This window comes from Streptomyces sp. P3, from assembly GCF_003032475.1.
Taxonomy (GTDB): Bacteria; Actinomycetota; Actinomycetes; order Streptomycetales; family Streptomycetaceae; genus Streptomyces.
The window spans coordinates 2,466,258-2,521,478 of the sequence record NZ_CP028369.1 but is presented as its reverse complement, the minus strand read 5'-3'; the positions used below and the strand labels follow the sequence as shown (position 1 = coordinate 2,521,478).

The 55,221-nt window shown below is 71.4% G+C and carries 56 protein-coding genes and 1 pseudogene (2 of these 57 running past the window's edge); 23 read left to right on the top strand and 34 right to left on the bottom strand.

Annotated elements, in window-relative coordinates; genetic code table 11:
• Positions 1-948, top strand: the 3' portion of a protein-coding gene (locus tag C6376_RS46375; RefSeq protein WP_319594720.1) for an SRPBCC family protein. 30 nt of this gene lie to the left of the window's left edge; 948 of the gene's 978 nt are visible here — the last part of the coding sequence; its start codon lies off the left edge, out of view; it ends in the stop codon at positions 946-948.
• An 88-nt stretch (positions 949-1,036) separates the two neighbouring features.
• Here the strand turns inward: C6376_RS46375 and C6376_RS11320 are convergent, their stop codons facing one another.
• The 5 genes from C6376_RS11320 to C6376_RS11300 all read right to left on the bottom strand — a co-directional run bounded on the left by C6376_RS11320 (position 1,037) and on the right by C6376_RS11300 (position 8,131).
• Positions 1,037-3,151, bottom strand: a complete 2,115-nt coding sequence (locus C6376_RS11320; protein WP_107443298.1) for an AAA family ATPase — start codon at positions 3,149-3,151, stop codon at positions 1,037-1,039.
• Between the two features lie 57 nt (positions 3,152-3,208).
• A complete protein-coding gene (locus tag C6376_RS11315; protein ID WP_107443297.1) occupies positions 3,209-3,856 on the bottom strand; it encodes a TetR/AcrR family transcriptional regulator in 648 nt (215 codons plus the stop codon).
• A gap of 44 nt (positions 3,857-3,900) precedes the next feature.
• Positions 3,901-4,788: a hypothetical protein gene (locus tag C6376_RS11310; protein WP_107443296.1), complete on the bottom strand. Its 888-nt coding sequence runs from the start codon at positions 4,786-4,788 to the stop codon at positions 3,901-3,903.
• An 87-nt stretch (positions 4,789-4,875) separates the two neighbouring features.
• Positions 4,876-7,056 carry an aminoglycoside phosphotransferase family protein gene (locus C6376_RS11305; RefSeq protein WP_254075909.1) on the bottom strand — a complete coding sequence of 727 codons (2,181 nt, stop codon included), beginning with the start codon at positions 7,054-7,056 and terminating at the stop codon, positions 4,876-4,878.
• Between the two features lie 202 nt (positions 7,057-7,258).
• Positions 7,259-8,131: a GntR family transcriptional regulator gene (locus C6376_RS11300; RefSeq protein WP_107443294.1), complete on the bottom strand. Its 873-nt coding sequence runs from the start codon at positions 8,129-8,131 to the stop codon at positions 7,259-7,261.
• Between the two features lie 192 nt (positions 8,132-8,323).
• Between C6376_RS11300 and C6376_RS11295 the strand changes: the two genes are divergently transcribed.
• Complete coding sequence (locus C6376_RS11295; RefSeq protein ID WP_107443293.1) at positions 8,324-8,509, top strand: hypothetical protein; 186 nt, start codon at positions 8,324-8,326, stop codon at positions 8,507-8,509.
• Here C6376_RS11295 and C6376_RS11290 read toward each other — a convergent pair.
• Entirely contained in the window at positions 8,496-9,299 is an 804-nt protein-coding gene (locus C6376_RS11290; protein WP_107443292.1) for an HAD family hydrolase, read from the bottom strand. The genes C6376_RS11295 and C6376_RS11290 overlap by 14 nt on opposite strands.
• Positions 9,248-10,126 carry a winged helix-turn-helix domain-containing protein gene (locus C6376_RS11285; protein ID WP_173985626.1) on the bottom strand — a complete coding sequence of 293 codons (879 nt, stop codon included), beginning with the start codon at positions 10,124-10,126 and terminating at the stop codon, positions 9,248-9,250. Before C6376_RS11285 ends, C6376_RS11290 begins: the two co-directional genes overlap by 52 nt.
• 246 nt (positions 10,127-10,372) lie before the next feature.
• Between C6376_RS11285 and C6376_RS11280 the strand changes: the two genes are divergently transcribed.
• Positions 10,373-10,567 carry a hypothetical protein gene (locus tag C6376_RS11280; protein WP_057579244.1) on the top strand — a complete coding sequence of 65 codons (195 nt, stop codon included), beginning with the start codon at positions 10,373-10,375 and terminating at the stop codon, positions 10,565-10,567.
• On the opposite strand, the gene C6376_RS11275 is transcribed toward C6376_RS11280, so the two are convergent.
• The 3 genes from C6376_RS11275 to C6376_RS11265 all read right to left on the bottom strand — a co-directional run bounded on the left by C6376_RS11275 (position 10,557) and on the right by C6376_RS11265 (position 13,808).
• On the bottom strand, positions 10,557-11,465 hold the full coding sequence (locus C6376_RS11275) for a winged helix-turn-helix domain-containing protein (RefSeq protein WP_107443291.1): 909 nt from the start codon (positions 11,463-11,465) through the stop codon (positions 10,557-10,559). The genes C6376_RS11280 and C6376_RS11275 overlap by 11 nt on opposite strands.
• Before the next feature lie 332 nt (positions 11,466-11,797).
• A complete protein-coding gene (locus C6376_RS11270) occupies positions 11,798-13,066 on the bottom strand; it encodes a GNAT family N-acetyltransferase (protein WP_107443290.1) in 1,269 nt (422 codons plus the stop codon).
• A 175-nt stretch (positions 13,067-13,241) separates the two neighbouring features.
• A complete protein-coding gene (locus C6376_RS11265) occupies positions 13,242-13,808 on the bottom strand; it encodes an aerial mycelium formation protein (RefSeq protein WP_107443289.1) in 567 nt (188 codons plus the stop codon).
• Positions 13,809-13,966: 158 nt separating this feature from the next.
• Here C6376_RS11265 and dtd point away from each other — a divergent pair, with 158 nt between their 5' ends.
• Complete coding sequence (gene dtd, locus C6376_RS11260; protein ID WP_107448900.1) at positions 13,967-14,392, top strand: D-aminoacyl-tRNA deacylase; 426 nt, start codon at positions 13,967-13,969, stop codon at positions 14,390-14,392.
• A 19-nt stretch (positions 14,393-14,411) separates the two neighbouring features.
• Here dtd and C6376_RS11255 read toward each other — a convergent pair whose 3' ends face one another.
• The 6 genes from C6376_RS11255 to C6376_RS11225 all read right to left on the bottom strand — a co-directional run bounded on the left by C6376_RS11255 (position 14,412) and on the right by C6376_RS11225 (position 19,331).
• Positions 14,412-15,377, bottom strand: a complete 966-nt coding sequence (locus tag C6376_RS11255) for a folate-binding protein YgfZ (protein ID WP_107443288.1) — start codon at positions 15,375-15,377, stop codon at positions 14,412-14,414.
• A gap of 10 nt (positions 15,378-15,387) precedes the next feature.
• Positions 15,388-15,864: a Fur family transcriptional regulator gene (locus C6376_RS11250; RefSeq protein ID WP_173985625.1), complete on the bottom strand. Its 477-nt coding sequence runs from the start codon at positions 15,862-15,864 to the stop codon at positions 15,388-15,390.
• A gap of 26 nt (positions 15,865-15,890) precedes the next feature.
• Positions 15,891-16,466: an FABP family protein gene (locus C6376_RS11245; RefSeq protein WP_107443286.1), complete on the bottom strand. Its 576-nt coding sequence runs from the start codon at positions 16,464-16,466 to the stop codon at positions 15,891-15,893.
• Between the two features lie 248 nt (positions 16,467-16,714).
• Positions 16,715-17,680, bottom strand: a complete 966-nt coding sequence (locus C6376_RS11235) for a procyclic acidic repetitive family protein (protein WP_254075908.1) — start codon at positions 17,678-17,680, stop codon at positions 16,715-16,717.
• The gene (locus C6376_RS11230; RefSeq protein ID WP_254075907.1) at positions 17,677-18,573 is read right to left on the bottom strand and encodes a hypothetical protein; all 897 of its coding nucleotides are present in this window, start codon (positions 18,571-18,573) and stop codon (positions 17,677-17,679) included. Before C6376_RS11230 ends, C6376_RS11235 begins: the two co-directional genes overlap by 4 nt.
• Positions 18,570-19,331: a hypothetical protein gene (locus tag C6376_RS11225; protein ID WP_254075906.1), complete on the bottom strand. Its 762-nt coding sequence runs from the start codon at positions 19,329-19,331 to the stop codon at positions 18,570-18,572. The genes C6376_RS11230 and C6376_RS11225 overlap by 4 nt, the downstream gene beginning before the upstream one ends.
• Before the next feature lie 99 nt (positions 19,332-19,430).
• On the opposite strand from C6376_RS11225, the gene C6376_RS11220 reads away from it, so the two are divergent.
• Positions 19,431-19,793 carry a DsrE family protein gene (locus tag C6376_RS11220; protein ID WP_107443284.1) on the top strand — a complete coding sequence of 121 codons (363 nt, stop codon included), beginning with the start codon at positions 19,431-19,433 and terminating at the stop codon, positions 19,791-19,793.
• A gap of 63 nt (positions 19,794-19,856) precedes the next feature.
• Here the strand turns inward: C6376_RS11220 and C6376_RS11215 are convergent, their stop codons facing one another.
• The 8 genes and pseudogenes from C6376_RS11215 to C6376_RS45130 form a co-directional block, all read right to left on the bottom strand.
• Positions 19,857-20,117: a DUF3099 domain-containing protein gene (locus tag C6376_RS11215; RefSeq protein ID WP_107443283.1), complete on the bottom strand. Its 261-nt coding sequence runs from the start codon at positions 20,115-20,117 to the stop codon at positions 19,857-19,859.
• Between the two features lie 79 nt (positions 20,118-20,196).
• The gene (locus C6376_RS11210) at positions 20,197-20,484 is read right to left on the bottom strand and encodes a DUF1416 domain-containing protein (protein ID WP_007382995.1); all 288 of its coding nucleotides are present in this window, start codon (positions 20,482-20,484) and stop codon (positions 20,197-20,199) included.
• Positions 20,485-20,528: 44 nt separating this feature from the next.
• Positions 20,529-21,368 (bottom strand): sulfurtransferase, encoded by an 840-nt coding sequence (locus tag C6376_RS11205; protein ID WP_107443282.1) that lies wholly within the window; start codon positions 21,366-21,368, stop codon positions 20,529-20,531.
• Positions 21,369-21,505: 137 nt separating this feature from the next.
• Positions 21,506-21,586, bottom strand: coding sequence for an Ms5788A family Cys-rich leader peptide (locus C6376_RS46370; RefSeq protein WP_351335063.1), 81 nt, complete (start codon positions 21,584-21,586; stop codon positions 21,506-21,508).
• 280 nt (positions 21,587-21,866) lie between these two features.
• On the bottom strand, positions 21,867-22,604 hold the full coding sequence (locus C6376_RS11200; protein ID WP_107443281.1) for a DUF2993 domain-containing protein: 738 nt from the start codon (positions 22,602-22,604) through the stop codon (positions 21,867-21,869).
• Between the two features lie 138 nt (positions 22,605-22,742).
• The gene (locus C6376_RS11195) at positions 22,743-24,083 is read right to left on the bottom strand and encodes a hypothetical protein (protein ID WP_107448897.1); all 1,341 of its coding nucleotides are present in this window, start codon (positions 24,081-24,083) and stop codon (positions 22,743-22,745) included.
• 1 nt (position 24,084) lies between these two features.
• On the bottom strand, positions 24,085-24,339 hold the full coding sequence (locus tag C6376_RS11190) for a MoaD/ThiS family protein (protein ID WP_107448896.1): 255 nt from the start codon (positions 24,337-24,339) through the stop codon (positions 24,085-24,087).
• Between the two features lie 113 nt (positions 24,340-24,452).
• A pseudogene (locus C6376_RS45130) lies at positions 24,453-24,827 on the bottom strand (alpha/beta hydrolase); the annotation flags it as partial.
• 231 nt (positions 24,828-25,058) lie between these two features.
• Between C6376_RS45130 and C6376_RS11180 the strand changes: the two are divergent.
• From C6376_RS11180 to C6376_RS11150, 7 genes are all read left to right on the top strand, one after another.
• Positions 25,059-25,847 (top strand): response regulator transcription factor, encoded by a 789-nt coding sequence (locus C6376_RS11180; RefSeq protein ID WP_107443280.1) that lies wholly within the window; start codon positions 25,059-25,061, stop codon positions 25,845-25,847.
• Positions 25,848-25,952: 105 nt separating this feature from the next.
• Positions 25,953-26,975, top strand: a complete 1,023-nt coding sequence (locus C6376_RS11175; RefSeq protein ID WP_107443279.1) for a LacI family DNA-binding transcriptional regulator — start codon at positions 25,953-25,955, stop codon at positions 26,973-26,975.
• 257 nt (positions 26,976-27,232) lie between these two features.
• A complete protein-coding gene (locus tag C6376_RS11170; RefSeq protein WP_107443278.1) occupies positions 27,233-28,447 on the top strand; it encodes a S1C family serine protease in 1,215 nt (404 codons plus the stop codon).
• 32 nt (positions 28,448-28,479) lie between these two features.
• On the top strand, positions 28,480-28,686 hold the full coding sequence (locus C6376_RS11165; RefSeq protein WP_107443277.1) for a hypothetical protein: 207 nt from the start codon (positions 28,480-28,482) through the stop codon (positions 28,684-28,686).
• A gap of 181 nt (positions 28,687-28,867) precedes the next feature.
• A complete protein-coding gene (locus C6376_RS11160; protein ID WP_107443276.1) occupies positions 28,868-29,605 on the top strand; it encodes a response regulator transcription factor in 738 nt (245 codons plus the stop codon).
• On the top strand, positions 29,602-31,053 hold the full coding sequence (locus C6376_RS11155; RefSeq protein ID WP_107443275.1) for a HAMP domain-containing sensor histidine kinase: 1,452 nt from the start codon (positions 29,602-29,604) through the stop codon (positions 31,051-31,053). The genes C6376_RS11160 and C6376_RS11155 overlap by 4 nt, the downstream gene beginning before the upstream one ends.
• A 90-nt stretch (positions 31,054-31,143) precedes the next feature.
• A complete protein-coding gene (locus C6376_RS11150; RefSeq protein ID WP_107443274.1) occupies positions 31,144-33,276 on the top strand; it encodes a pectinesterase family protein in 2,133 nt (710 codons plus the stop codon).
• Between the two features lie 156 nt (positions 33,277-33,432).
• Here C6376_RS11150 and C6376_RS11145 read toward each other — a convergent pair whose 3' ends face one another.
• The gene (locus C6376_RS11145) at positions 33,433-35,244 is read right to left on the bottom strand and encodes a bifunctional UDP-sugar hydrolase/5'-nucleotidase (RefSeq protein ID WP_107443273.1); all 1,812 of its coding nucleotides are present in this window, start codon (positions 35,242-35,244) and stop codon (positions 33,433-33,435) included.
• A gap of 158 nt (positions 35,245-35,402) precedes the next feature.
• Here C6376_RS11145 and mshD point away from each other — a divergent pair, with 158 nt between their 5' ends.
• Positions 35,403-36,329: a mycothiol synthase gene (mshD, locus tag C6376_RS11140; protein ID WP_107443272.1), complete on the top strand. Its 927-nt coding sequence runs from the start codon at positions 35,403-35,405 to the stop codon at positions 36,327-36,329.
• Positions 36,330-36,683: 354 nt separating this feature from the next.
• Here mshD and C6376_RS11135 read toward each other — a convergent pair whose 3' ends face one another.
• From C6376_RS11135 to C6376_RS11115, 5 genes are all read right to left on the bottom strand, one after another.
• A complete protein-coding gene (locus C6376_RS11135) occupies positions 36,684-37,340 on the bottom strand; it encodes an ABC transporter (RefSeq protein ID WP_107443271.1) in 657 nt (218 codons plus the stop codon).
• Positions 37,337-38,896 (bottom strand): ABC transporter permease, encoded by a 1,560-nt coding sequence (locus C6376_RS11130; protein ID WP_107443270.1) that lies wholly within the window; start codon positions 38,894-38,896, stop codon positions 37,337-37,339. Before C6376_RS11130 ends, C6376_RS11135 begins: the two co-directional genes overlap by 4 nt.
• Complete coding sequence (locus C6376_RS11125) at positions 38,893-39,834, bottom strand: ABC transporter ATP-binding protein (protein WP_107443269.1); 942 nt, start codon at positions 39,832-39,834, stop codon at positions 38,893-38,895. Before C6376_RS11125 ends, C6376_RS11130 begins: the two co-directional genes overlap by 4 nt.
• Before the next feature lie 61 nt (positions 39,835-39,895).
• Positions 39,896-40,738, bottom strand: a complete 843-nt coding sequence (locus C6376_RS11120) for a hypothetical protein (RefSeq protein WP_107443268.1) — start codon at positions 40,736-40,738, stop codon at positions 39,896-39,898.
• 67 nt (positions 40,739-40,805) lie between these two features.
• Positions 40,806-41,363, bottom strand: a complete 558-nt coding sequence (locus C6376_RS11115; RefSeq protein ID WP_107443267.1) for an RNA polymerase sigma factor — start codon at positions 41,361-41,363, stop codon at positions 40,806-40,808.
• Between the two features lie 329 nt (positions 41,364-41,692).
• Here C6376_RS11115 and C6376_RS11110 point away from each other — a divergent pair, with 329 nt between their 5' ends.
• The 7 genes from C6376_RS11110 to pstB all read left to right on the top strand — a co-directional run bounded on the left by C6376_RS11110 (position 41,693) and on the right by pstB (position 50,486).
• Positions 41,693-43,924 carry an RNA degradosome polyphosphate kinase gene (locus C6376_RS11110; RefSeq protein ID WP_173985624.1) on the top strand — a complete coding sequence of 744 codons (2,232 nt, stop codon included), beginning with the start codon at positions 41,693-41,695 and terminating at the stop codon, positions 43,922-43,924.
• A gap of 1 nt (position 43,925) precedes the next feature.
• On the top strand, positions 43,926-45,416 hold the full coding sequence (locus C6376_RS11105; protein ID WP_319596485.1) for a CHAD domain-containing protein: 1,491 nt from the start codon (positions 43,926-43,928) through the stop codon (positions 45,414-45,416).
• Positions 45,417-45,459: 43 nt separating this feature from the next.
• On the top strand, positions 45,460-45,903 hold the full coding sequence (locus C6376_RS11100) for an NUDIX hydrolase (protein ID WP_107443265.1): 444 nt from the start codon (positions 45,460-45,462) through the stop codon (positions 45,901-45,903).
• A 365-nt stretch (positions 45,904-46,268) separates the two neighbouring features.
• Positions 46,269-47,396, top strand: a complete 1,128-nt coding sequence (gene pstS, locus C6376_RS11095; protein WP_107443264.1) for a phosphate ABC transporter substrate-binding protein PstS — start codon at positions 46,269-46,271, stop codon at positions 47,394-47,396.
• A gap of 143 nt (positions 47,397-47,539) precedes the next feature.
• Positions 47,540-48,598: a phosphate ABC transporter permease subunit PstC gene (gene pstC / locus C6376_RS11090; protein WP_254075905.1), complete on the top strand. Its 1,059-nt coding sequence runs from the start codon at positions 47,540-47,542 to the stop codon at positions 48,596-48,598.
• Positions 48,595-49,659 (top strand): phosphate ABC transporter permease PstA, encoded by a 1,065-nt coding sequence (gene pstA, locus C6376_RS11085; protein WP_107443263.1) that lies wholly within the window; start codon positions 48,595-48,597, stop codon positions 49,657-49,659. The genes pstC and pstA overlap by 4 nt, the downstream gene beginning before the upstream one ends.
• A gap of 50 nt (positions 49,660-49,709) precedes the next feature.
• A complete protein-coding gene (pstB, locus tag C6376_RS11080) occupies positions 49,710-50,486 on the top strand; it encodes a phosphate ABC transporter ATP-binding protein PstB (RefSeq protein ID WP_057579312.1) in 777 nt (258 codons plus the stop codon).
• A gap of 100 nt (positions 50,487-50,586) precedes the next feature.
• Here pstB and C6376_RS11075 read toward each other — a convergent pair whose 3' ends face one another.
• Both C6376_RS11075 and C6376_RS11070 read right to left on the bottom strand, forming a co-directional pair.
• Complete coding sequence (locus tag C6376_RS11075) at positions 50,587-51,585, bottom strand: inorganic phosphate transporter (protein WP_107443262.1); 999 nt, start codon at positions 51,583-51,585, stop codon at positions 50,587-50,589.
• A 7-nt stretch (positions 51,586-51,592) separates the two neighbouring features.
• Positions 51,593-52,213 (bottom strand): DUF47 domain-containing protein, encoded by a 621-nt coding sequence (locus C6376_RS11070; protein WP_057579445.1) that lies wholly within the window; start codon positions 52,211-52,213, stop codon positions 51,593-51,595.
• Positions 52,214-52,429: 216 nt separating this feature from the next.
• Between C6376_RS11070 and C6376_RS11065 the strand changes: the two genes are divergently transcribed.
• Positions 52,430-52,813 carry a metal-sensitive transcriptional regulator gene (locus C6376_RS11065; protein ID WP_107443261.1) on the top strand — a complete coding sequence of 128 codons (384 nt, stop codon included), beginning with the start codon at positions 52,430-52,432 and terminating at the stop codon, positions 52,811-52,813.
• Here C6376_RS11065 and C6376_RS11060 read toward each other — a convergent pair.
• Both C6376_RS11060 and C6376_RS11055 read right to left on the bottom strand, forming a co-directional pair.
• Positions 52,799-52,996, bottom strand: coding sequence for a hypothetical protein (locus C6376_RS11060; RefSeq protein ID WP_107443260.1), 198 nt, complete (start codon positions 52,994-52,996; stop codon positions 52,799-52,801). The two genes, C6376_RS11065 and C6376_RS11060, sit on opposite strands and share 15 nt — an antisense overlap.
• A 124-nt stretch (positions 52,997-53,120) precedes the next feature.
• Complete coding sequence (locus C6376_RS11055) at positions 53,121-53,954, bottom strand: hypothetical protein (RefSeq protein ID WP_107443259.1); 834 nt, start codon at positions 53,952-53,954, stop codon at positions 53,121-53,123.
• Between the two features lie 125 nt (positions 53,955-54,079).
• On the opposite strand from C6376_RS11055, the gene C6376_RS44415 reads away from it, so the two are divergent.
• Both C6376_RS44415 and C6376_RS11050 read left to right on the top strand, forming a co-directional pair.
• Positions 54,080-54,250 carry a hypothetical protein gene (locus C6376_RS44415; RefSeq protein WP_173985622.1) on the top strand — a complete coding sequence of 57 codons (171 nt, stop codon included), beginning with the start codon at positions 54,080-54,082 and terminating at the stop codon, positions 54,248-54,250.
• A 175-nt stretch (positions 54,251-54,425) separates the two neighbouring features.
• A protein-coding gene (locus C6376_RS11050) for an FAD-binding oxidoreductase (RefSeq protein ID WP_107443258.1) crosses the window boundary here: on the top strand, positions 54,426-55,221 show its 5' portion. It continues 779 nt past the right edge of the window; only the first 796 of its 1,575 coding nucleotides appear in the window; the start codon lies at positions 54,426-54,428; the stop codon falls past the right edge of the window.

Here is a 55,221-nt window from a genome sequence, read left to right as displayed (position 1 = left end):
ACGGATCACGGGTCACCGTCACTGTTCGGGCCGACGCCGCTCACTCCGGCGCTTTTCCTGCGATCCGGCACTGCGACGGATTTCGGCCTCGGGGCGGACAGGAGAGGCCTCGAACGGATGAGCACCCTTGGCCGGGAATGCGGCCGTCGGGCGGTGCGGCCGACTCCGGCTGTTCACCGGCCGGAATTCGGACACGCCACCTCAGGCCGTATTGCCGCGGATGCTCGCCGCCGTGCGACCCGGGCGTACGGACCTCGCACACACGTCTCCGACGTACAAGAACCCCACGAGGGACGCCCGCCTGGGGCACGACTCCAAACGATCCGACTCCCGATCAGCGCGCCAAAGGGAGGCCGGAATTCCGATGAGGCCGTTGCTTTACCGGCCGACATGCCACTACTGTCCGCGAGGTTCCGGACCGGAACCCCTTTCCCCGCACAGCACATTCAGAGACCTTTCGGGAGAAACCCTGTGGCACGCCTGTGGGAAATACAGGAAAGCATCGTCGTCGACGCTCCCGGCGCAGAGGTCTACGCGGCGCTGTCCCATCTCCGGAACATGGGGGCATGGAGCCCGGAATGCTTTTACGTGTGGCATCGCGGCACGACGGCACGTGAGGGGACCGGATTCGTGGGGTTCAACCGCAAGGGCCCTCTGGTGTGGTTCACGACCTGCCGGGTCACCGTGGCCGACGCGCCCCGCGAGTTCGCGTTCCGGGTCAGCACCTTCGGCCTGCCCGTGGCCCTGTGGGGCTACCGGCTCGAGCCGGAGGGTGACGGAACCCTCGTCACCGAGTACTGGCGGGACCTGCGGAGCGGGGCCGGTTCGCGCGTCACGGAGCTGCTCGGACTCCTGTTCACCGGCACCCGCCCCGAGGCCCGTGCGGCGGCCAACCGAGCCGGCATGCGCACCACTTTGCTGCGGCTGAAGCGGGCCGTGGCGGCCTGAGGGACCGGCGGACAGCCGGAGGGGCCGCTCCGTCCGTGGACCCCGCCCGGCATGTGCCGTGCCGCACTGGTGTGCCGGACGGCCTTCCTCAGCCCTCCGCCTCCCACGGCAGGGTTCGTTCATGCACCACGTCCAGGCGGGAGACCGCCCGGGTGAGGACCACGTAGAGCCGGTTCAGGCCGCGGCGCTCCGACTCCGCGACGGCCGCCGGTTCGACGGCGACGACGTGGTCGTACTCCAGGCCCTTGACCAGGGTCGCGGGCACCACCGTCACCCGGGCGGGCGGGTCCTGCGGGCCGGCGGCCGGGACGCCGGACGCGGTGAGGGCCTCACGGACCGCGTCGGCCTGGGAGTCCGCGGCGATGACGCCGACCGAGCCCTCGTGGGTGAGCGCGTCGCGGACGGCGGCGGCGACCGCCGACGGGAGGTCGCCGTCGGCCCGCCGGACGCGCAGTTCGCCGTCACGGCGCAGGGAGTGGGCCCGGGGCACATCGGCGTCGAGACGGTCGAGGAGGCGGTCCGCGAGGGCGAGCACGGCGGCCGGTACGCGGAAACCCGTGGTCAGCGGCACGATCGTGGCGTCCGGCTTGCCCAGGTGGGTCAGCTGGACCCGCCAGGAGGACGCCGCCCAGTCCGTGGTGCCCTGGGCCAGGTCGCCGAGGACCGTGAGCGAGCCGAAGCGGACCCGCCGGGCGACGGCCCGGCACTCCATCGGCGAGAGGTCCTGGGCCTCGTCGACGACGACATGGCCATATCCCCGCGGATGGTCCAGCAGGCCGGCGATCTCGTCGAGGAGGACGACGTCGGCGGCCGACCAGCGTGCCGACTTCGGTGTGCGGGGCGGGCGCGGCCAGTGCAGGGCCCGCTGTTCGTCGGGGTCCAGGAGGCCGTCCGCGGCCCGGGCCAGCTCCTGCGGGTCGGTGAGGAGCCGGGCCAGCACCTCCGCCGGTCGCGCCCTCGGCCACACCGTCTCCACGCAGGCGCTCACCGGCGCGGCCCGTTCGATCCGGCGTGTCCAGGAAGCCGGACTGGGCCCGCTGCGGCGTTCCACCTGCTCCTGGATCCGGCGCACGATCCGGGCCCGTACCCGCTCGCGGCCGGTGTCGTAGGGGGGCTCCTCGGCCAGCACGGTGGCGACGATCTCCGCCAGCACCCGGCCGGCGATCCGCCAGTGACCGGAGCCCTCGGGAAGGTGCAGGTCCTCGGCGCGGTCGGCCGCCACCCGTCCGTACACGGCCCGGCGCAGCACCTCGGCCATCCGTGGGTCGTGCTTGACGGCGGCGGTCCGTTCGGGGTCGGCGCCGGTCACCCGGTGGCCGGCGGCGATCTCGTCCTGGAGCGTCGACTGCCGGACGCCGGTCTCGCCGAGCGAGGGGAGCACCTCGGCGATGTAGGAGAGGAAGGCGCGGTGGGGGCCGAGGATCAGCAGGCCGCCGCGCCGGATGCGGCGCGGGTGGGTGTAGAGGAGGTAGGCGGCGCGGTGCAGGCCGACCGCGGTCTTGCCGGTGCCGGGGGCGCCCTGCACGCACACCGATGCGGCGAGGTCCCCGCGCACGAGGTCGTCCTGTTCTGGCTGGATGGTCGCGGCGATGTCCCGCATGGGGCCCACCCGGGGGCGTTCGATCTCGCGCGCGACGATGCCGCCGTCCGGTCCGCGCACGGCGGCGCGGTCGGACGACGTGCCCGTGTCGTCCCTCACGCCCTCCCCGGCGCCCGTGCTCGCGCCGCCCCCGTCCAGCCGCTCGTCCTCCAGGCCCGTCAGGTCGGCGGAGTCGCCCCGGCTGCCCGGGGCCCAGCCGAACCGTCGTCGTACGGCCACGCCCTGCGGGTCGCGCACGCTCGCCTGGTAGAAGGCGCGGGAGACGGGGGCGCGCCAGTCGACGACGAGCGGCGGGGCGGCCGGGTGCTCGCTGACGCGGAGCCGCCCGATGTGGTGGGCGAGGCCCTCGTGCGCGCCGCCCGTGCCCTGCGCGAAGTCGAGCCGTCCGAAGAACAGCGGGCCATCGGGCAGTTCGTGCAGGGCCTTGGCATGGCTGCGCAGCCGGTAGCCGAGGACTTCGGCGTCGGCGCCGGAGGCCGAGACGTCCTCGCCGGTGGCGACCTGGAGGTCGGCGCCCTCGACCATGGCGGCGAAGGCGGCCCGGCAGGCCTCGTGGTGGGCGCGTTCGGCGTGCAGGGCGGTGTCGAGGTCGGGTGCCGTCATACGACGAGGATAGCGAAAAAATGTAACTCGGTTACATTTTTTATGCGGTCACGTTATCTACTCGCCAGGGGTTGTCCGGACGAGCTGCGGGAGCCCCGCTTCCAACGTGTCGAAGGCTCGCTCGGCCGCCGCCACCGCCTCCCCACGCACGTCCGCCGGTCGCTCGCCCGCCGCGACCCGTCGCCAGGTGTCCTCGGCGAGGATCCGCCGGACGGCGATGATCTGGCCGGCCGCCAGCCGGGCGTCGAGGGCGGTGGGCAGGTCGTCCGCGAGGGCCTCGGCGAGGGCGGCCTCCGAACGCTCCAGATAGCCGTGCAGCCGGGCGACCAGGGAGGGGGTGCCGTAGAGGAGGTCGTAGAAGGCCCGCACCTGCGGGTGGTCGTTGAGGCCGGTGACGGGGTCCTCGGCGGCCAGCCCGTCGAGGAAGTGCCGGCGCAGGGCGGCGAGCGGCGCGACCCCCTCGGCGCGGGCCGCGGCGACCACGCGGGCCGCCTCCCGCTCGTGATCGGCGATCTGGTGCAGGACCAGATCCTCCTTGCTCGGGAAGTACCGGAACAGGGTCGGCTTGGAGATCTCGGCCGCGGCGGCCACCTCGGCGACGGACACCGCGTCGAAGCCGCGCTCGAGGAAGAGCCGGACGGCGACCTCCGACACCGCCCTGTACATCTGCTGCCTCTTGCGCTCACGCAGCCCGGTCGCACTCATGAGATGAGCCTACGGGCCGTGGAAGCGGCGGGCGGAACGCCGGTTCACGAGCCCGGACCGCGCCACGGAGGCGGCGCGGCCAGAGACCACAGGTCGTCGAGGTGCTTGTTCCACGCGGCGATCGCGGCCCTGGCGTCGTCCGTCCCCTCCTGGGACCAGACGTTGAGGTCGGTGCGGTAGCCCTTGGGGTCGTAGTACTCCGGAGAGGCGCTGCTGAGCACCGTACGGGCCACGACGTCGTAGAGCCCGTGCAGCACCAGCGCCCGGTTGAAGACGCAGATCTTGTCCCGCGGTATGCCGGGATAGAGCCGGTACTCGCAGCGGGCGGCGACCCGGCCGCGGACCGTCAGCCGTTCGGCGATCCCGTACAGCGTCTCGTCGAACTCCCGGCACTTGGCTTCCAGGCGTTTACGGAAGTCGGGGTCGTCCACCGGGACTCCCCGCGCACCCACCCTCGACGGCACCGTCATCGACTGCCCGAAGTCGGGGATGAGCACCCGGATGGTGACGTTGCGGGTGGGACCGGGGTCCTCCAGCAGCCCTTCCAGGCGGTGGTACAGCTCGTTGTAGAGCGTCTCCCCGGTGTAGCCGAGGAACGCGATGTCCACGGTGCGGGCGCGGAAGGCCTCGCTCACGAAGAGGCCGAGCTCCCGAGAGTTCACCTGCCCGCGGGCCGGGACGCGCAACGTCGTCGCCAGATCCTTGACGGCGTCGTAGAGCACGTAGCCGACCAGGCTGAGGAGGGCGCCGCCGAGGAAGGCCTTCCCCTCCAGGGCGTCACCGACCGGCTTGACGAACTGGGCCGTCAGGCCGGTGACGAAGATCCCGAGGAGCAGGATCCGGGTGACCGTCGGCTCGAAGCGTTCCTGAAAGCGCCGCAGCGTGTTCCCCACGCCGCCCTCTCCCGTCGTACGGCTCCCCCGCGCGGACATGTCCGACCCCCTCGCGCCTCACGCCCGACGGGCGTCAACTGACCCTGGTCCGAACCGTGTTCGACGTTCGATCAGACCATGGTCGCGCTAGGCCAGGGCGCGGGCAAGATAGGGGTTCGCGGTCGCCGGGACGGGAAGGCCGAGGATGGCGGTGGCGGCCGCGAGCGTGGCGGCGTAGGAGTCGACGGCCCGACGGACGTTGGGGGCGTCCAGGCTCACGCCGGTCGCCAGGCGGTCGAGGTCGATGTACGCGGAGCGGACGATCTCGATCCACCGGTAGACCGACCAGTCCTTCTCCCAGTGCCGGGTGTGCTTCTTCGGCAGCTTCGCCTCCCACCGCCGGAACATGCGGGTGCGGATCTCCGACCGGGTCGGCGTCAGATGCATGTGCCTGACCAGGTCGTAGAGCGGGTCGCCGACCAGGGCCATCTCCCAGTCGATGATGGTCAGCGCCAGGTCGTCCTCACGGCGCACCAGGTTCCACGGGTTGAGGTCGCCGTGCAGCAGGGCCGGCTCCCGGCGACTCACCTGGTGCCGGGAGAGGATCTCCCGCAACCGCCACTCGTCGGGCAGCCCCAGCGTGCGTGCCAGTTGCAGCGACTCCTTCGGGAGGTCCCTCACCACTCCGACCAGTTGTTCCTTCAGCCATTCGCAGAAGTCGACGTCCTTGGCCTGCGGATCGATCGACGCATGGTTCACCCGCGTCAGTTCACACAGCTGATCGACCAGTGCGTCCGCCTCGTGCGGCAGCAGGCCGTTTTCCGGATGGACGGGCGGCCGGTCGATATGGGTGCTCACGTAGGTCTGAATACTGAAGAGATCGTCCGGGAAACTCACCCCCAGCGCGAGGACCTCGGGCGCCGCCACCCGGACACGCGAATTCTGGATCGCCCGCAGGACGACGTGCTCGCTCAGGTATTTGGGCTCTCGGCGTGAGACGTCCGGCAGTTTGCGGCGCACCACCACGGGAGTCGACACATCCCCTACGCGGACCACCGAGTTGAGGTGTGCGGTTCCCTTGAAGACGCGGTGCGCCGGAGCTGCTCCCTCCGCGAGCAGCGCCTCACGCACGGCGGACGCCGGAAACCGGGGGTTCTCGGGAAGACGCGGATCAGGCTCCCAGTCGAAGGCCTTGGCGATCCACTCCCGGCCGCCCACAGCCTCGTCGCCGCGTGACGCCAGCCATCGGAACAGAGCCCGCTCGATCTCGTTCTCCGCCGGCACGTCTTGCAGTCTCAACGGTTTCTGCGCCGTGAGCAGAGCCCTGCGCACCTCGGTGGTCGCCTCGTCCAGTCTCTTCTGCGTGAACGACCCCTGCAACGACCGCGCGGCCCGCATGACGTCCGGGTAGACCGACTGCGCCCGCTCGAAGCCGACGTAGTGGTCCAGATCCCTGGCCAGCCCCTTCACCGCGCTCGGCCGGTACACCTGCATGGCCTGCGCCCACGCATCGATCACCTCGCGCCACTGATGATCCGGGTAGCGCATACGCACCAGGTGTGTGGCCAGGTCGTGCAGCGGGTCCCCGTAGGTCGCCAGCTCCCAGTCGACGCAGACCAGAGGCGGTGCACCGTCGTACGACACGATCACATTGTCCCGGTGCAGATCCGCGTGGAGCAGGCTGTAGGGCCGCCGGGTCATCGCGGGCACTCGCTCGGCGAAGCGGAGCAGGGCGTCGTCGGAGATGCCCAGCGCTTTGAACAGACCGCCGAATTCCGCCCAGTTGGGTTTGCGGATCTGTTCGTCGGCACAGTGGGCCAAGACCTTCAGGAAGCCCTGGCTGTCAGTGTGGCTGGCCGGCCAGGAACCCGGCAGCGGCGGAAGAGCCTGCCGCCGCACCTGGGTCATCTGTCCCAGGAGTCCGGCGAGCGCCCTGAGCAGGAGCGTGTCGACAGGCTTGCCGTTTCCGCAGACGGTGGAGAGCGGCACGCCCTCCACATAGCTGTGAAGGGCGTAGCCGTGCGCCTTGACCAGGCATTCCGGCGCGTGCGGCAGGACCCCCTGGACGGCGTGCAGAATGGCCGCCTCGTCCTGCCAGGTTCTGATCACCACCGGCAGCGCGTCGGAGCGCCGGGTGCGCACGACCACCGATGTGCCGGGGGCGCGGCCCACGAGCGGGGCGACGTCCTCCGTCAGCGGCAGCACGTAGTTGCGGTTGTGATGGCCGCTGGACTCCCGGGTCGACGCGGCGGCCTTGAAGAAAGCCCGCAGTGCTCCCCGAGCGGCTCGTTCCCCGAGCTGAAGAGGGGGAACAAGGTGGTCGACCACTGGCCGCTCCGGAGATTCGCGCTGGGCTGGGTAGGGCAAACGGTAAACGCGTCGTGCGACCGGAGCGATGCTGAATGAGCCAATGGGTGGTATGGCAGTCATTGCGGTCGGGCCGTTCGAGACTGACGTGTTCGCCGTCTCATACGTATGGACGCGGGCGATTTCTCGCGCGGTTGGGGAATGTTAGCGCACGGCGAGCGGCCTATTCGGCGAGATGATCCCAGACGGAGTCGAACCAGGAGCGCCAGGTTTCCACGAAGACCGTGCCCGACGAGTTGGGGTCCGGGCCCTTCACCTGGTGGGTGAGGGTGGCGCCGAGTCCCAGCACGTCCAGGGCGGTGATCTCTTCGCCGGACTCCAGTTCGATCTGGCGCTGGATCACCTCGTAGGGACCGTGCAGCGCCTCCGTACCGTTCAGCAGATACAGCTTGAAGGCCGGTGTCAGCGGCGCGTGCCGGATCTGGACGTCGACCGCGGACACGTACTTCTCCGTCTTCAGGGCCTTCAGCACCCCGCGCAGCGATTCCGTGTGACGGTCCGTGATGTCGAGCAGCCGGTTGCGCAGACGTTCGTCGCCCTTGTCGTCCTTGACCCGCGGATAGGGCAGGTCGAGGTCCCGGGAAGGCAGGATCATGCGTAGGCCGATGCGCTCGGGCGCTATCGAGCCGCCGCGGATCCGCTCGGCCTGCAGCCGGATGTGCGCGTCCAGCGATTCGGACGTCAGCGTGTAGACGTCCAGGGTGACTTCGGGCTGCTCGAAGGCCTCGCTGAGCAGCGGCCCCAGTGTCGCGCCGTGGCGCAGCCGAGTGGCTCTGGGCGTCGACGAGTGAATCCGCTGAATCTTGACCACCCGGGAGCCGCTGCCCTGGCGGGACTCGATCCAGCCCTCGCTGGCCAGTTCCCGCAGCACGCGCTGCACGGTGTCGCGGGAGACCCCGTACTCCTCTGCCAGGTCCCGCTGGGAGGGCAGAAAGGAACGCAGCGAGTAGGTGCCGTCCGTCATGCGGGCACGCAGGTCGTCGGCGACCCGCTGGAACGCCCTTCCCCCACCGTCGCTGCCCTGCTGCACGTCCACACGCCGACCGTACCGCCATCCGGCCAATGGCAAACCAGCACCGGTCAAGTCCCCGGTCGGATCCTGTTCAAGTGCCCTGCACGACAGGCTGGTTAAGGATCACCCCGCGAGGGGAAATCCACTTCAAGGCAACCAGTCCAATTGGACCGGTAATGGAAAGTTTCACAGAGACTGGCAAGAAGGTGGAAGGACGTGCTCCTGTTATCGGCGCTCTGGGAACTCCTCGCGTTCTGCGCGGGTTTGACGGTACGGGCCAAACTGGGGGTGGCGGGGGTGCTGCTGCTGTTCACCGTGGCCGTGGGCGTGCGTGCCCGGCACGACGTGCTCGCCGTCGGGGCGGCCGTCGTGCTCGTGGCCCTGATGCTCAGGCGGACCTGACCGCGTCCAGTACCGGTTCCAGGGACGGGACCACGAGTGTCGCGCCCGCGCCCCTGAGCAGTTTCTCCTTGCGCTCGTTACGCGCGTAGCCGAGGAAGGGGACGCCGGCCTCCCGGGCGGCCAGGAAGTCGGAGGGGGTGTCACCGATCATCAGCGCGGTGCCGGGCGCCGAGCCCATGGCGCGCAGGGCGAGGTTCAGGCAGTGCGGGTGCGGCTTGAGGTGGCGCAGCTCCTGGGTGCGACCGTAGACGTGGGGCGTGAAGCACGAGGTGAGACCGCGGGACGCGAGGTAGGTGGCGACCACCCGGGGGGAGTTGTTCGTGGTGATCGCCAGCCGCAGGCCGCGGGCCGTCAGGGTGCGTATCAGCGGGTCGGCGTAGGGCGTGGGCATCGCCGTGGCCGTGGCCCTCAGCTCTTCCTGGGTGAGGCGTTCCTCCAGCTCGGTGACCAGGTCGCTGCCCGGGTGCCGGCGGTCCACGGCACGCAGCACGACGTGCGGGTCGAGCGAGTCCCGCTCGGACTCCGTCAGCAGGTGGTGCAGGCCCCGTCCTTCGAGCCACTCCACCAGGCCGTCGGCCACCACGTCCGCCGAATGACCGGCGAAGAGACGGCAGATGGGCCCGTCGAAGTCCCAGAGGACGACGCGCGCGCTTCCCATCACTTCCCGCAGGTCAGCGGTCTCGGTGTCGGGGTCGGTGTCGGGGGTCACCTGTTGGGTCTGCTGCGTATCAGAGGTCACTAGGAGAGTGTCAGGTCCGTCGTGATGGTTTCCCAGAGGGCGTCGAACCACTTCTGGGATTCCTCCACGAACGCGGCGTCGCGCTGACCGGCCGCCTTCTCGAAGGAGAAGAGGAGCGACTCGGTGCCCAGCACGTCGTACATGTCCAGGGTTCCGCTGTCGGTGGCCTCCTCGCGGCGGGTGACCATGTAGTACGCCATCAGCGCCTCCTCGCCGTTGAGGAGGTACAGCTTGACCGGCGGGGTGAACGGCAGCGCGCGGAAAGTGATGTTGACGTCGATGCCGTGCGAGCGCAGGGTCTGCAGGTTGTGGCGGAGCACATGGCCCTGGGCGTTGCGCATGGCCAGCCAGCGCTGGTGGACCGGGTCGTCGTCCCCGCGGCCGTCGACCGGGACCGGGAAGGCGAGGCTGATGTCCCGGGACGGCAGCAGGATGCGCACGTCGATCCTGGCGGGCTTCAGCTGCCCCCCGTGGATCAGCCGCAGCGGCTCACCCAGGGCCGGAATGAGGCTCTCGGCGGTGAGGCAGGCGGCGTCGATGCGCACATGGGGCGCGGAGAAGGCGGCGGTGAGCCGGGGGGCCAGGCCGACCATCGTGGGCTGGGGTTCGTCGCGGCCCGGCGACGACGGCTGGGCGATGCGGGGCGGGCTGCCCTTGCTCACGTTGGTGAGCAGTCCGTCGTCCTGCAGTGACCTCAGGGCCTGGCGGACGGCGCCGCGCTCCACGCCGAACTCGTCGGCGAGTTCGGCCTGCGTGGGCAGCCGCTCACCGGCCTTGAGCTCCCCGGCGCGGATGCGTTCGCGCAGGACATCGGCGATCTCCTGGGGCGAGAGCCGTCCGCTGCCGTTCACTGCCACGTTCTCCTGGGTCACGACCAAACGCTACAACTTCCATCCATCTGACGGGAGTTGTTTGAAAGTTGTTTAACAGTTGCCACCAAGTGGGGACAACATAATCATAGTTGGTTGCCAACTTCAGCGAGTTGGCGGAAGGTTTGCCTCCATTCCCGGACCACGGTCCGGGACCACGAACGTGGACTTGGGTCCGGACCTCGATCCGGGACCTCGAACCCGGCCCTCGATCCGGGACTCCGTCTCCCAGCCTCCGAAGGGGGGAACCCGCCCATGCCCGCCCTCGTCCTCCTCTGCGCCGCCTTCGTCGTCGGCGTCGAACAGACCATCCAGTGGAAGTACGGCAGCACCGGCGCCGTCGGCCTGCTCCTGCTCAGCGTCGGCGTCAAGGCCAAGAGCCCTGCCATCAGTTCCCTCGGCGCGGTGATCCTCGCCCTCCTCGCCACCGGACCCGCCGTCAGCTCGTGAGCACCAGCTCCGAGCTGATGGTGTCCCACAGCGCGTCGAACCACCTCCGGGACTGCTCCACCAACGTCGTGTCCCGCGGGCCGGCGCCCTCCTCGAAGGCGAACAGCAGCGACCGCGTGCCCTCGGCGTCGTACAGCTCCAGGTGCTCCTGGTCGATCGTCTGCTCGCCCCGGGTGACCGTGTAGTACGCGAACAACGCCTCCGTCCCGTTGAGCAGATACAGCTTGACGGGCGGGGTGAACGGCAGCGCGCGAAAGGTCACGTGCACGTCGATGCCGTGCGTGGAACGCAGGGTGAGCAGGTTGTGCCGCAGCACCTGACCCTGGGCGTTGCGGTGGGCGAGCCAGCGGCGCTGCAGCCGCCCGCCGGGCGAGCCGTCCACCGGAGTGGGAAAGGCGAGGTCGATGTCCCGGGACGGCAGCAGGACCCGGACGTCGATCTTGGCCGGTTTCAGCTGCCCCGCGTGGATCTGCCGCAGCGGTTCACCGATCGCGGCCGTCAGTGACACCGCGGTCAGGCAGAGTGCGTCGACCTGGACGTGCTCCGCCGCGAAGGCCGCGGTGACGCGGGGCGGCAGCCCCACCATCGAGGGCTGCGGCGCCGCGGCGGGCCCGGCCGGCCCGCCGGCCGCCCCCGGCAGCCCCGCGACCGTCGCCGGGCTGCCCTTGGAGACGTTGGTCAGAAGCCGTTCCGACTGCAGAATGCGCAGGGCCTGCCGCACGGCGCCCCGCTCGACGCCGAACTCCTTCGCCAGCTTGGCCTGTGTGGGCATGCGCTGACCCGGCCGCAGCACTCCGGTTCTGATCCGGGTGCGCAACTCGTCGGCCACCTCACGGTGTGACGGCAACGGCCGCCCCGCCTCCCTCCGCCCCTTGACGGAGGCATGTTCCGGCTCCACGTCCGCACAGTACAACTTCTCGCCATCTTCCGGCAGTTCTAAGAGAGATGGTTATAGGACGCTTCCAAGCGGACATAAGTACAGTGAAGTTGGCTGCCAACTTCAACGACATGGTCAAGCTTCTAGACGGTTGGCCGGTGGGCCCCCTTCCGGAGGGGAGCCGGGAGCCCGCGCGGCCGGCGCCGACGTACAGCCACAACTGAACAGCACCGCTCAGCCACAACTTCAGAACGAAGCACAGCCACAACTGAACAGCTACGGATGAGCGGATCCAGGGGTTCAGGTCCATGGATCCGCTGCCACACCGCACCGACCGCTCACGAGAGGAGCCGTCAGAACATGTCCGGGCACCAAGGCCGCCCGGACGTACGCAGCAGGGCGTCGGCCCCCCGGGCGGCGCCCGCTCGTTCTTCCCGGAGCCGGCCCAGGGCCGCCAGCCGCACCGCGGACTCGTCGCCCAGCCACAGCGTCGCCAGCTCGCCGACGTCGAGAGTGAGGTCGGCGCTGCGGGCGGTCGGCACGCAGGAGGCCCCGTCGGGGGTCGCGTCCAGCAGGAAGCGGCCGCCGGCCAGGCCGGCCCCGTCGACGACCTCCAGCACCAGCTCGCCGGCCATGTCGTAGGTACGCGCCTCAAGGGCCCGTACGACGTCCAGGATCCGCACCCACAGCCAGTCCGCCTGCGTGGTGACGGTCGCCGCGCGCGGGTCCGGCAGGTAGAGCGGCAGCAGATCGGCCGGCGAGCGCCGGCCCGACTTCACCCGGGTGATCCAGTCGATGGAGCACAGGTAGTGCCACAGGGCGCGCTCGGCAGCCGGGGTCACCGCGATCAGCCACCGCACCGACGCCGTGTTCAGCGGCTGCTTGGCGTCGCTCCACTTCTCGTCGGCCCGGTAGGAGACCAGCCCCTCCACCTCGCCGTCGGGCGAGCGGTACACCGCGTAGAAGGGCTCGGTCCAGGGGTCGCCGGTCGGGTTCGCCACCCCGGTCTGGACGTCCCACCACGCCTCGCTCCTGCTGACGGCGCCGGGCTGCGCACGCCGCAGCCGCTCGTGCAGACCGGGACCCGTCTTGCGGACCTCGTCGCCGTCGACGAGGTCGATCCGGCCCTCCTCCGGCTGACCCGACCGGCGCGGGTCGAGACCGGCACGCTGCACGTCGATCGACCACTCGGTCGTCGTGGTGGCCGGACCGAAGCCGTAGCGGCCGTAGATCCGGTACTCGGCCGCGATGAGCGTGGCCACGACGTCCCCGCGCTCCTTCGCGGCCGTGAGGTCGTCGGTCATCAGCCGGGTGAGCAGGCCGCGGCGGCGGTGCGTGGGCGAGACGGTGACGTTGGAGATCGCGTCGGCCGGGACGACGGCGCCGCCGACGGCCGTGAGCTCCTGCGGGAAGGAGCGGAACGTGGCGACGCAGCGGCCGGCGTCGAAGGCGCCCGAGGTGCGGGACTGCGCGATGGCCGCGCGGCGTTCCGCCAACAGCTGTTCGGTGAGGACCGGTGGGCGCAGGAAGCCCGTGTCCAGGGCCCGTATCCAGTCGGGGAGTTCGGAGTCGGTGATCAGACGGGTGTCGACGTCGACAGGAAGGCTGGCTCGGCTGGTCATGGCATCACCGTAAGCAGGCACGGCCGGGCAGCGCGGGCAATTTCTTCTCCGCCGCCCCGTGACCGGCCGCCCCCGGCCACCAGGCCCCCGACCCACCCGTCCCCGAGCCGCCGGCCTCCGATCACCGCCGGTCACCGGGTCGGCCGCCTGGGGCCGGCACGGCGCTCCGCCGGGCTCACACCAGCAGGTCCTCCACCTGCGCCTCCCCCTCCCGGTACCGCCGGGTGATCTCCGTGCCGGACTCGTCGGCCGTCCGCTGGAGGTGCTGACGGCGGCTGGAGACCTGCTGTTCGTAACGCACCAGCCGGGCCATCGCCTCGTGGAGCTCGAGGTCCGTGCGGGCGTCGAGGTCGGAGAGCTCGACGTCGGCCAGCATGTCGGCGGCCAGCCGCCGGCCCTCCTCGCTGTGCGGGGTGCCCAGGGTGACGTGACGTGCGGAGGAACGGTGCCGGGCAGGGGCGTCCGTGAGGATCTCCGGCAGCCGGTCCACCACGGAGGCCGCGCCCGTCGGCGAACGCCGGGCCAGCTCGGCACGCAGGATGTCGATCCGGCCCTGCAACAGCCGTCGTACGTAACTGAGGTCGGCCTCGTCGCGCTGGGCGTCCCGGCGCAGGGTGCGCAGCTCGGGCAGACTCAGCCCGGCCAGCTCCTGCTCGGGCGGCTCGACGGGCAGCATGGGGCTGTCGCTGCGCTGTGCGGGCGGCCGGTGTGTCGCCGACCGCTCGGTACTCGGTGTGCTCATGTGCCTCAACCGTCTCTCGACCGGCGTGTGGAAAGCATCGTGCCACCCCAAGTGGCCACTATGTGACCGAGTCCCCCCGAACGGCCCCAGACAGGGGCTTAAGGATCGAAAATGGGCCAGTCGCCGTTCCACGCCCGCGACCCGGCATCATGGTCCGCATGCGAGCGGTGGTGCAGAGGGTGGACGGCGCGAGCGTCGTCGTGGACGGCGAGACGGTCGGCGAGATCAACGGCGAGGGGCTGTGCGTCCTCGTCGGCGTCACGCACGAGGACACGAAGGAGAAGGCGGCCCAGCTCGCGCGCAAGCTCTGGTCGGTGCGCATGCTGCACGACGAGAAGTCCTGCAGCGACATCGCCGCCCCGCTGCTGGTGATCAGCCAGTTCACGCTGTACGGCGACGCGCGCAAGGGCCGCCGGCCCACCTGGAACGCGGCCGCGCCGGGCCCCGTCGCCGAACCGCTCGTCGACGAGGTCGTGGCGCAGCTGCGCGCCCTCGGGGCGACCGTGGCGACGGGCCGGTTCGGCGCGCGGATGCGGGTGTCGCTGACGAACGACGGCCCGTTCACGGTGCTGATCGAGGTCTGAGGCGCGGGCGGAAGGCTCCCTACGGCTCGACCACGACCTCCTGGGCCGCCGCCGTGGTGCCCGCCAGCAGCGGGGCGTCCAGCGGGACGTTGCGCTTCACCAGCGCCAGGGCGACCGGACCGAGTTCGTGGTGGCGCGCGGACGTGGTGACGAAGCCGATCTTGCGGCTGTCGGGCGCCTCGTCGGCGACGCGGAGTTCGGTGCCCGCGGCGGGCAGGTGGACCTCGCTGCCGTCGAGGTGGAGGAAGACCAGACGGCGGGGCGGCTTGCCGAGGTTCTGGACCCGGGCGACCGTCTCCTGACCCCGGTAGCAGCCCTTCTGCAGGTGCACGGCGGTGCCGATCCAGCCGAGCTCGTGCGGGATGGTGCGGTGGTCGGTCTCGAAGCCGAGGCGCGGGCGGTGCTGTTCGACGCGGAGCGCCTCGAGGGCCAGGATCCCGGCGGGCGGACCGGCCTGCGCGGCGTACGACTCCAGGTCGGCCCGGGGCAGGAAGAGGTCGCGGCCGTACGCGGTCTCGCGGACCACGACACCCGCCGGGACGGATGCGATCGACCCGGCGGGCAGGTGGACGACCGCGGTGTCCGCGGTGCGGTCGGCGACCTCGACCCGGTAGAAGAACTTCATCGACTCCAGGTACGCGATCAGCGCGTCCTGGGTGCCGGGCTCCACGTGCGCCCAGACCGTCGTGCCGTCGTCGACCAGGTACAGCGCGTGCTCGATGTGACCGTGCGCGGAGAGGATCAGCGCCTCGGCGGCCTGGCCGACGGGCAGGTCGGTGACGTGCTGGGTGAGCAGGAGGTGCAGCCAGCTCAGCCGGTCCTCGCCGGTGACGGCGACGACTCCGCGGTGCGAGAGGTCGACGAAACCGGCGCCGTCGGCGAGGGCGCGCTGCTCGCGGAACAGGTCGCCGTAGTGACCGGCGACGCCTTCGTCCACACCCTCGGCGGGGACGGCGCCGGGCAGGGACAGCAGAGGGCTCTTCATGGCGCCAAGCCTACGACCCGGCAGGGGAACCCTTGACGGTAGAACCCTTGACGGTCGAACCCTTGAGCGTGCAGTCCTCGCAGCGGCCGAAGATCGCGAAGTGCTTCATGTCCGTCTCGAAGCCGAAGCTCCGCCGCAGCTTGGCCGTGAACTCGGCGGCGACCTGCACGTCCGCCTCGATGACGTTGTCGCAGTCGCGGCACACCAGGTGGATGTGGTGGTGCCGCTCGGCCAGGTGGTACGTCGGCGCCCCGTGTCCCAGGTGCGCGTGGCTGACCAGCCCGAGCTCCTCCAGAAGCTCCAGGGTCCGGTACACCGTGGAAATGTTGACCCCCGACGCCGTCTTCCTCACTTCCACGAGGATGGCGTCGGGGGTCGCGTGCTCCAGGGTGTCCACGGCCTCCAGGACAAGCTGGCGCTGCGGCGTCAGGCGGTATCCGCGCTGCCGCAGGTCGCTCTTCCAGTCAGTGCTTCCAGTGCTCACCACACAGAAGAGTCTAGGTCCGTCCGGGACTACTTGAAGAAGGCGATTCCGTCGTCCGGCATGTCGTCGGGGAGGGCCTTCGCCCAGCGTTCGACGTCCTGCGGGGTGACGACCTTCTTCAGGTGGGCCGACATGTAGGGGCGCAGCTCCACCTCGGGGGTCTGCTTCTCGCCGACCCACATGAGGTCGCTCTTGACGTACCCGTACAGACGCTTGCCGCCGGTGTAGGGGCCGGAGGCGGCCGTGCGGGCCACCGCGTCGGTGACGAGGTCGATCTGCGGCTTCTTGTCGGCGAGCTCGCCGTACCAGATCTCGACCACGCCGTCGTCGCGGACCATCGTCACCTCGACCTTGCGGTCGGCGTCGATGCGCCAGAAGCCGGACTCGGACTCCAGCGGACGGACCTTGTTGCCGTCGTTGTCCAGGACCCAGGTGTGGGAGTGGTACTCCAGGAAGTCACGGCCGTCGTGGGCGAAGGTGACCTCCTGCCCGAAGTTGCACTTCTGCGACCCCGGGAAGTCGTGCACGCCCGCGCCCGCCCAGCTGCCGAGCAGGAAGGCGAGGGGGACGAGGTCCTTGTGGAGGTCGGACGGAATCTCGATCATGAGTGACAGTTCCTGGGGGTGGTCGGTCTCAGCGCTGGCCCTGGTACAGCTTCTTCACGGTCAGACCGGCGAAGGCGAGAACGCCGACGCAGACCAGGACCAGCAGGGCTTCGAAGAAGATCTCCACGGGTGCTCCTCGGATGAGCGTGCTTCGGGTACGGACGGCTCGCGACACGTACGACAGGGCCGGGCCCCAGCTTACGCGGCCGGGACCCCGCCCTCCTTGTGAGGTAGGCCCTCCCCGGGCGTCAGCTCAGCAGCTGACTCTGCAGGGCCACGGTCTGCTGGAACGGAACGGCCGCCGCGGCGCCCTTGCGGGACTGCAGCACCAGGGCGATGACGTCGCCGGCGTGCAGGTAGGCCTGCCGCAGCTGCTCCGCGCCGTACGGCTTCGCCTCGTCGTAGACGTGACGTTTGACGTTCGGGACGTCGGCGGCGATGGGGTATCCCTCGTCGAACTCCGTCTCGGTCGCGCCGCGGGCCGCGTGCACCGGGCTGGTGAACGTGGTGAGCGCGGTGTACACGCGCTCGGCGACCGCGCCCGTGTCGAACTGCAGCAGGTAGACGCCGGTGCGGGTGCCGTCCGGGGTGGTCCAGCCACGGGCCGCGATGTGCCGCAGGCCGTTGTCGGTGAGCAGTTGTCCGACGGTGGTGCGGTCCTCCTTCGCCTCGAACACCGGCAGGAAGTCCTTCGTGGCCAGCCAGCCGTCGGCGCCGTGCAGCGCCTTGTCCTCCGTCGAGCCCTCGGGCGCGGGGAGACGCAGCGCCCGCAGGTCCGCGTAGTGGGCGGTGGCATGGTTCCCGGTGTCGAACGGGCTCGGGCTGCCGGAGGGCAGCGGCGGCATGGCGATGTCCGGATAGGCCCAGCGGCCGTCCGACGCGGTGGCGAGCCCGGGCAGGTCGGTGCGCTCCATGCGCGTGATCCCGTACGCCGTTCCCGCCCCGAGCGCGGCGAAGACCGTGACGACGGCGGTCCAGCGCAGGACGGCCCGCAGCACCCGGCGGTCCTTGGGGGCGGCCGGGCGGTCGTCCTGCCGGTCCGGGAGGGGGTCGGGAGCCGCGTCGGAAACGGTTTCGGGGGTCGTTCCGCAGGCGTCGGTCGGCGACGGCTTCGGAAGCGGTTCCGGCGACTGTTCTGGCTCCGGCACCGCCGACGGCTTCGGAAGCGGTTCCGGGGCGGGCGGTGGCTGCAGGCGGGGGTGCTCGGTGGTCATACGGCCTGTCCCGGGTCGTCGATGCGGTCGAGTTGCTTGGCGAAGAACTTGGCGACGAACGTGCCGCCGATCGGGTCAGGCGCCGCCGATGTGACGCTGACCAGCACGTCTCCCACGGCGGCGGTGCAGAGCGCCGTGCCCAGGTCCGTACTCTCGCCCTTGGGGCTCAGGAAGCACCGCGCGTCCGGGTGGCCCTCGATCTTCGGACCCTTGCGCAAGAAGTCCATCGCGGCGACGAAGCCGTTGAAGGCCGTCGCTGAGCGGCGCACGGCGGTCGGGTTCTCCTGCCTCGACAACGTGACGTGCAGGGTGATCGTGTCCTTGATGTTGTAGTCCGACCAGTCGACGGCGTAACTACGCATCGCCACGCCCTTGATGCGCTCCTTGTCGACCAGCTTCTCCAGCTTCCGGCGGGAGGCGCCGGGCAGGTCCTTGAACGACTCCTTGCGCAGGGCGGTGGCCTGTGCGCCGCTGAACTCGGCGTCCTGACCGAACTCGGCCAGGTCCGGACCGGGTTGGTAGCCGTCGGTGCCGTACGGCAGCAGCAGCGCGCTCAGCCCCGATCCTGCGGCGCCCTCCTTCTTCCCGTTGCCGCCGGCCTTGTCGTCGGCCCCGGCGCGCACGCGCGGGAACTTCCAGGTGGGGCTACCGACCTCGCGGTCCGCGTCCCGGACGGTCACGACGGTGTAGCCGACACCGCCGACGACCGCGCAGGCCAGCAGCACGGACCCGGCCACGGCGGCGATCCGGCCGGCCCGACGGGCCTTGGGGGCGGCGGGCTCCCCGACGACGGCGGCCTCGGCTTCGGCCGCGGTGGTCCCGGGACTCTCAGGACTCTCGGCCGCGGCGGTCTCAGGACTCTCGGCCGGGATGCTCTCAGGACTCTCGCTCACAGCTTCCCCATCTGCCGGACGGCCAGGTCCATCATCTTCGCCTTGGATATCGGCTTGCTGTCCGTGACACGGACCTCCATGTAAACGTCTCCCCGCCAGGCGAGCGCCTCGGCCGCGTACAGCGGGAGGTAGCCCGGATTCCGTACGGGTGTGTCGTGCACGTACACCGTCCCGTCGCCGGTACCGGGAATGGGCCAGTCGCGGGTGTCCTTCTCCTTCTCGGCCCAGGAACGGCCGGAATCGGCCCACTCGGACGCCGACGGATCGTCCTCCTGACGGAACTGCACGAGGTTGATCTCGACGTTGTCGTTCTCGCCCACCCGCCACGACGTCGTGGCCGCACGGCGGAACTCACTCCCGGCGAGGCTGTCGAACGCGTCGGCCGGGCTTTTGTACTCCCCCGCGTACGAGGCCAGGTCCGCCCAGCCGTCGCGGCCCACCGGGAAGCGGCTGTCCTTCGCCCCCCTGGGCCGCGTGATCAGCAGCTTGCGCAGGTCGCCGTCGGTCCTGACCCGGCGGTCCTGCGCCGCCGACAGCGGCTCGGCCTCGCCCCCGGCCTGTCCCACGACGGGCTGGGAGAGCGGCGGCAGCGCGGTGGGCGCACGGCCGGCCTGGATCACGTAGCCGGTGCAGACCCCTGCGACCACCCCGAGCAGGGCGGCTCCGGCGATCATCAGCGTCGTACGGCCGCGCGGCCGGCGGCGGCCGGAGCCAGGGTCGAGGCCGAGGTCGTCTGCCGTTTTTTCCGGATCTTCCACAAGAATCCCCCTCTGAATTCAAGCGCTTTCCACGACGCGCTTCACAGGAGACCCGTGGTCAAGATCGGCGGTTGTAAGGAACCTGATTACGATTCGGGTATGGCGAACAAGCTCGTGATCAAGGTGACGGCAGGGGCCGACGCGCCCGAGCGGTGCTCTCAGGCGTTCACGGTCGCCGCGGTCGCCGTGGCCAGCGGCGTCGAGGTCTCCCTGTGGCTGACCGGGGAGTCCGCGTGGTTCGCGCTGCCGGGCCGGGCCGCGGAGTTCGAGCTCCCGCACGCGGCGCCGCTGCCCGGTCTCCTCGAATCCGTCCTGGCCGGCGGCCGTCTCACGCTGTGCACCCAGTGCGCCGCCCGCCGGGACATCACGGAGAAGGACGTCATCGACGGCGTCCGGATCGCGGGGGCGCAGGTGTTCGTCCAGGAGGCACTGGGCGACGACACGCAGGCGCTCGTGTACTAGGGAGGGTGACAGGGGCACCCCACGTACCGGGGCGCCGGGGCCGGGCTGCCCGGGGCGCTCTGTCTACGGGCGGCGTTTCTTGCCGTCGAGCTCGTCCCACCACTCGTCGGACTTGGGGTCGCCCGAGGGGTCGTCCCACCAGCGGTCCTCGGGGCCGCGGCGGTTGGCGACCATCGCCGCCACCGGCGGGATGACCATCGCCACCAGGCACATCGCGACGGCCGCGGGCGTCGACCAGATACGCACGACGGCCCAGGCCAGGACGAACAGCGCGATGCAGGTGCCCATCATCGCGAAGTAGACGTGCCGTCGGCGGGCCAACATACGTCCAGGGTAGGCCGGGGCACGGCGAAGGGCCGTGTCCCGGGCGTCCAACCCGTGGGACACGGCCCCCGCGTCGTGCTCAGACCGCGATCGCGACCTCGGCGAGACCGCCCTGCTGGGCGACCACGGTGCGGTCGGCGGTGCCGCCGGGCACGAGGGCGCGGACGGTCCAGGTGCCTTCGGCCGCGTAGAAGCGGAACTGTCCGGTGGCGGAGGTCGGGACCTCCGCGGTGAACTCGCCGGTCGAGTCCAGCAGTCGGACGTATCCGACCACCGGTTCGCCGTCCCGGGTCACCTGACCCTGGATCGTGGTCTCACCGGGCTTGATCGTCGAGGCGTCCGGGCCGCCGGCCTTCGCTCCACACATGTGTTTCTCCAGAGGGGTCTGACCAGAAGGTCGGTCGGGTGGGATTACTTGTTGGCGCCGAGCTCGATCGGGACGCCGACCAGGGAGCCGTACTCGGTCCAGGAGCCGTCGTAGTTCTTGACGTTCTCCACGCCCAGCAGCTCGTGCAGCACGAACCAGGTCAGGGCCGAGCGCTCACCGATGCGGCAGTACGCGATGGTGTCCTTTGCCAGGTCGACCTGCTCGTCGGCGTAGAGCTCCTTGAGCTCGTCGTCCGACTTGAACGTGCCGTCGTCGTTGGCGTTCTTCGACCACGGGATGTTGCGGGCGGACGGGACGTGGCCCGGACGCTGCGACTGCTCCTGCGGCAGGTGGGCGGGAGCGAGCAGCTTGCCGCTGAACTCGTCGGGCGAGCGGACGTCGACCAGGTTCTGGACGCCGATGGCCGCCACGACGTCGTCGCGGTAGGCGCGGATGGCCGTGTTCTGCGGCTTGGCCTTGTAGTCGGTCGTCGCGCGCTCGGGCACCTCTTCGACCAGCTCGCGGGCGTCCAGCTCCCACTTCTTGCGGCCGCCGTCGAGGAGCTTGACGTTCTCGTGGCCGTACAGCTTGAAGTACCAGTAGGCGTACGAGGCGAACCAGTTGTTGTTGCCGCCGTAGAGGATCACCAGCGTGTCGTTGGCGATGCCCTTCGCGGACAGGAGCTTCTCGAAGCCCTCCTGGTCGACGAAGTCACGGCGGACCGGGTCCTGCAGGTCCTGGGTCCAGTCGATCCGGATCGCGTTCCTGATGTGGTTCTTCTCGTACGCGGACGTGTCCTCGTCGACCTCGACGATGGCGATGTCGGCGTTGTCGAGGTTGGCCTCGACCCAGTCGGCGTCGACCAGTACGTCGCTGCGGCTCATGCTCGTTCTCCTCCGGGGCAGTTACGGCGGGGGGTGCAAGATAAAGAGGGGTGCGCGGCCGGGACTCGCCGGCGGCCGGCGCACGGATGCCCTCGGAAGAGGGCGGGGGAGACGCGGAGGGCCGGCGGCGCTTCCGCTCAGAAGGGGCGACAGAGCATGGCGGCGACGCGGCACAGGTCTACTGCCCGCCGCTTCGTGAGATCCGCCTGTCGCTGCATCATGTCGTCGATCGTAGGGACGGACAGGCGGACATGTCACCAGCGCTCCGCATGATGAGACGCGATCGTCCGCATACTGGGAAAGCAGAAGCGCCCGGACCGTGGGGACACGGGTTCCGGGCGCTTGTATCCGTCGTCACATGTGCCGCACGGACGATCGCGTCTCGCCTGTCGGACGTCTGTCGTCCATCGACGGCTCACGCGTCCATCGACGGTCGTCCATGGGCCGGTGCGTGGATCGGCCGTCCGTGGATCGACGGTCGTCCGTCGGCGTCCAGCCCTACCCGGCCAGCCTGACGTCAGAACCCTTCACAGAGATCTCGACCCCGTCCTTGCCCGCCTGGACCTTGTCGAGCTTGATGCCGCCGGGCAGGTCGTCGATCTTCTGCTGGAAGTCGGTGATCGAGCGCACCTCGTTCTCGGCGGCCCGGACCCCGCCGAAGCTCGGCAGCGAGTCGGCGTGCACGCGGACGGTGTCGCCCTGGACGGTGACCGTGCTCAGGACGTACACGGGCTGCGGCAGCTTGGCGCCGAGGACGGTGGCCTGGACGGCGACCTTGATCTTGCCGTTGCCGCCGTCCGAGAGGCCGACGACGTTGGCGGTGACGCCCCGCACCACCTCGGTGGGCTCGGCCTTGGCCGTCTTCAGCAGCTCGGTGTAGGTGATGGAGGCGGTGCCGGTGGCGCTGGCGGCGGTCGCGGAGCTGTAGTCGCCGGAGAACTCGACGCCCTTCATGTTCGCCTGGAGGTCGCCGATGCGGATGGTCCGACCGCTGGTGCCGGTCGCCGCCTGGTAGTCCTTGATGCCCACCTCGACGTCGTCCAGCGAGCCGCCGACGACCTGGGTGAGGAACGGGAAGCCCTTGATGGACACGTCAGGGGTGGCGGAGAGGCCCTCGTTGGCCTTGAGTTTGTCGGCCACCTCGCCCTCGGCGAAGTTCACGGCGAGGCGGTCCGCGAGCACGAACAGGCCGCCCAGGACCACGACGACGACCAGAAGTATGCGTAGTGCGCGCATGACGGATATTCCCCCACCGGACGACCTGAACAGTTCACTGACAACGGTTCAAGGTAACCCTTCGGGAAAGGCCCGCCGCCGGATTGTCGATCACCTGTGACAGACCCTTACCGCTCTTACGTCCTTACGCCGGACTCCTTACGCCAGCGCCCGCCCCAGCACGTACACGGCGGGTGCGGCCGCGGCCAGCGGCAGGGCCACGCCCGCCGTGAAGTGCACGAAGCGGGAGGGGTAGTCGTAGCTCGCGACGCGGTGGCCGATGAGCGCGCAGACCGCCGCGCCCGCGCCGAGCAACGCGCCCTTCGCGCCCAGACCGGTCATCCCGCCGACCGCGATGCCCGCGCCCGCCCCGGCGAGCAGGGCCACCACGACGGAGGCCGGGGTGGGCAGCGGCAGCGCCCTGGCGAGGACGGCCACCGCCACCGCGGCCGCGCCGACCGACACCGCCTCCGGGTCGGCGCCGAGGTGGCCGGCGGCGAGGACGGCCAGCGCGCTGGCGGTGACGGTCGCCATCAGCCCGTACATGCGCTCGTCGGGATCGGCGTGCGAGCGCAGCTGGAGGATGAGGCAGAGCAGGACCCAGACGCCCAGGGTGCCGAGGATGGCGGCGGGCGCGTGCTCCCGGCCGGCGGCGAGGAGCACCGCGTCGGCGACCAGCGCGCCCAGGAAGGCGAGCGCGATGCCCTGCCGGGCCGGCCACATGCCGTTCAGCCGGAACCAGCCCGCGGCCGTCACCGCCTGGAGGACGACGAGCGGGACGAGCAGGGCGTACGAACCGATCGCCGCCGTGCCGGAGAGCAGCAGACCGAGCAGTGCGGTGAGCGCGGCGGGCTGCATCCCCGGCTCGATGATCGGCGAGCGTCCCTCCAGACGGGCCCGCTGGGCGTCGGTGACCCGGGCGTTGCCTGCCACCGTGGCGGGGCCGTAACCCGAGCCGCTGCCGCCCGCGGACTGGGAGACCGCGGCAGCGGAGGCCGGCACGGCGGCACGCGCGTGGGATGCGTGAGACGCGTAGGCCGCGTGCGATGCGTGGGACGCCGGCCGGGCGGCGGCGTGCCGGCCGTCCGCCGGGGTGCGGTGCTCCGGCGGCAGGGGCGCGGCGGCGGCCGCCGGGTCCCCGTAGGCGGCCTGCGGGTTCCCGTATGCGGGGGACCCGCCCGTCTGGGGCGGCAGGTAGGCGGTTTCGGCCGGGTCGGCGGCGGTGACCGGCGGCTGGACGCTCGTCTCCCAGGTCTGCCCCTGCCACTGCTGGGTGTACTGAAGGTGCGCCTGCGGGTCGTCGTACCTCTGCTGCTGCCCCGGCCACGCCTGCTGCTGGGCCTGGTGAGGATGCTGGGCGTACGGGTCGTGGTCCGCCTGACCCTGGTGGCCCTGGTGGCCCTCGCGGTCCTGCTGGACGTCGTGGCCCTGGTGGCCCTCGCTGCCCTGATGGTTGTGGTGGCCCGGGTAACCCTGATGGTCGTACGGCTGGTCGCTCATCTCACCCTCCTGCGAACGGCGGGAGCACCTCGACCGTGCCGCCGTCGGCCAGCCGTACCGTCTCATGTTCGCGGGTGCCCACGGGGTTGCCGTCGACGAGGAACGAACATCGCTGCAGGACACGCACGAGTTCGCCGGGGTGTCGCTCGCGCACGGCGTCGAGTGCTTCGGCGAGCGTGGCTGCTTCGTGCGGCTCCTCGGCAATGCCGGCCGCGGCCTTCGCGGCGGCCCAGTAGCGCACCGTGACCTGGGGCATGGGTTCCTCAATCGATCGGCTGTGTACACGGTCAGGCTAGCCCGCCCGGGCGACCGCCCAGTCCCGACGCGGGTCAGCGGGCCGTCGCCGGCCACGTGCTCGGCGTGGCCCGTGCCGAGCGAGCGGGCCCGGTCCACCGCGGCGGCCAGGTCGAGGACCTCGCGGTCGCCCACGGTGGAGTGCCCTCAGGAGCGGCCGTGCCCCCGGAAGGAGAAGGTGACGACGGCGCCCTACCGGGCAGGGCCGGACGCCACCCGTCGTACGTGCGGCCGGTCCACGTCCCCGGTGAACCCGTGTGCGACGACGAAGACCGGGTGACGGGCGGACGACCCGTCGGCTTCGTATACGGCCGCACCCGGTTCGTATACGAAATCAATGGAAACCCCGTCGGCGGTGGGCAGAAACGTCCGCAATGGTGCGCCCGTGCCCGTCTCGCAATCCGGACGAACGGTGGAACGCGGCACATGACCTGCCGGACCGCTGCTCATGTGGGCTATTCTGCTGGACAGAGGACTCGGGCAGCGCAGCCCCCGGGTCCTTTTGTGCTTTCGGACGCGCTGTATACGGACGGGAACCGAGCGGGAAACGCCAGGTGAACGTCGGTGCACGGGCCCGGGAACGCAGAGCAGTGCCGTGCCGACCGCAGTGCCGCAAGAACTCCCCCACCGCCCCCAAGCGTGGGAGGGGCCCCACGCAGGGACCGAGGAGGAACCAGACATATGAGTTCTCTGCTGCTCCTGACCAACGCTCTCCAGCCCTCGACGGAAGTGCTGCCGGCCCTCGGCCTGCTGCTGCACAACGTGCGCGTGGCCCCGGCGGAAGGCCCCGCGCTCGTCGACACCCCCGGCGCCGACGTCATCCTCGTGGACGGGCGTCGCGACCTGCCGCAGGTCCGCAGCCTGTGCCAGCTGCTGCGCTCCACCGGACCGGGCTGTCCGCTCGTCCTCGTCGTGACCGAGGGCGGCCTCGCCGCCGTCACCGCCGACTGGGGCATCGACGACGTACTCCTGGACACCGCCGGACCGGCCGAGGTCGAGGCGCGCCTGCGGCTGGCCATGGGCCGCCAGCAGATCGTCAACGACGACTCCCCCATGGAGATCCGCAACGGCGACCTGTCGGTCGACGAGGCGACCTACAGCGCGAAGCTGAAGGGGCGGGTCCTGGACCTCACCTTCAAGGAGTTCGAGCTCCTGAAGTACCTCGCCCAGCACCCCGGCCGGGTGTTCACGCGCGCACAGCTGCTCCAGGAGGTCTGGGGCTACGACTACTTCGGCGGCACCCGCACGGTCGACGTCCACGTACGGCGGCTGCGGGCCAAGCTGGGTCCGGAGCACGAGTCGCTGATCGGAACCGTCCGGAACGTCGGTTATCGATTCGTTACCCCTGAGAAGGGGGAACGCTCCACGGACGAGTCCAAGGAGAAGGCGGACCGGTCGGAGCGGGCAAAGACGGACGAGGCGGACAACGTGTCCGCCCTGGACGCCACCGAGGTCTCGGCGGAGGCGTAGTACCCGCCAGTAGGCCCCGCACCTGCTCGGACAGGGCGTTGCTTCCGCAAGCAGAAGGTTCTTCACGCCCTGCCCAGAGCCGGTCCATCCGCGTAGACTCCGCGCGTGGCAAAGGTGACTCGGGATGACGTGGCGCGGCTGGCGGGGACTTCGACCGCCGTCGTCAGTTACGTCATCAACAACGGACCCCGGCCGGTCGCCCCGGCCACGCGCGAGCGTGTCCTCGCCGCCATCAAGGAGCTGGGGTACCGGCCCGACCGGGTCGCTCAGGCGATGGCGTCCCGACGCACCGACCTCATAGGCCTGATCATCCCGGACGCCCGTCAGCCCTTCTTCGGCGAGATGGCGCACGCGGTCGAGCAGGCCGCCTCCGAGCGCGGGAAAATGGTGCTGGTCGGCAACACCGACTACGTCGCCGAGCGCGAGGTCCACTATCTGCGGGCGTTCCTCGGGATGCGGGTCTCCGGCCTCATCCTCGTCAGCCACGCCCTGAACGACCAGGCGGCCGCCGAGATCGACGCCTGGGACGCGCGCGTGGTGCTGCTGCACGAGCGCCCCGAGGCCATCGACGACGTCGCCGTCGTCACCGACGACCTCGGCGGCGCCCAGCTCGCCGTCCGCCACCTCCTGGAACACGGCCACCCGTACGTCGCCTGCGTCGGCGGCACCGCGGAGACGCCCTCCGTCGGCGACCCGGTCTCCGACCACGTCGAGGGCTGGCGGCGCGCGATGGACGAGGCCGGGATCAGTACGCGGGGCCGGCTCTTCGAGGCCCCCTACAACCGCTACGACGCCTACCGCGTCTCCCTCGAGCTCCTGGCGGGCCCGGACCGGCCGCCGGCCGTCTTCTGTTCCACCGACGACCAGGCGATCGGCCTGCTGCGCGCCGCACGCGAGCTGCGCATCGACGTCCCGGGCGAGCTGGCGGTCATCGGGTTCGACGACATCAAGGAAGCGGCCCTGGCCGACCCGCCCATGACGACGATCGCGTCGGACCGCTCGGCGATGGCGCGGGCCGCCGTCGACCTCGTCCTCGACGACGGTCTGCGGGTGGCGGGATCCCGGCGCGAGCGTCTGAAGGTGTTCCCCTCGCGCCTGGTCGCGCGGCGCTCCTGCGGCTGCGAATAGCCGCCCCGGCCCCTCGGACGGGCAGGGCACATCGGCCGGCCCACACAGCGCGTGACGGTGCCTGCGGGTGACAGCTCCCACCGCGTGACGTTGCCTGCACATGGTGTCCGGACGGTTCCCGGACGGCTTTCATGAGACCTGTCTGAGAGACCTCGCGCTGCCGCCGCGCCGGGCTTCATATCGGGCACACGAGGTTCTGGCGGGCTTCTCAGGGAGCACTCAGGGAGCTCTCATGGTCGAGCGGCAGGCTTCGTTCCATGACCGAGAGCATCCGCCGCAGCGGCGAGTACGAGAACCCGTACCAGGCCCCGTACGAGGGCGCCCGGCAGCACGCCTCCTCCCCGGCGGTCCCGTCGCCGGCGACCTCGTCCCCGGTGAACCCGGAGTGGCCGCCGCCGCCCGCCCATCGGCCCGCCGCACCCCACGACCCGCAGCAGACCGCGCGGCAGCCGGTCCCGCAGCAGACCGCGCGGCAGCCGGCGGTCGACCCCGCCACCGGATGGCAGGCCCAGGCGGCCCCGAGCGGCGGCGGCCACGGCGGCGGAACCGCTCTGCTCGCTCCCCCGGCCGCCGAGCCCGCCCCCCACGCCCGGAAGAAGCGCACCCGCGGTCCGCTCGCGCTGCTCGCCGCCGTGGCGATCGTCGCGGCCGCGATCGGGGGCGGCACCGCCTACGGCATCCAGGAGCTGACCGGCAAGGACGAGGCGGTCGCCACGTCCACCACCACCAGCGTGGTGCCGTCCAGCAAGACGGGCGACGTGGCCACCATCGCCGCGGCGGTCAGCCCGAGCGTCGTCGAGGTCAGCGCCACGCTCAGCAACGGGACGTCCACCGGGTCCGGCGTGATCATCACCAGCGGCGGCGAGGTCGTCACCAACAACCACGTTGTCTCCGGCGCGAACTCGATCAAGGTGACGACCAGCGACGGCAAGTCGTACACCGCCAAGGTCGTCGGCACGGACAGCAAGAAGGACCTCGCGCTCATCAAGCTGGAGAACGCCTCCGGCCTCAAGGCGGCGACCCTCGGCGACTCCGACGGCGTCAAGGTCGGTGACACGGTCGTGGCGATCGGCTCCCCCGAGGGCCTGACCGGCACCGTCACCAGCGGCATCGTCTCCGCCCTGGACCGCGACGTGACCGTCTCCACCGACGAGAACCAGGGGCAGCAGCAGGGCGGCGGGGAGGGCAACTGGCCGTTCCAGTTCGGCGGCCGGCAGTTCAACGGCGACACCGGCCAGTCCACCACGACGTACAAGGCGCTCCAGACGGACGCCTCCCTCAACCCCGGCAACTCCGGCGGCGCGCTCATCAACGCCGCGGGCGACATCATCGGCATCAACTCCGCGATGTACTCCGCCGCGGCCGACTCGTCCTCCTCCGACGCCGGCAGCGTCGGCCTCGGATTCGCCATCCCGGTCAACACCGTCAAGTCCGACCTCGCCACACTGCGGGCCGGCGGCTCCGACAGCTGACCATCCCCACCGACCGAGTCAGGGAGTACGTCATGATCAAGCAGGTATCGCACACGGTGACCGGTTGCGGTGCGGCCGACCTCGGGCTGGCCCTCGACGTGGCGTACGAGCTGCACGCGCCGACCGCGTCGACCCGCGCGCCGGAGGTGGCCCCGCAGCTGACCGGGCTGCGCGCCCCGGCCGGCCGGCCGCACGTGCGCAAGGTCCCGCTGAACCGGCTCGCGGCGCTGCGCGGCTGAACGCGCCCGGCCCGCTCCACCTGCTCCGCTCCACCTGCTCCGTACGGCCCGCTCCGTACGGCCCGTACCCGCCGCCCGTTCCGTACGCGCCCGTCGGGAACCGTGCGAGGCTGAGGACACTCACCACGTTCAGCACGAGCAGCCTCCCGTCGTCCCACCCGCACCCGAGGAATCCACGCCCATGAGCCCCGCCGAAGGCGACCGTGACACCCAGCGCATCCTGATCGTCGACGACGAGCCCGCGGTACGCGAAGCACTCCAGCGCAGCCTCGCGTTCGAGGGCTACGACACGGAGGTCGCCGTGGACGGCGCGGACGCGCTGGAGAAGGCGACGGCCTACCGGCCCGATCTGCTGGTCCTGGACGTCCAGATGCCGCGCATGGACGGTCTGACGGCGGCCCGCCGCATCCGGGGCGCGGGCGACACCACCCCCATCCTGATGCTGACGGCCCGTGACACGGTCGGCGACCGCGTCACCGGGCTCGACGCCGGCGCCGACGACTACCTGGTCAAGCCCTTCGAACTCGACGAGCTCTTCGCCCGGGTCCGGGCCCTGCTGCGGCGCAGCTCCTACACGCCGGCGGCCGGCGCGGGCGCGGTACAGGAGGACGACGCCCTCGCCTTCGCCGACCTGCGCATGGACCTCGCGACGCGGGAAGTGACGCGGGGCGGGCGGCCGGTCGAACTGACCCGCACGGAGTTCACCCTCCTCGAGATGTTCATGGCGCACCCGCGCCAGGTCCTCACCCGCGAGCAGATCCTGAAGGCGGTCTGGGGATTCGACTTCGAGCCGTCGTCCAACTCGCTGGACGTGTACGTGATGTACCTGCGCCGCAAGACGGAGGCGGGCGGTGAACCGCGCCTCGTGCACACCGTGCGAGGGGTCGGGTATGTGCTGCGACAGGGCGGGGCCGAGTGAACAGGGTCGTACGGCGGTTGCGGACCCTGCCCATCCGGGCCCGGCTGTCGATGCTGGTCGCCGCCGCTGTGGCGTTCGCGGTGGCCGCGGTCTCGGTGACCTGCTGGTTCATCGTGCAGGGAAAGCTGTACGAACAGGTCAACGACGATCTCCGGAAGGCCGCGACCATGCAGCGGCTCCAGGATCAGGCCAACGACGCGGTCGACGACTGCGCCCAGACACCGTCGGACAATCCGTTCGGACCCCGCAACACGTATTTGCAGGTGGTCCTGGAGGACGGAACGTCGTGCGTCATGGACTTCTCCGAGGGGCTCGTCAAGGTCACCCAGGCGGACCAGGAGGTGGCGAAGAACGGCACCGAACCCACGTTCCGCAACGGAACCGACACCGACGGCAACTCCGTCCGGGTGCTCTCCGTGCCGCTGATCCCCAAGTCCCCCCAACTGCCCAGGGCGGCGGTCCTCATCGCGGTCCCGCTCAAGGCCACCGAATCCACCCTGAACGACCTCGCTCTCATCCTGCTCCTCGTCTCCGGCATCGGCGTGATCGGCGCGGGCGCCGCCGGGCTGGCCGTCGCCCGGGCCGGGCTGCGGCCTGTCGACAAGCTCACCGAGGCCGTCGAACACGTGGCGCGCACCGAGGATCTCAGCGTGCGCATCCCCGTGGAGGACGACAGCGACGACGAAGTGGCCCGCCTCTCCCGGTCGTTCAACTCGATGACCGCCTCCCTCGCCGACTCCCGGGAGCTGCAGCAGCAGCTGATCGCGGACGCCGGGCACGAACTCCGCACCCCCCTCACCTCGCTGCGCACCAACATCGAGCTCCTGACCCGCAGTGAGGAGACGGGCCGTCCGCTCCCCGAAGCGGACCGAAAGGCACTGCTCGCCTCCGTGAAGGCGCAGATGACCGAGCTGGCGGCACTCATCGGCGACCTCCAGGAACTGTCCCGTTCCGAAGGGCAGCGCGGCGAGCGGGTGCAGGTGGTGTCCCTGGAGGACACCGTCGAGTCGGCGCTGCGCCGGGCCCGGTTGCGCGGCCCGGAACTGACCATCACGGCGTCGCTGGAGTCCTGGTACACCCGGGCGGAGCCGGCCGCGCTGGAGCGCGCGGTGGTCAACATCCTGGACAACGCGGTGAAGTTCAGCCCCGAGGGCGGCACGATCGACGTCCGCCTCGTCGGCGGGACGCTGACCGTGCGCGATCACGGCCCCGGCATCCCGGTCGACGAACTCCCGCACGTCTTCGACCGCTTCTGGCGCTCCCCCGGCGCACGCTCCCTCCCCGGCTCCGGTCTCGGCCTGTCGATCGTCGCCCGCACCGTGGAAGAGGCGGGCGGCCGGGTCACGTTGGAGCGGGCGGACGGCGGTGGCACGGTGGCGACGGTCCGGCTGCCGGGGGCGCCGACCCCTCCGCCCAGGGCACCGGAGGACGTGCCGCCGACGTCTTAGGGGTCATCGGCAACCTTTTCGTTCCGGGCGGCGACCATGCCACGACCCGACCCCCACAGGTGGTCCTCTCCACGGAACGGAATCCCGCACATGAGCGATATCAGCGGCACGCCCCGGCGTCGGCACCGCAAGCGCAGCAGGGCTCTCGCACTGGGCGTCCCCCTCACCCTGACCGCGGCCGGCGCCCTGGCCTACGGCACGGATCTGGGCGCCTTCGGCAGCGGCGCGCAGCACACGGCGTCGGCCGCGGCCGCCGCCCCCGCATGGGCGACCGCCTCCGCCGACGGCTTCGCCTCGGTCAACGCCCTGGGGCAGAACGGCACCTACGGCGGCCGGAACGGCAAGACCGTCACCGTGAAGACCCTCGCCGACCTGGAGAAGTACGCGACCGCCAGTGAGCCGTACGTCATCGTCGTGGCGGCCACGATCACCATGAATCCGGTCGGCAAGGAGATCAGGGTCCAGTCGGACAAGACGATCGTCGGGTCCGGGACCTCCGGACAGATCGTCGGCGGCGGCTTCTTCCTCGGCCAGGGCGTCCACAACGTGATCATCCGGAACCTGACGATCCGGGACGCCTACCAGGGCGTCTGGAACGACAAGGAGCACGATTTCGACGGCATCCAGATGGACGGCGCCCACCACGTCTGGATCGATCACAACGACATCCGGCACATGGCCGACGGGCTCATCGACAGCCGCAAGGACACGACCTACCTGACCGTCTCCTGGAACAGGCTGAGCCAGGAGAACAAGGCGTTCGGCATCGGCTGGACCACCAACGTCACCGCCGACATCACGATCCACCACAACTGGGTGCGCGAGACCGAGCAGCGCAACCCGTCCACGGACAACGTCGCCCACGCGCACCTGTACAACAACTTCCTGGAGGACGTGGCGGGGACGGACATCAAGTCGTCGTACGGCAACTACTCCCGCGGCAAGACGAACATGGTGCTGGAGAACTCCTACTTCCAGGGCATGACCAATCCCGTGGTCCGGGACGCGACGGCCACCCTCGTCCAGCGCGGCAACATGTTCTCCGGCACGAGCGGCAAGAACGAGAGCGGCGGGTCGGGCGCGGCCTGGAACCCGAAGACGTACTACCCGTACACGCTGGACAGGACCGCGGACGTCCCGGCGCTCCTCAAGTCGGGTACGGGGCCGCGCGGTTCCATCGGCACGGCCGCCCCGACCGCCTCCGCGAAGAACTCGACGGGCTCGAAGGGCTCGGCCGGATCGACCGGGTCGACGACGAAGGCGGCCGCCGCCGCGACGCTCACCGTCGCCAAGGACGGCAGCGGCCAGTACACGACCGTGCAGGCCGCCGTGAACGCCGTACCGGCGAACAACCCCTCGCGCGTGGTGATCGCCGTCAAGCCGGGCACGTACCGCGAGCTGGTGAAGGTGCCCGCCAACAAGCCGCACGTCACCATCCGGGGCACCGGCGGCAGCCGCAAGGACACCACGATCGTCTACAACAACGCGTCGGGCACCCCCAAGCCCGGCGGGGGCACGTACGGCACCGGCGGCAGCGCGACCGTCGCCGTCGAAGCGGACGACTTCCAGGCCCGCAACCTCACCATCTCCAACGACTTCGACGAGGGCGCCCACCAGGACATCGCCGGCCAGGCGGTCGCCCTGCGCACCGCCGCCGACAAGGTGTTCCTGGACGGCATCATCGTCACCGGCGACCAGGACACCCTGCTGGTGGACACCGCGTCCAAGGACAAGGTCGGCCGCGTCTACATGGCGAACTCCTACGTCGTCGGCAACGTCGACTTCATCTTCGGCCGCGCCACCGCGGTGATCGACAAGTCCGTCATCACACTGAAGAAGCGCTTCAACGGCACCTCCGCCGGCTACGTCACCGCCCCCAGCACCGTCGCCGGGCGCAAGGGCATCCTGATCGCCAACACCACGATCGGCGGGGACGTCTCGGACCGCAGCTTCTACCTCGGCCGCCCCTGGCACGCCGGAGGCGACGCGAGCCTCGACCCGCAGACCACCGTCCGCAACAGCACGCTGAGCGCCGCGATCAGGACCGCTCCCTGGACCGACATGAGCGGCTTCTCCTGGAAGGACGACCGCTTCGCGGAGTACCAGAACAAGGGCGCGGGCGCCGGCGCCGCGAGCACCGACCGCCCGCACCTCTCCGACGCCCAGGCCGCCGGCCAGGAGGTCGTGGACTGGCTCGCCGGCTGGACGCCCACCGCGTCCTGACCCTTGCCCAGGGGCCGCGACCCGGCTCTCCACGCCGAAGAGGCGGCCGCGTCGGTGACGCGGCCGCCTCTTGCCATGGAGAGCCGGTGTTACGGAGAACCGGTGTGACGAAGAGCTGCTGTCACGGAGCGCCGGCGCCGCGGAGAGCGCCGGGTGCTACTTCACGATCGTGATGCGGTTCGTCGCCGGCGGCGCGAGCGGGCCCGCCGCCGAGGAGTTGGCGAGCAGGTACTGCTCGAGGGCCGACAGGTCGTCGGCGCCGACCAGGTCGTTCGTGCCCTGACCCAGCGTCGGGAAGCCGTCGCCGCCGCCCGCGAGGAAGCTGTTCGTCGACACGCGGTAGGTGGCGGCCGGGTCGATCGCCGCGCCGTTCAGCTTGACGGAGTCCGTGACGACACGGTCCGCGCCCGCCTTCGTCAGGTCCAGCGTGTACGTCAGGTTGGCGGACGGCTGAAGGATCTTCGGCGCGCTCGTGTTCGTGCCGCTCACCTGCTCCTTGAGCACCTGGATCAGCTGGGCGCCGGTGAAACTCTGCAGGTTCACGGTGTTGGAGAACGGCTGCACGGTGAAGCCCTCGGCGTAGGTGACCACGCCGTCGCCCTCCGCGCCCTTGGCCGCGTAGGTGAGGCCGGCCCGCACGCCGCCCGGGTTCATCAGCGCGAGGTCCGTGTCCGCGTCGAGCTTCTTGCCGTACCAGAGCTGGGCGTCCGCGATCAGGTCGCCCATCGGGGACTCGGTGCCCGTGCTCGGGACGTCCGCGGAGATGTAACCGATCGCGCGGTTGCCGATCGGCGCCGCCAGGGTGTTCCACCGGCTGATCAGCTCGGTCATGTCGGGCGCCTTGGCGACGGTCCGGGTGACCACGTGGTTCGCCGACTTGACGGCCGTGCGCGCGATGTCACCCGTGTAGCGGTCGTACGTCAGCGTGGTGTCCGTGTACAGACGTCCGAAGGAAGCGGCCGAGGTGACCGTGCGCGGCTTGCCCGACGGGTCCGGGATCGTACAGGCGTAGGCCGCGTGCGTGTGGCCCGTCACCAGCGCGTCCACCGCCGGCGTGACGTTCTTCGCGATGTCGACGATCGGGCCGGAGATGCCCGCCCCCGCGCCCGGCGAGTCACAGTTGTAGTTGTAGGAACCCGAGGCCGGCAGACCGCCCTCGTGGATCAGCGCCACGATCGACTTCACGCCCTGCTTCTGCAGCACCTTGGCGTACTTGTTGATCGTCTCGACCTCGTCCTTGAACCTGAGGCCCTTGACGCCCTCGGCGGACACCACGCCCGGCGTGTCCTCCAGCGTCACGCCGATGAAGCCGATCTTGACGTCCTTCTTCTTCCACACCCAGTACGGCTTCAGGATCGGCTTGCCGGACTTCTCGTTCAGGACGTTCGCCGCGAGATACGGGAAGTCGGCGCCCCGGAACTTCTTGCCGTTGTAGCAGCCGTCCGTCGGGTGACAGCCGCCGTTCTGCAGCCGGCCCAGCTCCTTGGCGCCCTCGTCGAACTCGTGGTTGCCGACGGACGTGACGTCCAGGTCGAGCTTGTTCAGCGCCTCGATGGTGGGCTCGTCGTGGAAGAGGCCCGAGATCAGCGGGGAGGCGCCGACCATGTCGCCGCCGGCCGCGGTGACCGAGTAGGCGTTGCCCTTGCGGGCCTCGCGCAGATGCGTGGCCAGGTACTCCACACCACCCGCGTCGATCGTCTTCGTCGTGCCGTCCGCCTGCAGCTCGGTGACACGGCCGGACGAACCGGACGGGGGCTCGAGGTTGCCGTGCAGGTCGTTGAAGGACAGCAGTTGCACGTCCTGGTAGCGGCTGGGCCGCGGCTTGGAGTGCTTGCCCTCGTGAGCGTCCGCCGGAAGCGCGGCGGCGAGGGCGCCCGCGGTGGCGAGAACGGCGGAGGCCGCGACAAGACGGTACGTACGGCGGCGGCCGCGTCTGTCGCTCGGCTGCGGCTGGGAAGTGGCTGGCATGCGCCCCCCTGTGGATCGGCTGGAATGCGGTGGCTCCCGTCCGGCGCAGCCTAAGGTCAACGCGCGTAGCGCGACAGGGGGTTCGTGGTTACAACCTGGTTTCCCCTTGCCCTGTCCTTTGCCCCCGTTTTGCGGCAACCGCCCTTTACCCTCGACGCATGACCAGCGACGACACCGCACGGCTCCCCGGCTCCCGATCCATCGAGACCCACTCCGCGCTCTCCCCCGGACAGACCGAGGCCGTCCTCGCCCTGCTCGCCGAGGCCGCCCGGGCGGACGGCCAGCAGGCGGTGTCCGAACAGGGACGGCTGCAGCTGCGCGGAGGATCCCGCGAGGGCGTCTCCCACCTCGTCCTCACCGTGGGGGACGAACTCGTCGGCTACGCCCAGCTCGAGGACACCGACCCCGTCGAGGCGCCCGCCGCCGAACTGGTCGTGCACCCCTCGCACCGCGGCCACGGCCACGGGCGCGCGCTCGGCTCCGCGCTGCTCGCCGCCTCCGGCAAGCGGCTCCGGGTGTGGGCCCACGGCGGCCACTCCGCGGCCCGCCACCTCGCCCAGGTGCTCGGCCTCACGCTGTTCCGCGAACTGCGCCAGATGCGGCGCCCGTTGACCGACCTGGAGCTGCCCGACCCGGTGCTGCCCTCGGGCGTGACGGTCCGTACGTTCGTGCCCGGACAGGACGACGCCGCCTGGCTCGCCGTCAACGCCGCCTCCTTCGCCCACCATCCCGAACAGGGCTCCCTCACCCAGCGCGACCTCGACGACCGCCGGTCCGAGCCCTGGTTCGACCCGGCCGGCTTCTTCCTCGCCTTCCGCGGCGACACGCTCGTCGGGTTCCACTGGACGAAGGTCCACGCCCAGGAGCAGCTGGGCGAGGTGTACGTCCTCGGCGTCGCCCCCGGCGCCCAGGGCGGCGGCCTCGGCAAGGCCCTCACCACGATCGGCCTGCGGCATCTCGCGGCCCAGGGTCTGCCCACCGCGATGCTGTACGTCGACGTTGACAACAAGGCGGCGGTGTCGGTCTACGAGCGGCTGGGCTTCCTCACCCATGAGACGGACCTGATGTACCGCTCCGAGACGTGAGGCAGCCCTCCCGGGGGCGGGCGGGCAGCGAGCGGAGGGCTCACGGTCGGGCCAAAGCCCCGGGGCGGCCGGTGGGAGAGGGCGCGCCGGGTGTCCCCTGTGGCGCTGCTCCTTGGCACCGCCTCCCCCGGGTGACGGCCGCTCCTGTTCCCGCCGCCCCGGCTGACCAACCGCCATCCCTTGGCCACCGTCCCCCGGTTGCCGTTGTCCCGGGGGACGACTGCCACGTGACCTCCGCCTCCGGTGACCACCGCAAACCCGCGACCGCCGCCTCGCGGGAACCACCGCAAACCCGCGACCGCGTCCCGCGGCTGCCGCCCCCGGCCCCGCCTCGCCCCCGGCCCGGACCTGGTGTCAGTAGCCGGACGGCGCGGGCCCCCGGACGGGTCTTCGGGACCGTCGCCGGACGGGCTCCCGGGTCCCCGTCGCGCACAGCGTCAGCGTCAGTGCCAGCACGGCCGCCCATCGGAGCTGCGTCGCCTGCCACCAGGGGTCGGCCGGTGTGCCCAGCAGACCCCAGCGGTCGGGGACCAGGAGCGTCACCCCCGCCGCCGCTCCCAGCCAGACGGCCGCCCCTTTGCCCACCTCCGCCGTGTCCGTGAAGCGGACGGCGAGGGTGGCCAGGGCGAGCGCCGTGCAGGCCGTCGCCGCGGCCTCGACGGTGGCCGGGGTCAGCGCCGGGCGGCTCTGGGCCGGCACGAGGAGCAGGGCCGCCGTCCACCAGAGGGCTGCGACGGGGGCGGCGAGAGCCAGGCGCACGGCGGCCCGGGAGGCCCGGCCCACCGGGGTCGCCGCGGTCGTGCGGCGGGCCGGGTCGTCCAGCAGGAAGGCCAGGCCGAGGGCGCCGGCGAGCGCCGTGAGGCGCAGCAACAGCCGGCCCAGTTCGGGATCCGGCGCCCGGTCCGGCAGCCGTGCGGCGCCCGCCAGCAGCAGGCCCGGCCCGCCTGCCGCGGCCAGCGCCCGCCAGGGGAGGCTGCGCCACACCGGCGCGGCCAGGGCGCGGACGGTCATTCCTCGCACGACTGTCCCTCCGTCTCCTGCGGCGCCGCGACGCCCAGCAGCTTCGCCGCCTCGGCCGGGGATGTCGCCGTGGAGGTCAGTTCCGCCCAGTGGGCCTTGACCCGGGCGGTCACCTCGGCGCGCGGACGCTCCAGGAGTTCGCGGACCACCGTCGTCTGCGCCGCCGTCATGCTCAGTCCGTTGGTCGGCGCCAGGACCGAGGCCGAGCCCTCCGTGCTGTCGTCCAGACGCACGTGCCGGAAGGTGTCCGACGGCGTCGGGTCCGCGCCCAGAACCAGCCACATGATCGTGACCGGGCGGGCGTCGCGGCACATCTCCTCCTCCGTCGCCGCCTCGGTGCCGGCGACCAGGACGGTGGCGACGCCGACGGCGAACTCCGGGACGCGGTTGCCGCCCCAGCGGGTGCCGACCGTCACCCGGCCCGGCACGGTGGAGGGCGTGAGGCTGGCGTCGACCTCCACTCCGTCCCGGGCGTCGATGCGCTGGCGGACCGTCAGAGAGGCGTTCGCCGCGTCGCCTCCGGCCAGCGAGCGGACCCGCCCGACGACCTCGGCCCACTCGGACCGCACCCCGCTCCACTCGGGGAAGGCGCAGTACCGCGAGCCGTCGTGGGTCGCGCACGACTGGACCTTCTGCGGGGAGTCGGACGCCGTCGTGCGCGCAGCCGCCAGGCCCGCCGTGTCCTGGGCGGACTGACCGATCGCGCCGGCCGTGACAGCCGCCAGCGCGAGGGCAGTCGCCGCCTTGACGACCCGGGTGCGGCCGCCGGCCACGAGCAGCGCCGCGCAGGCCAGCAGAACGCACAGCGCCGTCACGTACAGCGCGTGCCAGCCGGCGGGGCGGCCGAGCAGATCGGACGGCACCGGGTCGCCGCCCGTGTCGGCCCCGAAGACGACCGGCGAGAGCCAGCCCTCCCACCTGCCCGCGTCGCCGACCGCCGAGGCGAGGACCGCGACGACGTAGAAGGCGATGACGAAGAGCAGCGGGACGAACGGCGCGGGCAGCAGACAGGCCAGCAGTACTCCGACGACGCCGGCGAACAGCACGGTCAGAGGGCCGATGGCCAGCTCGCCGAACGAACCGTGCCCGACGGCGCCGGGCTTCAGCGCCTCCCAGCCGAACTCGACCGCGACGGCGACCGCGGTGAGCGCCGCGTACGGCACCACGGACAGCAGATGCGCGAGGGTGCGCCGCCACGGCTCCATGGCCAGGACGCCGAACTGCTGCACGGTGCCGTGCTTGCGCGAGCGCAGCACGGCCGCGTTGGCGCAGACGAGCAGGGCGACGGCGAACAGCAGCGGTGTCATCTGGGTGCGCCGGTCGACCGTGTTGAGGACGGGGTATGCGTCCATGCCGTCCCTGCTCATCAGCCGCAGGACGATGAAGCCGGCGTAGAGGACGAAGAAGACCAGCATCGGGGCCTGGTACAGCAGCTCACGGGCCTCGAAGCGGGCGAGGTCGAGGACGGCTCGGGCGCGGCGGGCCTCGCGCGGCGGCTCGCCGAGCGTGCGGGCGGGGTCCGCGAGCGTCGCGGTCGTGGCGCTCATGCCGTCGCCTCCGCGCTCTCGCCGTCGAGGACGAGCAGGTAGCCGTCCTCCAGGGTGGGTTCGACGAGGTCGGCGCCCTCGGGCGGTTCGCCGACGTTGCGGAACGTGCCGGCGCCGGTACGCCAGCCGGCCAGGGCGGCCGGGTCGCGGCGGGTGCCGCTCCAGACCCGGCCGGCGGCACGGGCGGTCAGCTCGGCCGGGGTGCCCTCGAAACGGACGCGCCCGCCGGCCAGGACGATCACCCGGTGGCAGAGCATCGCCACGTCCTCGGTCTGGTGGGTGGACAGCAGGACGGTGCGGCCCTCGCCGGCCTCGGCGATCAGCTCGCGAAAGCGCATGCGCTGCTCGGGGTCGAGCCCGACGGTCGGTTCGTCCAGCACGAGGAAGCCGGGCTCGCCGACGAGCGCGGCGGCCAGGGCGACGCGCTGCCGCATGCCTCCGGAGAGCCGCTTGAGGCGCTTGCCGCGCACATCGGAGAGATCGACGGCGTCCAGCACGCGCCGCACCTCGCGGAGCCGGGCGCCCCGGTCGGTCAGCTCCTTCAGGATCGCCACGTAGTCGACGAAGTCGAAGGCCGTGAAGTCCGGGTGGAAGCCGGGGGTCTGGGGCAGATAGCCGAGCGTGCGGCGCAGGGCGAGGCGGCCGGGCGCGGTGCCGGGATCGTGGCCCAGGGCGGTGAACCGACCGCCGTCCGGCGGTACGGCCGTGGCCAGCACCCGCAGCAGCGTCGTCTTCCCGGCCCCGTTGGGCCCGAGCAGCCCGGTGACGCCGCGCTCCAGCCGCAGCGAGACGCCGTCCAGGGCGCGGGTCCCCCCGAAGCGCAGGGACAGGTCGACGGCCGTCACGGTGGCGGGTCCAGGGACGCGGCCCGGCACGGAACCGGCGGCGGACCCCTGGGCGGGACCGGAGGCGGGGCCCGGGGTGGGCGTGGTGGTCATGCGGGGCTCCTGGAGATCCTGGGGTCGGTCGGGGGCGGGCTCGACGGGACGGGGGGCCGGGTCATCCGACGCCGCCGGCCGGGAAGCCGCCCAGGGGACGGGTGTCGAAGCGGTCGCGGGCCTGGTGAAGCAGCAGGGCGGCGAGGACCGCCACCGCGGCCGCGGTGAACTGGCCCGTCGCCGTGAACGGGGCGAGCGTGTCGTGCGCGTGCCGCTGGGCCCTGGCCACCGCCAGCACCGTCACCCAGGCGACGCCGACCAGGGAGGGCCCCACCACCGGCCCCAGCCGGGCGGTCAGCGCGAGGCCGGTCCCGGTGAGGGCGAGCGCGGGCAGCAGCCACGCCAGGGCCAGCAGCCCGTATCCCGGCAGGGCGAGCGTTGCCAGGCCGTTGAACGCCAGGCCCGCCGTGAGCACCGCGACCGTACGGATCATGAGCAGCCGGAAGCCGTGCGTCGGGGAGACGACGGCCATCTCGTAGGTCGGGTCGAGGGACGGGCCGTACGACAGCGCGACCCCGGCGAGCGGAAGGAGCGGGGCCAGTGCCAGGAACAGTGCGGGCTGGTCCGCGAGGCGCACCGCCAGCACCGTCATGACGAGCAGGAACAGCACCGACAGCAGCCAGGACCGGCGGAGCACCGGGGTCGCCGCGAGCAGCCGCGCCGTGTGGTCGGCCACCCCGAGCCGCACCAGCATCCGCTCGAGCAGGCTGGGCCGTGGCGCGTCCAGCTCGGCGTCCAGCCGCTCCCAGCCGGCGTCCAGCGCTACCGGGTCGGCGGCCTCCGCCAGCCTGGCCCGGCACCGAGCGCATCCGGTCAGATGGGTGTCGGCCGACCACAGCAGCGGCGGCGACAGCTCGCCCTGCGCGTAGGCGCGCAGATCTTCCTCTGCCACGTGCCACGTCATGCCCGTGCCTCCCTCGGCCGTTCGTCGCCCACGCGGCCGCGCGGGTCTCTTCCGCGGACGTACCGCCTCATGCCAGCGCCTCCCGCAGGTGCTTGCGGGCGCGCAGGGCCCGCGTCTTGACGGTGCCGGGCGGGATGCCGAGCAGAACGGCCGCCTCCCGGGTGGTGAGCCCGTCGATGACGGTCGCCTGCAGGACGGCCCTCAGCTCCGGCGAGAGGCGGGTGAGGGCCCCGGCGAGGTCCCCGTGCTCCACCCCCGCGAGCACGCGTTCCTCCGCCGAGGCCTCGTCGCGGTGGCGCAGCCGGGACAGGGCCTGGCGCAGCCTGCCGCGCGCCCCGTCGCCGCGCACCGCGTCGACCAGCCGGCGTGCGGCGATGCGCCACAGCCAGCCGGCGGCGTCGCCGGAGAAGCCCTCCTCGCGATGGCGGGCGGTGCCGCGCCACACGGCGAGGAACGTCTCCTGGACGACGTCGTCGACTATCCCCGCGTCGGCGCAGCGGCCGCGCATGCGCGCGGTCAGCCAGGGCGCGTACCGCCGGTACAGCTCCTCGAAGGCAGGACGGTCCCGGTCCGCCGCGATGGCCCGCAGCAGTTCCCCGTCGCTTCTCGTCTCGCTCTCGCTCACATCACCTCATCGGATCGGCCCCGCCGATCGGTTCACGATCCGTCGCACCAATTTCCGCGCCCCGCCCAGGCCCGTCCGCACGTCCACCATTCACCCATTCGAACACCATTCGAACACCTGCGACCCTCGCGGGCCGCCCCCCGATATCCCGCACGCCATGTCGCCGTAACCGTCGGTTAAGACGACCTTGCGACGCTCTGCGAATGAAGCCCGCCGTGCCCGAGCCTTCGCCGCCTCCCGAGGGAAATCAGCCCCACGGAGGCTCCGCCGCGATCCCGCCCGCACGTTCCGACGCGCCCGTCCCGCTGTTCGCGCGGAACAATGGGTCCATGAGCCAGTCAGACACCCAGGCCGAGGTCCAGCACGCGCAGCCCTCCGTGGGCTCCATAGCCGCGCACCGCCCGCACACCGTGGCTGCCGTCGTCTCCGATCTGGAGCCCGACATCGACGCCGACCTCGACACCTACGAGGAGGCCCCGTACGACGGCCCGGAACTGCCGCAGGGTCGTTTCCTCGACCGGGAGCGCAGCTGGCTCGCGTTCAACGAGCGGGTCCTGGAACTCGCCGAGGACCCCGACACGCCCCTGCTCGAACGGGCGAACTTCCTGGCCATCTTCGCCAGCAACCTGGACGAGTTCTTCATGGTCCGGGTGGCCGGGCTCAAGCGCCGCATCGCCACCGGCGTCGCCACCCGCTCCGCCTCCGGTCTCCAGCCCCGCGAGGTGCTGGAGATGATCTGGGCCCGCTCGCGCGAGCTCATGGCCCGGCACGCCGCGACCTACCACGAGGACATCGCCCCCGCCCTCGCGGAGGAGGGCATCCACCTGGTCCGCTGGAACGAACTGACGGAGAAGGAGCAGGCCCGCCTCTTCACCCTGTTCCGGCACCAGATCTTCCCGGTCCTCACACCCCTCGCCGTCGACCCCGCGCACCCCTTCCCGTACATCTCGGGTCTCTCGCTCAACCTCGCGGTCGTCGTGCGCAACCCGGTCAGCGGCCACAAGCACTTCGCGCGCGTCAAGGTGCCGCCGCTGCTGTCCCGCTTCCTGGAGAGCTCCCCCGGCCGGTACGTCCCCATCGAGGACGTCATCGGCGCCCACCTGGAGGAGCTGTTCCCCGGCATGGAGGTGCTGGAGCACCACGCCTTCCGGCTCACCCGCAACGAGGACCTCGAGGTCGAGGAGGACGACGCCGAGAACCTGCTCCAGGCACTGGAGAAGGAGCTCATGCGACGCCGCTTCGGGCCGCCGGTGCGCCTGGAGGTCGAGGAGTCCATCGACCGCGAGGTCCTCGACCTGCTGGTGCGCGAGCTGAAGATCAGCGAGGCCGAGGTCTACCCGCTGCCGGGCCCGCTCGACCTCACCGGTCTCTTCCGCATCAGCGGCCTCGACCGGTCCGAGCTGAAGTACAAGAAGTTCATCGCCGGCACCCACCGCGACCTCGCCGAGGTCGAGTCGGCGTCCCCGCCGGACATCTTCGCCGCCCTGCGCAGCCGGGACGTCCTGCTGCACCACCCGTACGACTCCTTCTCGACGTCCGTGCAGGCCTTCCTGGAGCAGGCGGCGACGGACCCGGACGTCCTCGCCATCAAGCAGACCCTGTACCGCACCTCGGGCGACTCCCCGATAGTGGACGCCCTCATCGAGGCCGCCGAGTCGGGCAAGCAGGTCCTCGTCCTGGTCGAGATCAAGGCCCGCTTCGACGAGCACGCCAACATCAAGTGGGCACGCAAGCTGGAGGAGGCCGGCTGCCACGTCGTGTACGGCCTCGTCGGCCTGAAGACGCACTGCAAGCTGTCGCTGGTGGTCCGTCAGGAAGGCGACACGCTGCGGCGCTACTGCCACGTCGGCACGGGCAACTACCACCCGAAGACGGCCCGCCTCTACGAGGACCTCGGCCTGCTCACCGCCGACCCGCAGGTCGGCGCGGACCTCTCCGACCTCTTCAACCGGCTCTCCGGCTACTCCCGCCGCGAGACCTACCGACGCCTGCTCGTCGCCCCCAAGTCGCTGCGCGACGGACTGATCTCCCGCGTCGACAAGGAGATCCAGCACCACCGCGCCGGACGGCCCGCGCACGTGCGCATCAAGGTCAACTCCATCGTGGACGAAGCGCTCATCGACTCCCTCTACCGGGCGTCGCAGGCGGGCGTGCCCGTCGACGTCTGGGTGCGCGGCATCTGCGCGGTGCGCCCGGGCGTGCCCGGCCTGTCGGAGAACATCCGGGTCCGGTCCATCCTCGGCCGCTTCCTCGAGCACTCCCGCGTCTTCGGCTTCGGCAACGGCGGGGAGTCCGAGGTGTGGATCGGCAGCGCCGACATGATGCACCGCAACCTCGACCGCCGTATCGAGGCCCTGGTCAGGGTCACCGACCCGGCGCACCGGGCCACGCTGAACCGGTTCCTGGAGACGGGCATGTCCGACGCCACCGCCTCCTGGCACCTCGGCCCCGACGGCGAGTGGACCCGGCACGCGACCGACGCGGAAGGCGGCCCCCTGCGCAACGTCCAGGAGATGCTCATAGACGCCCGGAGGCGCCGGCGTGGCACAGCGACACCATGACCTGACGGCCTCCGCGGCCGGGCCCGTCACCACGGGGGAAGCCCTCGAGGGCTACCTGCGGGCCCAGGCCACGGAGTTCCTCCGCGCGCTGCGCCAGCACCGCGAGGCGGGGAGCGCGGCGTCGCACGGCACGTCGCACGCCTCGGCGAGCGGCACTCAGGAACGGGACGACGCGGCGCGCGCCCTGCGCCGCTCGGCCCGCCGCATCAGCGCCAGTCTGCGCACCTTCCGTCCGCTCCTCGACCCCGAGTGGTCGCAGGCGCTCCGCCCCGAACTGTCCTGGCTGTCCGCCACGTTGGCCCTGGAGCACGCCTACGGCGCCCGCCTGGAACGCCTGCTGCTCGCCCTGAACCGTCTGTCCGGCGCGCTCCCGCAACCACCGGCGGTACGGGTGCCGACGCCCGTGTCCGCACCGGTGCGCACGCCCGGTCGGGCGGCCGACGCGGCCGGTTCCGGCGGCGCGGCCATCGGCGGCCCCGGCACCACACAGAGCACTCCCGTCACAGCGTTCGCAGCCGCAGCCGCAGCCGCACCAGGCACGCCGGACACGACGAGCGCCCCCGCCGCACCGTCCGCACCCGGTGCCACCGACACATCCGCACCCGGCGCCCCTGTCCTGCCCGACGCCCCGCCTCCCACGGTCGGCGCGATGGACACCCGTACCGCGAGCGGCGCCCTTGTCGAGGGGAGCGCGGGTGGCCCACAGGCCGCGACCCTCACCGCCGCCCCGGCCGGCGCCCGCACCACGGCCGACTCCCGTGCCATGACCGGCTCCCGTGCCGAAACAGCCCCGCGCGCCGCCGGCTCCCGTCCCGCCACCGCGACCCCCTCGGCCCAGTCGACCGCCTCCCCGCCCGCCGACCGCGCCAACCTCACCGTCGGCGCGGCGAAGGCCGGCGCCCTGCTGGACCGTCAGCTCACGCTCGCCCGCACCCGGGCCCACTCGACCGCGCTCCAGGCCCTCGGCTCCTCCCGCTTCCACGCCGTCGCGGACCGGGCCGCCGTCCTCGCCAGCGAGGTCCCCCTGACCCCGGCCGCCTCCGCCGCCGATCTGCGCCCCTACGCCGCCGCCGCCGAGGAACGCCTCGCCGACGCCGTCGCCGCGCTGCCACTCGTCACCGCGGGCAGCCCGTACAACGCGGCGGCCCTCATGTACGGCCTCTCCGGGGACGCGGCGCCGCACCCGCAGGACGCGCCCTGGCACCACGTCCGTCTCCTGCTGCGCCTGCACCGGTACGCCTGCGAGGTCCTGGGCGGCCCGGACACACCCCTGGACGACGTCCGTCTGCTGACCGCCGGCGCCGCCCTCGACCGGCACCGGGACGCCTCGGAGGCGGCCGCCGCCGCGGCGCAGGCGGCCCGGACGCCCCGGATCGCGCCCGCGACGGCGTACGCGCTCGGCGTGCTGCACGCGGACCAGCGGCACGAGGTGGAGGCGGCGCGGTACGCGTTCCAGCGCACCTGGCAGAGACAGCCCGTCACGACCACCTGACCGACCAGACCACGCGTCCCTACCCCACAGGCGGTGAGTACCGGTGAGCACGGCGAGGAACCCCGGCGACGCCCCCGACGACGCCCCCGTCCAGGCGGCCGGCTGCGTGCTGTGGCGTCGCGCACCGACGGACGACGGCCTGGAGGTGTGTCTCGTCCACCGCCCGAAGTACGACGACTGGTCGCACCCGAAGGGCAAGCTGAAGCGCGACGAGGACCCGCTCACGGGGGCCCTGCGCGAGGTCGAGGAGGAGACCGGGCACCGGGCCGCCCCCGGCGCGCCCCTGCCGACCGTGGACTACGAGGCGAACGGCCGCCCGAAGCGGGTCCACTACTGGGCGGCCGAGGCCGTCTCCGGGGCCTTCACCCCGAACGACGAGGTCGACCGTCTCCTCTGGCTGCCGCCGCCCGCCGCCCGCGTCCGGCTCACCCAGCCGAGGGACCGCACCCTCGTGGACGCGCTGCTGCAGGTCCTGCACCTGGCATAAGGGTGCGGAGGCCGAAACCGCAGCCGAGGCTCACGCGTACCCCCGCCCCCCAACCCGCAACTCACCGGACGCCCCGGCCAGCGGCTGATTCCAGGGGGTTTCGGCGGCCCCGCCCAGGCCCCGACCCACCCCGCGCCGGTACCGCTCCGTGTCCTCGGCGTGAGCTTCCCGTGACCTCACCGCACCGTCCCCAGGGGTTCACCCCCCGTTCACTCCCGTCCGTGAGCGCCTTCACCTGATCTGCCTAATTTCAGCCTTACCCGGTGCGGCACGCGACCAAGGGGGCGCGTCCACACCGAACAGACTTCGCACCCACCGCACGCCGCCGGATTCAGGACGGCGGCTCCTGGAAGGACCTTCCTCAAGTGAAGCTTCAGCGCATGAACCGGCGGGCTCTCTCCCTCGGTGCTCTCGCCGTCTCCGGCGCCCTGGCCCTCACGGCGTGCGGCTCGGACGACACCGGCACCAGCAGTGGCGGCAAGTCCTCCGCCACCGCGGCCGCGGGGTCCATCAAGTGCGACGACGCCAAGGGCCAGCTGCTCGCCGACGGCTCCTCCGCGCAGAAGAACGCGATCGACGCCTGGGTCAAGAACTTCACCCAGGCCTGCTCCGGCGTCCAGGTCAACTACAAGGGCTCCGGCTCCGGCGCGGGCGTCACCGCCTTCACGCAGGGCCAGGTCGCCTTCGCCGGCTCGGACTCCGCGCTGAAGCCCGACGCCGTCGCCGCCTCCAAGTCCGTCTGCAAGGGCGGCCAGGGCATCGACCTGCCGATGGTGGCCGGCCCGATCGCCGTCGCCTACAACGTCTCCGGCGTGGACAACCTCGTCCTCGACGCCGCGACGATCGCCAAGATCTTCGACGGCAAGATCACCAACTGGAACGACGCCGCGATCGCGAAGCTGAACCCCGGCGCGAAGCTGCCCGACCTGAAGATCCAGCCGTACCACCGCTCGGACGAGTCCGGCACCACGGACAACTTCACCAAGTACCTGATCGCCGCCGCCCCGAACGACTGGAAGTACTCCGGCGGCAAGGCCTGGCAGGCCAAGGGCGGCCAGGCCGCGGCCGGCTCCTCCGGCGTCGCCCAGGGCGTCAAGCAGACCAACGGCGCGATTGGCTACATGGAGCTGTCCTACGCCAAGGACGGCCTCGGCACCGTCGCCGTCAACACCGGCGCCGCGGCCCCGGTCAAGCCCTCCTCGGACGGCGCCACCAAGGCCGTCGCCGCCGCGCAGGTCGTCGGCACCGGCAGCGACCTGTCGCTGAAGCTGGACTACAACACCAAGGCCGACGGCGCCTACCCGCTCACCCTGGTGACGTACGAGATCGCCTGCGACAAGGGCAACAAGGCCGACACCCTGCCCGCCACCAAGGCGTTCCTGCGCTACATCGCCAGCCAGGACGGTCAGGGCATCCTCTCGGGCATCGACTACGCGCCGATCCCCGACGCCATCATCGCCAAGGTCCGCACCACCATCGAGGGCCTGAGCTGATCTGAGCGGTGCGGTCCGGCGCCGGGGACGACCCGGTCCGGACCGCACCCGTCCGGTGCACCGCCGCCAGGGGCCGCCGCCCGCGATCCGGCCCCACCCGAGCCGCCCACACCCACAGGCGGCTCCGCAGACCGGAGACCCCCATGGACATAGAGACGCAGAAGTCAGACACAGACGACACCCCGCGCCCCACGACCCCGCAGGGCCCGCCGGCCCTCTCCGCGGCCTCGGCGGCCCCGCCCCCCGTGACGGCCGAGGACAAGCGCGCGGCACGCGGCGCCACCCGGCCCGGCGACCGGATCTTCCTCGCCCTGTCGCGCGGCTCGGGCATCTTCCTGCTGGTGATCATGGCCGCTATCGCGGTCTTCCTCGCCTACCGCGCGAGCCTCGCCATCAGCAAGGACGAGGCCAACTTCCTGACGGCCTTCGAGTGGAACACCAGCCTCGTGCCGCCGAAGTTGGGCATCGCGGTCCTGGCCTTCGGCACGGTGGTCTCATCGGTCATCGCGATGCTCATCGCGGTCCCGATCGCCGTCGCGATCGCCCTCTTCATCACCCACTACGCCCCGCGCCGCCTGAGCGGCCCCGTCGCGTACGTGATCGACCTGCTCGCCGCCGTCCCGTCCATCGTGTACGGCCTCTGGGGCGCACTGGTCCTGGTGCCGCACATGGACGGCCTGTTCGGCTGGCTGGACGACTACCTGGGCTGGACCGGCGTCTTCTCCTGGGACCAGGGCGCCCCGCGCTCGATGCTCACGGTGGGCGTCCTGCTGGCCGTGATGATCCTTCCGGTGATCACCAACGTCAGCCGCGAGGTCTTCCGCCAGGTCCCGCAGATGCACGAGGAGGCGGCCCTGGCACTGGGCGCGACCCGCTGGGAGGTCATCCGCATGGCGGTGATCCCCTTCGGCCGCTCCGGCGTCATCTCGGCCTCGATGCTCGGCCTCGGCCGCGCGCTCGGCGAGACGATGGCCGTGGCCACGGTCCTCTCCCCCGACTTCGACATCCACGCCAGCCTGCTGAACCCCGGCGGCGGCACCTTCGCCCAGAACATCGCCAGCAAGTTCAACGAGGCGACGGAGTTCGGCCGTGACGCGCTCATCGCCTCCGGCCTGGTCCTGTTCGTCATCACCCTGCTGGTCAACGGCGCGGCGCGCATGATCATCGCCCGCCGCAAGGAGTACTCGGGGGCCAACGCATGAGCCACGCAAGCGCAGTAGCCGACACGTCCCCCAGCACGCTCCGCGGCGCGAGCCTGCCGAAGTGGTCCCCGTGGGCCGTCGCCGCGGGGTCCCTCGCCGTCGCCGTCGGTGTCGGCGTCGTGGGCGGCCTGGACAGCAAGGTCCAGTGGGGCCTGATCGCCGGCGTCCTCTTCGTCCTCGGGACCTACGGCGTCGCCGCGAAGGTGGAGGGCCGCCGCCAGGCGAAGGACCGGGTGGCGACGAGCCTGGTCTGGGTGGCCTTCCTGCTCGCCGTGGTCCCGCTGGTCTCCCTGCTGTGGACGACGATCGCGCGCGGCGTGAAGGTCCTGGACGTCTACTTCCTGACGCACTCCATGGGCGTGGTCGCGGACAGCGAGCCCGGCGGGGGCATCTACCACGCGATCCTCGGCAGCCTGGAGCAGGTGGGGCTCGCCACCGCGATCGGCGCGCCCATCGGCATCCTGACGGCGATCTACCTGGTCGAGTACGGCCGGGGCGGCCTGGCGAAGGCGGTCACGTTCTTCGTCGACGTCATGACCGGCATCCCCTCCATCGTGGCGGGCCTGTTCATCCTCAGCCTGATGCTGATGCTCGACCTGCAGCCGTTCGGCTTCGCGGGCTCCCTCGCCCTGGCCATCCTGATGATGCCGGTGGTCGTGCGCTCGACGGAGGAGATGCTGAAGCTCGTCCCCAACGAGCTGCGCGAGGCCTCGCTCGCCCTGGGCGTCCCCAAGTGGCGCACGATCCTGAAGGTGGTCGTCCCGACGTCCATCGGAGGCATCATCACGGGTGTGATGCTGGCGGTCGCCCGTATCGCGGGCGAGACGGCCCCGGTCCTGCTCCTGGTCTTCGGCAACCCGTTCATCAACGCCAACCCCTTCGAGGGCGCGCAGGCGTCGCTGCCGCTGTACATCTACCAGCAGTACGCGCAGAGCGCGGGTTCGACGGCGGCCTACGACCGCGCCTGGGCGGCGTCGCTCACGCTGATCGCCTTCGTGATGATCCTGAACCTGGTGGCCCGCGGCATCGCCCGCTGGAAGGCCCCGCAGACCGGTCGCTGAAGCGGCCATGCAGCGACTGATCCAAACGACCGGGAAGTGAAGTGGAAGACATGGCCAAGCGAATCGACGTCAGCGGACTGACCGCCTACTACGGATCCCACAAGGCGATCGACGACATCTCGATGACCGTGGAGCCGCGCTCGGTGACGGCGTTCATCGGCCCCTCCGGCTGCGGCAAGTCCACGTTCCTGCGCACCCTGAACCGTATGCACGAGGTGACCTCGGGCGGCCGGGTCGAGGGCAAGGTGCTCCTGGACGACGAGGACCTCTACGGCGCGGGCGTGGACCCGGTGTCCGTCCGCCGCGAGGTCGGCATGGTCTTCCAGCGCCCGAACCCCTTCCCCACCATGTCGATCTTCGACAACGTGGCCGCGGGACTCCGCCTGAACGGCAGCTACAAGAAGTCCGAGCTCGCGGATGTCGTGGAGAAGTCCCTCCAGGGCGCGAACCTCTGGAACGAGGTCAAGGACCGCCTCAACAAGCCGGGCTCGGGCCTCTCGGGCGGCCAGCAGCAGCGTCTGTGCATCGCCCGCGCCATCGCGGTGGAACCGAAGGTCCTGCTGATGGACGAGCCCTGCTCGGCCCTCGACCCCATCTCGACGCTCGCCATCGAGGACCTGATCGGCGAGCTGAAGGAACGCTTCACGATCGTCATCGTGACGCACAACATGCAGCAGGCGGCGCGTGTCTCGGACCGCACGGCCTTCTTCAACCTGGCCGCGGTCGGCCAGCCCGGCAAGCTGATCGAGCTGGACGACACCGCGCGCATCTTCTCCAACCCGTCGGTGCAGGCCACCGAGGACTACATCTCAGGCCGCTTCGGCTGACCGGACCCCTCGCGGTGCTGCATGGCGGTGCCACCGCGAGGCACACGGAAGGGCCCGCCCCTGTTCCCGGGGGCGGGCCCTTCCCTCTGCGCAGGAGGATCTACAGGAAGGCCAGATCCACGATCCAGAAGGCGCACGCGGCGACGATCGCGGCGGCCGGCATCGTGATGAACCAGCCCAGCACGATGTTCTTGGCGACCCCCCACCGCACGGCGTTGATCCGCTTCGTGGCCCCGACGCCCATGATCGCCGAAGTGATCACGTGGGTCGTGGAGATCGGCGCCTTGAACAGGAACGCCGTGGTGAACATGATCGACGCCCCGGTGGTCTCCGCCGCGAATCCCTGCGGCGGGTCCAGCTCGATGATCTTCCGTCCGAGCGTCCGCATGATGCGCCATCCGCCCGCGTACGTCCCCAGCGACAGCATCACCGCACAGGCGATCTTCACCCACACCGGGATGGGAGCGTCCGCGCTCTGGACGTCGCCGATGACGAGCGCCATCACCACGATGCCCATCGTCTTCTGCGCGTCCTGCAGACCGTGCCCCAGCGCCATGGCGGCCGCCGACACCGTCTGGGCTATGCGGAACCCCCGCTTGGCCTTGTGCGGGTTGGCCCGCCTGAACATCCACAGGATGGCGGTCATCACAAGATAACCGGCGACGAGTCCCACCACCGGCGAGAGGAACATCGGAATGACGACCTTCTCGAGCACCCCGGACCAGATGACCTCCGTCCCGCCCGCGAGCGCGGCGCCCACCATCCCGCCGAACAGCGCGTGGGACGACGACGACGGCAGCCCGAAGTACCAGGTGACGAGGTTCCACACGATCGCCCCGACCAGCGCGGCGAACAGGATCGCCATACCCGTGGAACCGTCGGGGGTCTCGATCAGCCCCTTGCTGACGGTGTGCGCGACGCCGCTCCCCAGGAACGCGCCGGCGAGGTTCATCACCGCGGCCATGGCCAGCGCGGCGCGCGGCGTCAGCGCCCGGGTGGAGACCGACGTGGCGATCGCGTTCGCGGAGTCGTGAAAACCGTTGGTGTAGGTGAATCCGAGCGCGACGCCGATGGTCACGATCAGAGCAAAGGTGTCCATGAAGGGTTCAGGACTCCTTGACCGCGATGGTCTCCACCGTGTTGGCCACGTGCTCGAAGGCGTCGGCGGCCTCCTCCAGCACATCCACGATCTGCTTCAGCTTGAGCACCTCGATGGCCTCGTACTTGCCGTTGAAGAGATGCGCGAGCAGCTTGCGGTGGATCTGGTCGGCCTGGTTCTCGAGCCGGTTGACCTCGATCCAGTACTCGGTGAGGTTCTCCATGGTCCGCAGGTTCGGCATGGCCTCGGCCGTCAGCTCGGCCGCCCGGGCCAGCACCTCGATCTGCTGCTCGACGCCCTTGGGCAGTTCCTCGACGTTGTAGAGGACGACCAGGTCGACGGCCTCCTCCATGAAGTCCATGATGTCGTCGAGGGAGGACGCGAGGTTGTAGATGTCCTCGCGGTCGAACGGCGTGATGAACGAGGAGTTCAGCTGGTGGAAGATCGCGTGCGTCGCGTCGTCGCCTGCGTGTTCCGCGGCCCGCATGCGCTCTGCGATCTCGGCCCGGCCGGCGGGGTCCGCCCCGAGCAGTTCCATCAGGAGTTTCGAGCCCGTGACGATGTTGTCCGCGGACGCGGCGAACATGTCGTAGAAGCTCGTCTCCCTGGGGGTCAGACGAAAGCGCACGTTGGGGTCCTCAAGCTGCATCGGTTTCGGTCAGGCTGATGCTAGGCGCATCATCCGGCCACTGCTAATGGGGCCGCCCCCCAGTGTCGCCCATCGGCCGGAGCGGCCGGCAGGGGGGCGACCGGACTGTCCGGCCGGGCAACCGGGCTCCGCCGAAGTTCGGTACCATATACCCAGTAGGGGTATACGTCTGGAGCCGGAGCGCTGGAGGACACGATGACGACCACCGAGGCCGACGCGGAAGCCCTCTCGGCCCCCGACCCGAACACCCCTGCCGCCCCGGGGCATTCGAACCACTCGGAGCACCCCGCCAAGGCCGTCCACGGCTACCACGAGCAGAAGGCCGAACACCTCAAGCGCCTGCGCCGCATCGAGGGCCAGATCCGCGGCCTGCAGCGCATGGTGGACGAGGACACCTACTGCATCGACATACTCACCCAGGTGTCCGCCTCCACCAAGGCCCTGCAGTCCTTCGCCCTGCAACTCCTGGAGGAGCACCTGCGGCACTGCGTCGCCGACGCGGCCCTCAAGGGCGGCGACGAGATCGACGAGAAGGTGGAGGAGGCGACGAAGGCCATCGCCCGCCTACTGCGCACCTGAGCCCGCGGCCCCTTCCCTCCCGGCCTGCTCCTCGCCCACCCGCAGCACCTGGTCGATGCTCTCCATGCTGAGCCGTTCCTCCCCGGCCGCCGAAGCCGCGATGATCAGCTCTCCGCACAGCTCGATCTCGGCGAGGGCCACGTGGTCCTGAACTGCCGTGCCGCCGCCCGGAGCCACGCGCATCACCTCGTCTCTGCCGTCACCGACTTCCTAGAGTAGGGAGCGGTCCACACGGCGCGCATGGCACGGACGGGCTAGTCCTTACGACCGCCCTGTGGCCGAAAACACACCGCCCGGGCGGAGCCCGCTACTCCGCGATCCGTCCGGCGTAGATGTCGTGCGCGGCCGGCAGCCGCACCTGGACGGGCGCGCCGAAGTCGTAGAGCAGGGTCGTCGAGGCGACGGCGACGGCCTCCTTCCGCTGCCCGTTCACAAAGCGGAACCGGTGCCGGATCTTGCGGATCCGCCCCTCGTCGTCGAGGTAGACGTCGAACGGCACCCGCGCCGTGGCGAACCCCCTGGCCGCCGCCCGCAACGCGTCCTGTCCGCCCGCCGACGCGTCCTCGGCGGCCGCCGTCAGGTCGGCGATGCCCCGGTAGTGCCGCACCGTGGTCCCGGCCACCTCGGTCCGCCCCACGTACCTCGCCGTGCGCGTCCCGCGCAGCACCTCGGCGGCGGCGAGCGGGTCGGTGGCCCCGCCGGACACCAGGTTCCCGTCGGACAGGGTCGCCGTCTCCACCCGCACCCACTTGTCGTCCGGGACCCCGGCTCCCCGGTTCTTCATGAACAGGGCCCCCGGCGCGAGGAGTTCGGTGATGGGACGGTGCTCACTGGTCCCGGCGGGGTCCTGCGGCAGCAGCACCCTCAACTGCCCGAGCTGCCTGCGGTAGTCGTAGACGCCCTGCCCGCGGATGGTCACCAGGGTCCCGCCGGTGGCCATCTCCATCGAGGTTCGCGCCTTCGACGTACCCGCCGCGACGAGGGCGTCCGCGGCCCGAAGCAACGTCTGCACGGGGTCGGTCGCCCGGCCGTCCTCGACGGCGGCCCCGCCGGCGGAGCACCCCGCGGCGCACGCGCAGACCACGGCCACGATCCCGGACAGGACCGCCGCGCCCGCCTTCCTCCGACCCCGCTCCGCCATGGCCTGCCTACTCCCAGCCGGTACGTCCGTCACAGACCCCCCGTCGCTCCGCTTAACGACGGCTGGGTGCCCTCGTCACGCGGACCGGGCCAAGCGGAACGCCACAGCTGGGTAACGTTGTCCATGTGACGCAGCAGGACGGCTCGCCCTCCCCCCACACGGACGGGGAACACCTCACCACGACCGTCGAACAGGGCCGCTTCTGTCTCGCCCGCTGCACCTGCGGCTGGCGCGGCCCGGCCCGCCGAGCGAGAAGCATGGCCAGATCGGACGCGGAGACCCACGCCCACGGCTGACCGGCCGCCGGCACCGCCGATCGGGCCGCCCCGCACCGCCGGCAGGCCCCGCGGGGCGGCCCGCCGGACCTTTGCGGACGTCACCGTTCCGTCACTGCCGGCGGCCGTCGGAACCTGTGGTCTCATGACCCCGTCTCGCTCCGTGAAGCCGACAGCGGCCGAGGGAAGGCACAACATGGAACGGCGTACGTTCATCGCGGGCGGCAGTGCCGCGGTCGCGACGGCACTGACCGCGTGCAGGGCGAACGGCGGCAGCGCGAGCGGATCCGCCTCCGGCACCAGAACCGCCGGCGGCGACGGCTCCGGCGGGACGACCCCCCTCACGACGACCAGCGTCTCCGCCCCCGCCGGCTGGGCCGCCCTGGCCCGTGGCCTGGACGGCACCCTGGTCCGCCCCGGCGAGGCCTCCTGGGCTGCGGCCCGCCAGCTCTACAACACCCGCTTCGACAGCCTCAAGCCCGCGGCGGTGGCCTACGTCGCCCACGCCGACGACATCCGTACGGTCATGGCCTACGCCCGCGCCCACCGGATCAAGGCCGCGATCCGCAACGGCGGCCACTCCTACGGCGGCTGGTCCTCCGGCGACGGCCGGCTGATCATCGACGTCTCCAAGCTGAACCGGGTCCGGGCGAGCGGCGGCTCGGCCGTGGTCGGCGCGGGCTCCAAGCTGATCGACGTCTACCGGGCGCTGGCGGCGAAGGGCGTGACGATCCCCGCGGGCTCCTGCCCGACGGTCGGTGTCTCCGGCCTCGTGCTGGGCGGCGGCCACGGCGTGGTCTCCCGTGCCTACGGCCTGACCTGCGACAGCCTCACCCGCGCCACGATCATCACCGCGGACGGCAAGCAGCTCACCGCCGACGCGACGAGGAACACGGCGCTCTTCTGGGCGCTGCGCGGAGCCGGCAACGGCAACTTCGGCGTCGTCACGGAGCTGGAGTTCAAGACCCACCCCGCGCCCCAGGCGGTGACGG

What these genes read in the sequence shown, in the direction of transcription:
- C6376_RS11320 (WP_107443298.1), bottom strand. Translation starts at nt 3,151, where the DNA reads ATGACGGCACCCGACCTCGACACCGCCCTGCACGCCGAACGCGCCCAC.
- C6376_RS11315 (WP_107443297.1), bottom strand. Translation starts at nt 3,856, where the DNA reads ATGAGTGCGACCGGGCTGCGTGAGCGCAAGAGGCAGCAGATGTACAGG.
- C6376_RS11310 (WP_107443296.1), bottom strand. Translation starts at nt 4,788, where the DNA reads ATGTCCGCGCGGGGGAGCCGTACGACGGGAGAGGGCGGCGTGGGGAAC.
- C6376_RS11280 (WP_057579244.1), top strand. Translation starts at nt 10,373, where the DNA reads ATGCCCGCCCTCGTCCTCCTCTGCGCCGCCTTCGTCGTCGGCGTCGAA.
- C6376_RS11270 (WP_107443290.1), bottom strand. Translation starts at nt 13,066, where the DNA reads ATGACCAGCCGAGCCAGCCTTCCTGTCGACGTCGACACCCGTCTGATC.
- C6376_RS11265 (WP_107443289.1), bottom strand. Translation starts at nt 13,808, where the DNA reads ATGAGCACACCGAGTACCGAGCGGTCGGCGACACACCGGCCGCCCGCA.
- dtd (WP_107448900.1), top strand. Translation starts at nt 13,967, where the DNA reads ATGCGAGCGGTGGTGCAGAGGGTGGACGGCGCGAGCGTCGTCGTGGAC.
- C6376_RS11255 (WP_107443288.1), bottom strand. Translation starts at nt 15,377, where the DNA reads ATGAAGAGCCCTCTGCTGTCCCTGCCCGGCGCCGTCCCCGCCGAGGGT.
- C6376_RS11245 (WP_107443286.1), bottom strand. Translation starts at nt 16,466, where the DNA reads ATGATCGAGATTCCGTCCGACCTCCACAAGGACCTCGTCCCCCTCGCC.
- C6376_RS11235 (WP_254075908.1), bottom strand. Translation starts at nt 17,680, where the DNA reads ATGACCACCGAGCACCCCCGCCTGCAGCCACCGCCCGCCCCGGAACCG.
- C6376_RS11220 (WP_107443284.1), top strand. Translation starts at nt 19,431, where the DNA reads ATGGCGAACAAGCTCGTGATCAAGGTGACGGCAGGGGCCGACGCGCCC.
- C6376_RS11215 (WP_107443283.1), bottom strand. Translation starts at nt 20,117, where the DNA reads ATGTTGGCCCGCCGACGGCACGTCTACTTCGCGATGATGGGCACCTGC.
- C6376_RS11210 (WP_007382995.1), bottom strand. Translation starts at nt 20,484, where the DNA reads ATGTGTGGAGCGAAGGCCGGCGGCCCGGACGCCTCGACGATCAAGCCC.
- C6376_RS11205 (WP_107443282.1), bottom strand. Translation starts at nt 21,368, where the DNA reads ATGAGCCGCAGCGACGTACTGGTCGACGCCGACTGGGTCGAGGCCAAC.
- C6376_RS46370 (WP_351335063.1), bottom strand. Translation starts at nt 21,586, where the DNA reads ATGCAGCGACAGGCGGATCTCACGAAGCGGCGGGCAGTAGACCTGTGC.
- C6376_RS11200 (WP_107443281.1), bottom strand. Translation starts at nt 22,604, where the DNA reads ATGCGCGCACTACGCATACTTCTGGTCGTCGTCGTGGTCCTGGGCGGC.
- C6376_RS11195 (WP_107448897.1), bottom strand. Translation starts at nt 24,083, where the DNA reads ATGAGCGACCAGCCGTACGACCATCAGGGTTACCCGGGCCACCACAAC.
- C6376_RS11190 (WP_107448896.1), bottom strand. Translation starts at nt 24,339, where the DNA reads ATGCCCCAGGTCACGGTGCGCTACTGGGCCGCCGCGAAGGCCGCGGCC.
- C6376_RS11180 (WP_107443280.1), top strand. Translation starts at nt 25,059, where the DNA reads ATGAGTTCTCTGCTGCTCCTGACCAACGCTCTCCAGCCCTCGACGGAA.
- C6376_RS11170 (WP_107443278.1), top strand. Translation starts at nt 27,233, where the DNA reads ATGACCGAGAGCATCCGCCGCAGCGGCGAGTACGAGAACCCGTACCAG.
- C6376_RS11165 (WP_107443277.1), top strand. Translation starts at nt 28,480, where the DNA reads ATGATCAAGCAGGTATCGCACACGGTGACCGGTTGCGGTGCGGCCGAC.
- C6376_RS11160 (WP_107443276.1), top strand. Translation starts at nt 28,868, where the DNA reads ATGAGCCCCGCCGAAGGCGACCGTGACACCCAGCGCATCCTGATCGTC.
- C6376_RS11150 (WP_107443274.1), top strand. Translation starts at nt 31,144, where the DNA reads ATGAGCGATATCAGCGGCACGCCCCGGCGTCGGCACCGCAAGCGCAGC.
- C6376_RS11145 (WP_107443273.1), bottom strand. Translation starts at nt 35,244, where the DNA reads ATGCCAGCCACTTCCCAGCCGCAGCCGAGCGACAGACGCGGCCGCCGC.
- mshD (WP_107443272.1), top strand. Translation starts at nt 35,403, where the DNA reads ATGACCAGCGACGACACCGCACGGCTCCCCGGCTCCCGATCCATCGAG.
- C6376_RS11135 (WP_107443271.1), bottom strand. Translation starts at nt 37,340, where the DNA reads ATGACCGTCCGCGCCCTGGCCGCGCCGGTGTGGCGCAGCCTCCCCTGG.
- C6376_RS11130 (WP_107443270.1), bottom strand. Translation starts at nt 38,896, where the DNA reads ATGAGCGCCACGACCGCGACGCTCGCGGACCCCGCCCGCACGCTCGGC.
- C6376_RS11125 (WP_107443269.1), bottom strand. Translation starts at nt 39,834, where the DNA reads ATGACCACCACGCCCACCCCGGGCCCCGCCTCCGGTCCCGCCCAGGGG.
- C6376_RS11120 (WP_107443268.1), bottom strand. Translation starts at nt 40,738, where the DNA reads ATGACGTGGCACGTGGCAGAGGAAGATCTGCGCGCCTACGCGCAGGGC.
- C6376_RS11110 (WP_173985624.1), top strand. Translation starts at nt 41,693, where the DNA reads ATGAGCCAGTCAGACACCCAGGCCGAGGTCCAGCACGCGCAGCCCTCC.
- pstC (WP_254075905.1), top strand. Translation starts at nt 47,540, where the DNA reads ATGGACATAGAGACGCAGAAGTCAGACACAGACGACACCCCGCGCCCC.
- pstA (WP_107443263.1), top strand. Translation starts at nt 48,595, where the DNA reads ATGAGCCACGCAAGCGCAGTAGCCGACACGTCCCCCAGCACGCTCCGC.
- pstB (WP_057579312.1), top strand. Translation starts at nt 49,710, where the DNA reads ATGGCCAAGCGAATCGACGTCAGCGGACTGACCGCCTACTACGGATCC.
- C6376_RS11075 (WP_107443262.1), bottom strand. Translation starts at nt 51,585, where the DNA reads ATGGACACCTTTGCTCTGATCGTGACCATCGGCGTCGCGCTCGGATTC.
- C6376_RS11065 (WP_107443261.1), top strand. Translation starts at nt 52,430, where the DNA reads ATGACGACCACCGAGGCCGACGCGGAAGCCCTCTCGGCCCCCGACCCG.
- C6376_RS11060 (WP_107443260.1), bottom strand. Translation starts at nt 52,996, where the DNA reads ATGCGCGTGGCTCCGGGCGGCGGCACGGCAGTTCAGGACCACGTGGCC.
- C6376_RS11055 (WP_107443259.1), bottom strand. Translation starts at nt 53,954, where the DNA reads ATGGCGGAGCGGGGTCGGAGGAAGGCGGGCGCGGCGGTCCTGTCCGGG.